Source organism: Nocardia sp. NPDC005825 (assembly GCF_040630175.1).
Taxonomy (GTDB): Bacteria; Actinomycetota; Actinomycetes; order Mycobacteriales; family Mycobacteriaceae; genus Nocardia.
Genome location: NZ_JBEXXC010000002.1, coordinates 807401 through 865071, shown reverse-complemented (window position 1 = coordinate 865071; position 57671 = coordinate 807401). Strand labels below are relative to the sequence as shown.

Genomic DNA, 57671 nt, shown 5'->3' with positions numbered 1-57671 from the left:
TCGAAATAGCCGCGCGCGCCACCCTGTCCGCCGAGGTACAGCTCGCCGGGGACGCCGACCGGGACCGGCCGCAGACGCTCGTCGAGGACCAGCGCCCGCGCGCCCCGCACCAGCTTGCCGATGGTGACCGGCTCCCCGACCGCGAGCGGGCCGGCGATGGTGATGACGACGGTGGTCTCGGTGGGCCCGTAGCCGTTGAACATCATGCGGCCGGGAGCCCAGCGCGCCACCAGTTCCGGACCGCATGCCTCGCCGCCGACCATGACCGACCGCAGGTGCGGCAGCGGCCAGCGCTCGCGGTCGATGGTGGCCAGCGCGGCCGGGGTCATGAAGGTGTGGCTGATCTGTTCGCGATCCATGAGCGAGGCCAGTTCGTCGCCGCCGTACACGTCGGGCGGGACGATGATCATGGTCGCGCCGGAGCCGACCGCCAGCAGCAGGTCGAAGATGGCGGCGTCGAAGCTCGGGGACGCGAAATGCATGGCCCGCGAGTCCCGTTCGACCCGCATGCGCTCGCGGATCTCGTCGGCGAAGTTGGACAGGCCGCCGTGGGTGACGGCGACGCCCTTGGGTTTTCCGGTCGAACCGGAGGTGTAGATGATGTAGGCGAGGTCCACCGTCCACAGGGTGGCGGTGCGGTCGGCGTCGGTGATCGCGGTCTCGTCGAGCACCTCGAGCACTTCCAGCAGCTCCGGATCGTCGAGCAGCAGCCAGTCCACCGGGTCCTCCCCGGCCGCGGCGTGCAGCGCGTCCGCGTGCTCGGTCATGCTGATCCCGACCCGGCAGCCGGAGTCGGTGAGCATGTGCCGCACCCGATCCGCCGGATAGTTCGGGTCCACCGGGACGAACGCGGCGCCGCACTTGGTGACGGACAGGGCCGCCAGCACCGATTCCACCGAGCGGGTCAGGCCGAGCGCCACCCGGTCGCCGGGGCCCAGGCCGCGGTCGATCAGGGCCCGCGCCAGGCGGTTCGAGTAGATGTCGGCTTCGCTGTAGGTCAGTTCGGTCTCGTCGAACCGCAGGAACACCCGGTCCGCGTTGAGGTGCGCGGTGGCCGCGAAGTAGGCGGCCAGGCTGCACTGCGGTTCGGGCACCGGGCCCCAGGCGGGGGTGAACATCTCGCGCTCGAGCTCGGTGCGCGCGTCGATGTCGCGGACCCGCACCTGCATGTCACCGGTGACGGCCTCGAACACCTGGACCAGGCGTTCGGCCAGGACGGTCACCGTCTGCTGCTCGAACAGCTCGGCGGCGTAGACGATTTCGAAGACGCGTGCGTCGGCGGCGAGGCCGGGCAGCACCCGCAGTTCCAGGTCGAACTTGGCCAGCGCGATGTCGAGCTCCTCGGCGTGCAGCGACAGGCCGGGCAGCCGCAGCACGGGCGCCGGGGTGTCCTGCACGCTCAGCGCCACCTGCAGCAGCGGGCTGGCGCCGAACCGGCGGTGCCGGTCCTCGCCGGACTGCAGTTCCTCCACGACCCGCTCGTAGGGCACCTCGGCGTTGGCCATGGCGGCCAGTTCGGTGTCGCGGTCGGCCTGCAGCAGTTCGGCGAAGGTGCGGTCGGGGTCCACGTCCGAACGCAGGATCAGCGTGTTGACGAACATGCCGACCAGGTCGTCGAGGCGGGTGTCGGAGCGCCCGGCGACGGGGGTGCCGATGACGATGTCGCGGCCGCCGGTGACCACCCGCAGCAGGACGGCCAGGGTGGAGCGCAGCACCATGAACAGGCTGACGCCGTTGGCCCGGGCGACCTCGGTGAGCCTGCGCTGCAGAGCTTCCGGCACCTCGAACCGCACCGTCCCGGCCCGCCCGGTGGGTTCGGCCGGACGCGGCCGGTCGTAGGGCAGGGGGAGTTCCTCGGGCAGGTCGGCCAGCGCGGCGCGCCAGTAGGCGAGCTGCGCGGCGGCGGCGCTCTCGGCGTCGGTGTCGGCGCCGAGGATGTCGCGCTGCCACAGGCTGAAGTCGGCGTACTGCACCGGCAGCGGCGTCCACGCGGGGGCCACGCCGCCGTGGCGGGCGGCGTAGGCGATGGCCAGGTCCTGGGTCAGCGGGCCCAGCGACCAGCCGTCGGCGGCGATGTGGTGCAGCGCGATGCCGAGCAGGTGCCGGCGGGTTCCGGTGCGCAGCAACGCCATCCGCAGCGGGATCTCGTGCGCCAGGTCGAAGCCGCGCCGGGCCAGCGAGCGCAGCGCCTTGCGGGCGCCGACATCGTCGGTCTCGACGACCTCGGGCACCGGCAGGCAGCCCGCGGTGTCGAGGACGACCTGGTAGGCGCCCTGCTCGTCCTCGGGGAAGACGGTGCGCAGCACCTCGTGGCGTTCCACCACGTCGGCCAGGGCGGCCCGCAGGGCGTCGATGTCCGGATCGCCGTCGATCCGCAGCACGAATGCGATGTTGTAAGCACTGGATTCGGGGGAATATCTGTTGAGGAACCACAGTCGCTGTTGCGGCAGCGACAGTGGTACGCGTTCCGGGCGCGGCGAGTGCACAGCCAGCGCGACACGCTGCGCCCGGGGCGCTTCCGCCAGGCGTACGGCCACCCCGGCCACGGTGGGCGACTCGAAGATGTCGCGCACCGGCAACTCCACCCCGAATTCGGCGTGCAGCGCCGCGGTGAGGCGGGTCGCCAGCAGCGAGTTGCCGCCGATCTCGAAGAAGTTGTCGTCCGCGCCGGGCGCGATCCCGCCCAGGATCGAGCCGAACACGAGCGCGACCTGCTGTTCCAGTTCGGTTTCCGGGGCGCGGGAGGCCGCGGCGGCCAGGAACTCGGGCGCGGGCAGCGCCTTGCGGTCCAGCTTGCCCGACGGGGTGACGGGCATGGCGTCGAGCACGGTCAGCGCCGAGGGCACCATGTAGCCGGGCAGCCGGCCGCGCGCGGTGTCGAGCACCCGGGCGGCGTCGACGGCGGTGTCGGCGGTGAGATAGGAGACCAGGCGCGGGATTCCGCGCTCGTCGTGGTGGACCAGGGTGAGCGCGAACGTGACGCCCGGGTGCGCGGCCAGCACATGGTCGATCTCGGCGAGTTCGATGCGGAAGCCGCGGATCTTGATCTGGTCGTCGGCGCGGCCCAGGAAGCGCAGCTGCCCGGTGCCGTCGGAGACCACCAGATCGCCGGTGCGGTACATGCGTTCGCCGCGACGGCCGTGCGGGTTGGCCGGGAAGCGTTGCGCGGTCAGGGCGTGCCGGCCCAGGTAGCCGCGGGCCAGGCCGGGCCCGGACAGGTACAGCTCCCCCGCCACGCCCGGCGGCACCGGGTGCAGGCGGCCGTCGAGCACGAACAGCCGCATCCCGCGCACGGGCAGGCCGATCGGCACGGGCTGCCCGGCCACCATGGGTCCGGTGGCGGTGGCGGCGACGGTGGCCTCGGACGGGCCGTACATGTTGTGCATGCGCCGGGCGGGCTGCCCGGGCCGTGAGTCCGGTGCGGTCCACACCGTCACCAGATCCTCGGGGCAGGCCTCGCCACCGACGATGACGGCTTCCAGCTGGGGCAGGTCGCCGGCGGGCACGGTGCCCAGGGCGGCGGGGGTGACGAACGCGTGCGTCACACGCTCCTCGCGCAGGATGCGCGCGAGCTCCTCACCGCCGAAGACGCCCGCGGGCACGACCACGATGGTGGCCCCGGCCGCGAAGCCGAGCAGCAGCTCCAGCACCGAGGCGTCGAAGCTGGGCGACGAGAAGTGCAGGGTGCGAGCCGAATCGGTGACCTTGAACAGATGCATCTGCTCGTGCGCCAGCGAGGCGATGCCCGCGTTGGTGACCACCACGGCCTTGGGCTTGCCGGTGGAGCCGGAGGTGTAGATGAGGTAGGCCGGGCCGGCGGTGCGCAGCGGGTGGTGGCGTTCGATGTCGGTGACCGCGGTGTCGGGGAACTGCGCGCATTCCGCGCCGAGCTGTTCGGAGCCGAGCAGCAGCCAGTCCACGTAGCTCTTGCGGTGCCGTCCCCGGTTGCCGGGCCAGGTGGTCGGCATGTCCGGTCGCCGTTCGGCATTGGTGATGCCGAGCATGGCCCCGGAGTCGGCGAGCATGTGGGCGATGCGGTCCGACGGGTAGTCGGGGTCGATGGGCACGTAGGCGGCGCCGGTCTTGGCGACCGACCACACCGCGAGGATGCTGTCGAGGCTGCGTGGCAGCGCGACGGCGACGACGACCTCGGGTCCGGCGCCGTGCTCGATCAGCACCCGCGCCAAGCGGTTCGAGCGTTCGTCGAGTTCGCGGTAGCTGGTGTCCTCGCCCAGGTAGCGCACGGCCACCGCGTCGGGGACGCGTTCGGCGGTGTCGGTGAGCATCCGGGCCAGGGTGGTGGCGGGTTCGCCGGGCGCACCCATGATGGGCACCAGTTTCGCGGTCTCGCGCACGTCCAGCAGCGGCAGGTCGCCGACCGGCAGCGCGGGCTCGGTGACCGCGGCGGCCAGCAACGCGCCGAAGCGGCGGGCGATGGCCGCGACTGTGGCGTGATCGAAAACATCGGCGGCGTAACCGAATTCGGCCGACAGCCCGGCGTCCTCGGCCGGGGTCCCGGACGGCTCGTGCACGGTCAGCTGCAAGTCGAACTTGGCGACGTCGGTGGCCATCGGCACCACTTCGCTGTCCACGCCGGGCAGGTCGACCCGCGTCTCGGGGCCGTTGTCGTAGGACAGCATGACCTGGAACAGCGGGTGCCGCGACGCCGACCGCTCCGGATTGACCACCTCCACGAGCCGCTCGAACGGGACGTCGGCATTGGCGAAGGCGTTGAGGTCGGTGTCGCGGACCTCGGTGAGCATGCGGTCGAATCCGGCGGCCGGATCCACCCGGGTGCGCAGCACCAGGGTGTTGACGAACATGCCGACCAGATCGTCGAGCGCGGGGTCGCTGCGCCCGGCGATCGGGGTGCCGATGGCGATGTCGGCGGTATTGCACAGGCGCGAGAGCACCACGGCCAGCGCGGCGTGCAACACCATGAAGGTGCTGACTCCGCGGTCGTGGGCAACGGTGGCCAGGGCGCGGCGGACCTCGGCGGGGATGGTGAATTCGACGGTCCCGCCGTCGGTCGAGCGCTGCCGCGGACGCGGGCGGTCCAGGGGCAGGTCCAGCTGGTCGGGCAGGTCGGCGAGGGCGGCGCGCCAGTAGGCCAGCTGCCGGGCCAGGGCGCTGGCCGGGTCGGTCTCGTCGCCGAGCAGTTCCCGTTGCCACAGTGCGAAATCGGCGTACTGCACCGGCAGCGGCGTCCACACCGGGGCCTCGCCCTGGGCGCGGGCGGCGACCGCGGTCATCAGGTCCTTGGTGAGCGGGTCGATCGACCAGCCGTCACCGCTGATGTGGTGCAGCACGACCAGCAGCAGGTGGGTGTCGGGGCCGGTGCGGTACAACGCCACCCGCACGGGGGCCTGACTGCGCAGATCGAAACCGTACCCGGCGAATTCGGTGGCCAGTGCGACGGCGTCGGCGTCCACGGTGGCGTCGATCGGGTCGAGGGTGAGCGGGATCTCGGCGGCCGGGTGGACGAGCTGGCAGGGCCCGTCGGGGGTGTCGGGGAAGGTGGTGCGCAGGCTCTCGTGCCGTTCCAGCACGTCGACCAGTCCGGCGCGCAGGGCCGGGATGTCCAGCGGCCCGGTCAGTTTCACCGCGAACGGCATATTGTAGGCGGCCGCGTGCTCGGCGAACCGGTTGAGGATCCACAGCCGCTGCTGGGCCAGGGACAGCGGAATCTGCTGCGGCCGTGGCCCGGCCGTCAGCAGCGGCTCGGGGCGCGCGGTTCCGTCGAGCTGCGCGGCGGAGAGCCGGGCGGCGAGCGCGGCCACGGTGGAGGTTTCGAACAGGTCGCGAATGGTGAGCGAGACGCCGAGCGCGGCATTGACGCGCGCCATGGCGCGGGCCGCGGTCAGCGAGTTGCCGCCCAGGTCGAAGAAGCTGTCCTGGACGTCGAGTTCGTCGGTGCCGAGCACCTCGGCGAAGATGCCGAGCAGCTGGCGTTCCATCTCGGTGCTGGGCTCGGCCGCGGGCCGGTCGGGGCGCCGGGCCCCCGCGTCCGGCTCGGGCAGCGCCTTGCGATCCACTTTGCCGTTGGCGCTCAGCGGTAGTTCGTCGAGGACCAGAACGACCGAGGGCACCATATAGCCGGGCAGGGTGCGGCGCAGCCCGGCGGTGAGCTCGATGGGGTCCAGCACCTCGACACCGGGGCCGGCGACCGCGTAGCCGACCAGCTCGTCGCCGCCGCGGCCGCGGCGGGCCACGCACACCGCGCGCGCGACCCGGGGGTCGGCGAGCAGGGCGGCCTCGATCTCGCCGAGTTCGATGCGCAGGCCGCGCACCTTGACCTGGAAGTCGCTGCGGCCCAGGTACTCCAGCACGCCGGTGCCACCGTTGCCGCGCCAGCGCACCAGGTCACCGGTGCGGTACATGCGGGCGCCGGGGGTGAAGGGGTTGGCCACGAACCGGTCGCCGGTGAGGGCGGCGCGGCCCAGGTAGCCGCGGGCCAGCTGCACGCCCGCCAGGTAGAGCTCGCCGACCACGCCGGGGGCGACGGGCTGCAGGCGAGCGTCGAGGACGTAGGTGCGGGTGTTCCAGACGGGCGCGCCGATCGGCACGTCGGTGGCGCCGGGCGTGCAGTGCCAGGCGGTGACGTCGACGGCGGCCTCGGTGGGCCCGTAGAGGTTGTGCAGTTGCGGCGCTTCGGGTCCGGTGCCCAGGGCGGCGTGGAACTCGGCGACGGTGGCGGCGGGCAGCGCCTCACCGCTGCAGAACACCCGCGCCAGGCCGGTGCAGCCGCTCACCTCGGTGTCGGTGAGGAACACCGACAGCATCGACGGCACGAAATGGGCCGTGGTGACGCCCTTCTCGGCGATGACCTGGGCCAGGTAGGCCGGATCGCGGTGTCCGTCGGGGGCGGCGATGACCAGGCGGGCGCCGATCTGCAAGGGCCAGAAGAACTCCCACACCGACACGTCGAAGGTGGCGGGCGTCTTCTGCAGCACGACGTCGGAGGGGTCGAGCGGGTAGGCGTGCTGCATCCAGCGCAGCCGGTTCACGATGGCGGCGTGGCTGACGCCGACACCCTTGGGCTTGCCGGTGGAGCCGGAGGTGAAGATGACGTACGCCAGGTGGTCGGCACGCAGCGGGGCGGTGCGGTCGGCGTCGGTGACCGGGCGGCCGGAGTGCGCGGCCAGATCGGCGGTGTCGATGTCGAATCGCGGTGCGAGATCGGGCAGTTCGATGCCGTCGGCGGCGGTGGTGAGCACGCACAGCGGCCGTCCCTGTTCGAGGACGGCGGCGATGCGGTCGGCCGGGTGGTCGGAATCGATGGGCAGGTAGGCCGCGCCCGCCTTGATGACGGCGTACATGCCGACCAGCAGGTCGAGGCCGCGGCGCATGGCCAGGCCGACGAGGGTGTCGGGGCCCGCGCCGCGCGCGACGAGTTCGCGGGCGAGGCGGTTGGCGCGCTCGTCGAGGGCGCTGTAGGTGAGCGTCTCGTCCTCGAAGTCCAACGCGATCCGGTCGGCGGACATGGCCGCCCGCTCGGCGAACAGCCCGGCCAGGGTGCCCTCCTGGGGGGCGACCTCGGTCGAATTCCATTCGTGCAGGACGTGTTCGCGTTCCAGGTCGGTGAGCACCGGCATGTCCACGACCACGGATTCGGGTGCGGCGGAGACGAATCGGCCCAGATAGTCCAGGAACCGGCTGTGGTGCATCGACAGTTCGATGTCGCCGTAGAGGCGCGGGTTGGCCTCGAAGTCGATGTGGGTGCGGTCGCCCAGGCCGTTGTAGAGGTTGATCGAGAGGTCCTCGACCGGGCCGGTGGACAGCACGTTGATCGAGCCCATCAGGCTGCCGAACTTCAGCTCGCTGTGGAAGAGCATGAGGTTGACCATGGGCCCGAAGAAGCCGCGCGAATCGCGCGAATAGCCGCAGTCGCGGCGGATGTCGTCACTGCGGTAGCGCTGGTGGCGCAGCGCGCCGGTGATCTGCAGTTCGACCGCGCGCACGGTGTCTGCGACGGTTTCGGCGCCGGTGAACTGCACGCGGATGGGCACCACGTTCGACACCACACCGGCCGAACGCCGCAGCGCCACGGTGGTGCGCGCGGAGACGGGCAGGCTGAGCACCACGTCCTGGGTGCCGGTGACCGCGCGCACGTAGCCGGCCAGGGCGGCGACGAACAGCGCGGAGGAGTTGGAGCCGAACGCGGTGGCGGCGGCCTCGATATCGGCCTCGACCTCGGGGGTGAGAACGGCGGTGGCGCTGCGGCGTCCGGCGTCGGAGATCGGGGCGACAGTGCCGTTGGCGGACAGCGTGAGTGGTTCGCCGACTCCGGCGAGCTGGGCGCGCCAGTAGTCGCCGTCGGAGACGAAGCGGGTGGTGTCGCGGTAGCGGTTCTCGTCGCCGTAGATGGTGGCCAGCGGTGTGGCGCGGGAGACCGTCGGTTCGGTGTGGTCCTCGAGCGCGGTGTAGATCTCGGCGGCGCGGGTGGTGGCGTTCATGGCGCCGTAGCCGTCGATCACGATGTGGTGGCCGCGGGTGTACCAGATCCAGTCGGCGTCGCCGATCTGGATCACCACATTGGTGGTGAGCGGGTCGTGCTCGATGTCGATGGGCGAGCTGGCGTGCTCGTGCATCCACTCGTGGGCCGCGGCGCGCGGGTCCGGCTCGCCGCGCAGGTCGACCCGGCCCCAGCCGGGGCGGCGCTCGAGGTCGACCACCTGGTGCGGGACGCCGTCGATCTCGAGCAGGCGGACGTGGCCGACCTCGCTCTCGGCGCCGAAGCGTTCGATGGCGTAGAGCAGCCGGCCGACGTCGAGGTCGCCGTGGATCTCGACGAACTGCGCGATGGTGAGGGGAATATCCGGCCTGATTCGCTGGGCGTACCAGAGGGCTGTCTGCGCTGGGGAGAGCACGAAAGGTTGGGCCGAGAATTCACCCGAAGAACATTGGTCGACACGGTCGGTGGCCAATGAACTCATCAAACACTCCGTTCTGACGCTGTAGACGCAACTCCCCGAGCCCCGAAAGAGTGATCACAAGGTCCTGGATGCCCGGCGTGCGCGCGCATGCGCGAGCCGTAGGACGTGATCCACGTCCTATGATTCGGAGCATCCCGCCGAGTGGATCGGTGGTGATCTCGAGTTGCCGCAACGAACAGCGTTGGCGGAACGCGGCTTTAGTTCAGTTACCGAACAGCAAACCTCACAGTATGCGCCCAACTCGCATAATGGAACGGTTTTGATTCGGACCTATCGGGAAATTCAACAAGCCCTGGCAACGAACTGGCGAATCTCAGTCGCCGAGTACGGGAACGGCCCTCACACACGTGCCCGCGGTACCACGCCGGATGAATTGTCCGGCCGTCCGGTTGGTTATGACCGATTCAGATTTCACCCGCGCGGGGTGCTATAACGCCTCCGGAACAGCGCGGCCGCTGTAGCAGCCGCGGCCAGAATACACACAACAGTCTCGGGCGTGGGGCCCAAACGGGACGCGAGTGTCGTGTTGTCCCGCAGCGGCAACGTCGCGACCAGCGCCGCCGGCTCGAACTGCGGCGTCTGCTGCCGGATCACGCCATCGGCGGTGATCATGGCGCTGACGCCGGTGGTCACCGACACCACCACCGCGCGGCCGTGCTCGACCGCGCGCACCCGCGACATGGCCAGCTGCTGATAGGTCATCTCGCTGCGGCCGAAGGTGGCGTTGTTGGACGGCACGGTGAGCAGTTGCGCGCCCGCGCGCACCGACTCCTGGAAAGCACGATCGAAGGTGACCTCGTAACAGGTGGCCACGCCGATCGCGACCGGGGCGCCACCGCCGGCGGGCCGCACGTGCACCACGCCGTCGCCGGTGCCGGGCACGAAATAGCCCGCGCGGTCGGCGTATTCGGAGAAGTGACGGAAGAACTCCCGGTAGGGCAGGTATTCGCCGAAGGGCTGGATGATCTTCTTGTCGTGGCGCTCGGCCGGGCCGGAATCGCCGTTCCACACGATGACCGAGTTGGTGGTGGTGCGGTCGGCGTTCACGAGCACCGCGCCCACCAGGATGGGGGCCTTCACCGCGACCGACGCCTGCGAGATCTCCTGCGCCGCATCGGCGTTGCGCAGCGGATCGATATCGGAGGAGTTCTCCGGCCAGATCACCACGTCCGGCTGCGGGGCCTTCCCGGCCGCGATGTCGCGGGCGAGTTCCTCGGTGCGCTTGACGTGATTGTCGAGAACCGCGCGGCGCTGGGCATTGAAGTCCAGGCCCAGGCGCGGCACGCTGCCCTGGATGGCGGCGACCGTGATCGGCCGGTTGCCGTCCTCCGGGCCGGGCAGCGCGGTCCGGAGGATCACTCCGGCGAGGGGAACTATAGCCACAAGCATTGCCGCAGCAACAATCCGGTTCCACGATGTGAGATGCGATGCTCCCCATCTGGGAGAATCCGATGTGGCCCCGGCCACTCCTCCGCTATCGCTTGCGCGGGCGGTGAGGCGGCCCGGCAATCCCGCGGCGAGCGCGGCGAGTCCGGTGCCGGTGAGCGCCACCGCGAAACTCACCAGCGGCGCACCGCCCACCATCGCGTACGGCAGGTACCAGCCGTCGGCCTGCCCGAAAGCCAGCTTCCCCCAGGGAAACCCGCCGAACGGGAAACTGGCGCGTCCCCATTCGGTGAGCGACCACACCGTCGCCACCCACAGCGGCCACCCCGGCAGGGTCGCCACCCACCGGGTCAGCAGCCCGAAAAGCCCGACATAGACGGCACATACGGCCGACAGGGCGAGCCACGGCGCGGGCCCGACATAGATCCCGGTCCACGGCAGGAGCGGCAGGAAGAACGCGAGCCCCGCGACGTACCCGTACCCGAATCCCGCACGGGCCCGGCCGGTTCCACGCACCACGAGCGTCAGGATCGCGATCCCGACCGGCGCGAGGAACCACAGGGTCCGCGGCGGGAAGCTCGCGTACAGCAGCAATCCGGCCATGACCGCCGCGAGGAGTCGCGCCGACCTCGGCCACCGCGCGGCCACCGCGGTGACCGCCGCGATCGACCTGCCGACCCTCGACGCCGGCGGCGCGGCGCCGGCGGCCGAACCGTCCGCGCGCGAGCCGGATTCGGGCGCACCGCCCGGATCGGCGGCGGAATCCGCTGCGCGCAGGTGGTTCTCGGGATCGGTGTCAGGCTTCATGGATGGTGACCCCGCGGTGCACGGTGCGCAGGCACTGCGGCAGGGTGGCGGCCGGGCCGAGCGGCGGCAGGCCGGGGACACGGGAGCGCGGGTCGGTGGACCAGCGCTGGACGGTGTCGGCGGCGGCCGCGACGACCAGTTCGCGGGAGTCCCAGATCGCGTAGGAGGCGGGTGCGCCGGGGACCAGGGTTCCGGCGACGCCGTCGCGGACGCCGCCCGCGCGCCAGGCGCCCCGGGTTGCGGCGGCGAAGGCGGCGCGCGGGGAGATCTGGTGGCCGGGGGTGCGGTGGTTGACCGCGGCGCGCAGCGCTTCCCACGGGTTCAGGGCGGTGACCGGGGCGTCGGAGCCGATGGCGAGGGAGATGCCCGCGGCGGCCATGGCGGCGAACGGGTTCAGGGTGGCGGCCCGGTCCGCGCCGAGGCGGGTGGCGTACATGCCGTCGGGGCCGCCCCAGGCGGCGTCGAATCCCGGTTGGACGCTGGCGATCACGCCCCAGGCGGCGAGCTTGGCGATCTGGTCGGCCGTCATCATCTCGGCGTGTTCGAGCCGGTGACCGCGCGAGGCGACGGCCGGTCCGCCGAGGGCCTCCACGGCCCGTTCGAATCCGGTGACGACCGCGTCCATGGCGGCGTCGCCGATGACGTGGAAACCGGTCTGGATGCCGGCTTCGGTGCAGGCGAGCACGTGGGCCGCGATGGCTTCGGCGTCGAGGTAGGAGGTGCCGGTGCTGTCGCGGTCGGCGTAGGACTCGCGCAACCAGGCGGTGTGCGAGCCGATGGCCCCGTCGACGAACAGATCGCCGCCCAGGGCGTGCACGCCGAGTTCCTTGACCAGGGTGCGGGCTTCGTCGGCGGTGCGGACGGCCTGCCCCCAGTAGGCGCGGACCTCGACGCCGTGGGTGAAGTCGAGGAGTTCGCGCACGTCGTCGGCGCCGGAGATCTCGGGTCCCGCGCATTCGTGCACGGCCACAACCCCGTTGGCGGCGGCCGAGTCCAGTGCCGCCCGCCGGGCCGTGTCCCGTTGCGCCCGGCTCAGTGCGCCCAGCGCGGCCCCGCGCACCCGGTGGTGGGCGTCCCCGCGCAGCGGCTCGCCGCGGGTGAACCCGTCGGCCTCGGCGATTCCGGCGACGGCGTCGAGCAGCGCGGTCGAGGCGACGGCCGAATGCGCGTCCACGCGAGCCAGATACACCTGTCGTCCCGGGGCGGCGGCGTCGAGGTCCTCGCGGGTCGGGGCCCGGCCCTCGGCCCAGCGGGTCTCGTCCCAGCCCTCGCCGAGGATCACGCCGTCGGGGTGGCCGGAGGCGAAGTCCCGCACCAGTTCCAGACAGTCCCGCAGTGAACCGGCCTGCGCCAGATCGAGTCCCGTCAGCTTCAACCCGAGCGCGGTGACGTGCACGTGCGGGTCGACGAATCCCGGCGCGACGAATGCCCCGTCGAGGTCGATGATCTCCGCGTCCGGATGCAGCGCCCGCCCCGGCTTGTCCAGCCCGACCCACACCACGGTCCCGTCGGTGACGGCCATGGCCGTCGCGTCAGGATTGCTCGAACTGTAGATACGGCCGCCGACCAGCAACTGGGTACTCACGACTGCCCAGTCTGCCGCACGGCCCGCCGGTCCCGGCAATCGCACTCGCCGACTGTGACCAGGACCCCGTTCGCAACGCCGCGGGGCCGATCACCGTGCTGGTGATCGGCCCCGCGGGCGGTAGGCATCGACGTGTGGGTTCCCCGCTCAGCGGGGATCGATCATCTTGTATCCGTTGCCCTGACCGTCGTCGTAGTACTCGGTGACCACGGTCGCGTCGATGACCTCGCCGTCGGGATCGATCACCACATTGCGGTACCCGTACGGTCCGACGGCGGTGGCGACCCGGTTCAGCCGGCGCGCCGCGAAGGCGGCCACGATCGGGCGGAGCAGGAATCGGGTGAACGGCAGCAGCGCCAGCAGGCCGAGCGCGGTGGTGAGCAGGCCGGGCACGAACATCAGGACCGCGCCCACGCCGACCAGCGCGCCGTCGGCGACGGCGGTGCTGGGTTCGAGTTCACCGCGCGCGGCGCGGCGGAATCCCTCGAACACGCGGCGGCCCTGCGAGCGCACGAGCACCAGACCCACGGCCGATCCGGCCAGCAGCAGCAGAATCGTGGGGAAGACGCCGATGAGGTGGCCGACCCCGATCAGGGTGGCGATCTCGGCGGCGAACCAGGCGAGGAACAACAGGGCGGGCATCAGGCGATCCTTTCGATCGGTCTACCCCTGACAACGCGCGAGGCCCCGATTTTTCTCCCGGGTGCGGTCCCGGTCACAGCGGTCAGGCGCCGCCGGGCCGGACCAGGCCGGTCTCGTAGGCCAGGACGACGGCCTGGACCCGGTCGCGGAGGCCGAGTTTGGTGAGGACGCGGCCGACGTGGGTTTTGACGGTGGCCTCGGAGAGGTAGAGGGCGCCCGCGATCTCGGCGTTGGAGCGGCCCGCGGCGATGTGTTCGAGGACCTCGCGTTCGCGGGCGGTGAGGACGTCGAGGACGCCGGGGTCGCGCCCGGCGGCCGGGTCCTCGGCGATGAGGCGGTCGAGCAGGCGTTTGGTGACCTTCGGGGAGACGACGGCGTCGCCGGCGGCGACGCTGCGGATGGCGGAGATGAGGTCTTCGGGCGGGGTGTCCTTGAGCAGGAAGCCGCTGGCTCCCGCGCGCAGCGCGCCGAGGGCGTGTTCGTCGAGGTCGAAGGTGGTCATGACGAGAACGCGGCTGCCGCAGCCGGATTCGATGATGCGGGCGGTGGCAGTGACGCCGTCGGTGACGGGCATGCGGACATCCATGAGCACCACGTCGGGAACGAGTTCGGTGGCGCGGGCGATGGCGGTGGCGCCGTTGTCGGCCTCCCCCACCACGTCGATGTCGGGGTGCGCGCCGAGCACCATTCGCAATCCGGCGCGCATGAGTTCCTGGTCATCGACGACGAGCACGGTGATCGGCACGCCCCCAACCTATCCGGCGGTGGGACGCGGGCGGATAGCCGGGCGGCGACCCACACCGGTCGGTGCGGGTGGGCGGCTCAGTCCGGCATGTCGTCGCGATCGAGGGGGATGGTGGCGCGGACGGTCCAGCCGCCGTGCGGATTCCGGCCCGTGGTGAGGGTGCCGCCCAGGACGGCGATGCGTTCGCGCATGCCGACCAGGCCCAGGCCGCTGCCGGGGATGCGGCTGGCGAGCACGGGCGGGGCGGCGGTGGCGGATCCGGCGGGGCAGCCGCTGTCGGGGGGTGGGGTGAGCGGGGCGCCGCCGGTGTCGGTGATGTCGAGCAGGACATCGGTGTCGCTGCGGGTGACGCGGACTTCGGCGCGCGGGTCGGGTCCGGCGTGGCGCAGGGTGTTGGTGAGTGATTCCTGCACGATGCGGTGGATGCCGAGGCTGACCTCGGGGGTGACGGTGTCGAGTTCGCCGCGCAGTTCGAGGGAGACGTCGAGTCCGGCGCCGCGCATCATGTCGGCGACCTTGGCGATGCCCGCGGTGCCGTGCTGCGGAAGTTGTTCGGGCGCATGCTCGGTGCGCAGCAGCTCGACGGTGCGGCGCAGTTCGCGCAGGGCTTCGCGGCCGGTGCCGGCGATGGTGGTGAGCGCTTGCTCGGCGGTGTCGGGGTCGTGGCGCAGGGCGTAGCGGGCGCCGTCGGCTTGGACGATGATGACGCTGACCGCGTGCGCGACCACGTCGTGCAGTTCGCGGGCGATGCGGGTGCGTTCGACGGCGACGGCGTCGTGGGCGCGGCGTTCGCGGTCGTAGTCGGCGACGGCCAGGCGGGCGGCGACCTCGGCGTCGTAGGCGTGGCGGGCGCCGACGAATTCGGCGAGGGTCCAGCACAACGCGTAGTAGAGGGCGTTGAACAGGATGTCGGTGCCCTCTGGTTTGCCGATGGCGGCCGCGGCGACGACCCCGTCGATGAGCAGGATCACCAGGTAGACGAGTCCTTGGCGGCGGCCGACGTACGCGACGAGGGTGTAGAGCATGATGCCCAGGCCCAGCAGCGCGGGGTGCACGGCGTGGTCGCTGACGCTCCAGTGCACCAGCGACGCGGTCATCGACAGCACGACCATGGCGGCCGCGGCGGCGCGGGTGTGGGTGCGGCGGAACACGATCGGCAGCGGCAGCAGCACGCTGAGCACGAGATAGGTGGGTCTGTACTGGCTGTTGCTCAGGGCGAGCACATCGATGACGAACAACAGCAGCGCGACCGCCGAATCGGTGATCAGCGGTTTTCCGCGCAGCCAGAGACTGAATCGGCGCACCCGTCCACCCTACGGGCCGGTTCGCTGCCGACTCGCTGACAGACCCGACGGTTTGAATCGAGGTGGCGGCGTCTGGTTGGGTCGCGGAGTGAGCATTGCGGACTGGGCGATCCTGTTGACCGCGGCGACAGCGGCCGGCTGGGTCACGCCGTGGTCGGCGGCGGCGGGCTGATCGTGCTGCCGACCCTGTTCGTGGTGCTGCCCGGCCTGGCTCCCCAGACGGCGCTGGGCACCAACAAGATCGCGGCGTTCTCGGGCACCAGCGCGGCGGTGTTCACCTTCGCCCGCAAGGTGCCGATGCGCTGGAAGGTGCTGATCCCGGGCGCGCTCATCGCGGCCGTGGCGGCCGCGTGCGGTTCGGCGGCGGTGGCCCTCATCGACCGCGAGTACTTCATCCCGATCGTCATGGTGGTGCTGATCGGGGTGGCGGTGTTCGTGACGCTGCGCCCCTCGATCGGGGTGACCATGGCCACCCATCCCCCGACCCGCCGCAAGACCATCCTGGTGGTGGCGCTGGCCGCGGGCCTGATCGGCCTCTACGACGGCATTCTCGGGCCGGGCACGGGCACGTTCCTGATCATCACCTTCGCCACCCTGCTCGGCACCGAGTTCGTACGGGCCGCGGCCATGGCGAAGGTCGTCAACTGTGGATCCAACCTGGGTTCGCTGCTGTTCCTGGCGAGCACGGGTCACGTGCTGTGGGCGCTGGGCCTGTCCATGGCGGTGGCGAACGTGGCCGGTTCGATCGCCGGGTCCCGCATGGCCCTGGCCAAGGGCGCCGGTTTCGTCCGGGTCGTGCTGCTGGTGGTGGTCACCGCCATGGTGATCCGCCTGGGCTGGCAGCAGTTCGGCTGACCGATTCAGACCCGGGCGAGCCGGTGCACCGAGCTCAGGGGGCGAAAGGCTTCAGGCTCCGGGCGTAGTGGAACGTCGGCGATCACCGGTAGGTGGTCGGCGGGCAGCTCCGGGGCGGGCTGGGACAGCCACGGCGCCAGCACCTTCGAGGTGGTCTCCTGGATCTTGCGTTGCAGCGCTTCGCCGTCCTCGAGGCCGGGCCGCTGGAACAGCACGGTCAACGCCCCGGACACCGCGCCGACGACCGCGCCGACCAGGGCGGCCGCGCCGACGTCGTCGAGTTCCTCGGGGAACGCGGCGCGCAGCTGACGCGCGATCTCCTGCTGGGACGCGAGCTGAGCGTAGGCGGCCCGGCCCGACACGGCGGGCACGGTGCGCGACACCTGGGCGCGCAGGACGGCGATGCGGGCGGCGAGGTCGTCGCCGAGGTGGTCACCGGGATTGTCACCGGCGGCGCGCAGCGCGCGCAGCAGCACCTCGACGGGGCGTTCCCCGGGGCGGCGGGTGGCGATGGCGCGCACGGCGGCCTGCACGCGTTCGTCCGGCTCGGGGAACAATAGTTCCTCTTTGCTGGCGAAGTAGTTGAAGAACGTCCGGGTGCCGACTTCGGCGGCGGCCGCGATGTCGGCGACGGTGGCCGCCTCGTATCCTCGGCTCTCGAACTGTTCTACGGCGGCTTCGAGCAGGGCTCGGCGGGTGCGTTCCCGTTTGCGATCGCGGAGTGCGGATGGCGGCACGCGGGCAGACAGTACGGCATCCGATCGGCAATCCGCGGAATGTCAGGCCGTTGAGCGTGCCGTTTCCCGGTGTGCTCCTTCGCACTTCGCGCATCGTTGCAGCGTATGCAGTTGTGCGCGGCATGAATTTCGGTCGGGCTGCGTGGTTTCTTGAACCCCCGGCGTGTCGCCCTCTAGCGTGGTGCGGGTGAGCATCGCTACCAAGGTCATCGACGGCCAGTTCCGCGCGCTGCCGCTGTCCGCGCTCGCCGACGCCGCGTTGAGCGCGGCCCGGGCGGCCGGGGCCGAGTACGCGGACCTGCGGGTGCATCGACTCGTGCAGCAGTCCATCAGGTTGCGTGACGGCCGCGTCGAATCGGTGTCCGACAGTACCGATCTCGGGTTGGCGGTGCGCGTGATCGTCGACGGCACCTGGGGTTTCGCCTCGCACGCCGATCTCACCGCCGAGACCGCCGCCCAGGTGGCGCGGCGCGCGGTGACGGTGGCGCGGACCCTGCGCGCACTCAATCGCGAACGCGTGGAACTGGCTCCGGAGCCGCGCTACGACGACGCGGAGTACGTCTCCGCCTACGACGTCGACCCCTTCGAGGTGCCGACGCCGGAGAAAGTGGCGCTGCTGCTGGACTATTCGGGGCGGCTGAGTTCGGCCGACGGCGTGGATCACGTGACGGCGGCGGTGCTGCAGGTCAAGGAGCAGACCTTCTACGCCGACACCTTCGGCTCGCGCATCACCCAGCAGCGGGTGCGGCTGCACCCGCAGTTCGAGGCCATCACCGTCGATCCGGCGGCGGGCGTGTTCGAGACCATGCGCACCCTGGCCGCCCCGGCCGGGCGCGGCTGGGAGTACGTGACCGGCGCGGACGGACACTGGGACTGGGCGGGCGAACTCGCGCGGATGCCGGAGTGGCTGGCGGAGAAGGTGAAGGCCCCCACCGTCGAGGCGGGCCCCACCGATCTGGTCATCGACCCGACCAACCTGTGGCTCACCATCCACGAGTCCATCGGCCACGCCACCGAATACGACCGGGCCATCGGCTACGAATCGGCCTACGCGGGAACCTCGTTCGCCACCCCCGACCTGCTCGGCACGCTGCGCTACGGCACCCCGATCATGCACGTCACCGGTGACCGCACCCAGGAACACGGCCTGGCCACCGTCGGCTGGGACGACGAGGGCGTGGCCGGGCAGCGCTGGGATCTGGTGCGCGACGGCGTGCTGGTCGGCTACCAGCTCGACCGGGTGTTCGCGCCCAAGCTGGGCCTGGAACGCTCCAACGGCTGCTCCTACGCCGATTCCGCGCACCACGTGCCGATCCAGCGCATGGCCAATGTGTCACTGCAACCCGATCCCGAGCGCGACACCAGCACCGCCGAGCTCATCTCCCGGGTAGAGAACGGTCTCTACATCGTCGGCGACAAGTCGTGGTCGATCGATATGCAGCGCTACAACTTCCAGTTCACCGGTCAGCGTTTCTTCCGGATCCGCGACGGCGAGCTGGCCGGGCAGGTGCGCGATGTCGCCTACCAGGCCACCACCACCGACTTCTGGGGTTCGATGGAGGCCGTCGGCGGGCCCTCGACCTGGGTGCTGGGCGGGGCGTTCAACTGCGGCAAGGCGCAACCCGGTCAGGTGGCGGCAGTCTCGCACGGCTGCCCGTCGGTGCTGGTGCGCGGCATCAATGTTCTCAATACCCGCGCCGAAGCCGGACAGTAGGAAAGGACCGACACGGTGAGTGTGCTCCCCGCCCCCGAGGTCGTCGAACGCGCGCTGCGAGCCTCGCGCGCCGACGAGACCATGGTGATCGTCACCGACGCGCACGAGGCGTCGCTGCGCTGGGCCGGAAACTCCATGACCACCAACGGTTCCTCGGTGGCGCGCGACTGGGCGGTGATCTCGGTGTTCCGGGAGGGCCCGACCGTCGCGCGGGTCGGCAGTGTGAGTTCCACCAGCGTGGATCCCGCCGAGATCGAGGCCGTGGTGCGGGCCGGCGAACAGGCCGCCCGCGACGCCGAGCCGGCGCGCGACGCCATGCCGCTGCTGGATCCCGACGCCGTCGACGCCGACACCCTGGACCGGCTGCTGGACTGGGACGGCGATCCGGCGACCACCGACATCAGCGTGTTCACCACGCTGGCAAGCGATCTCGCCGCCGGTTTCGACGGCACCGACCGCCTCTACGGATTCGCCCACCACCAGATGCATTCCACCTGGCTGGGCACCTCCACCGGGTTGCGGCGGCGCTGGGTGCAGCCGACGGGTTCGGTGGAGATCAACGGCAAGCGCGGTGAGGGCGCGGAGCTGGCCAGCGCGTGGGTCGGCACCGGCACCACCGATTTCGCCGATGTCGACACCCCGGGTCTGCTGGCGGAGCTGTCGCGGCGGCTGGACTGGTCCAAGCGGCGCGTCGAGCTGCCCGCGGGCCGCTACGAGACGCTGCTGCCGCCCTCGGCGGTCGCGGATCTGATGATCTACATGGCCTGGTCCATGGAGGGCCGCGGCGCGCACGAGGGCCACACCGCCTTCTCCCGTGCGGGCGGCACCCGAATCGGGGAGCGGCTCACCGGGATTCCGCTGACCCTGTCCTCGGATCCGAGCGCGGCGGGTTTGGAGTACCGGCCGTTCGTGGCGACGCCGTCGTCATCGGAGTCGCTGTCGGTGTTCGACAACGGCCTGACCGCGCGGCGCACCGACTGGGTGCGCGAGGGCGTGATCGAGTCGCTGGTGTATCCGCGCGCCACCGCCGCCGAATTCGACGCCCCCGTCACGCTGCCCGGCGAGAACCTGCTCATGACCGGCGGCGGCGACGCCACCCTGACCGACATGATCGCGCGCACCGAGCGCGGTCTGCTGCTGACCTGCCTGTGGTACATCCGCGAGGTGGATCCGGCCACCCTGCTGCTCACCGGCCTCACCCGCGACGGCGTCTACCTGGTCGAGAACGGTGAGGTGACCGGGGCGGTCAACAACTTCCGCTTCAACGAGAGCCCGCTGGACCTGCTGCGCCGGGTCAGCGAGGCGGGCCGCACCGAGATCACGCTGCCGCGCGAGTGGAAGGACTGGTTCACCCGGACCGCCATGCCGCCGTTGCGGATTCCCGATTTCCACATGTCCTCGGTGAGCCAGGCGACCTGAGCGGAGCGGCCGCACGGGTTCCCGGAATCTCTTTCGGGGATGAACGATGATTTCAGGAGAGTCGCGCCGACTTACCAGCAGAGACGGCGAAACTCGCCGATCCGTTCCCTCCCGAAGGAGCACGGCCATGAGCAAGGTAGTCACCGGCGCGAGCATGTCCCTCGACGGATTCATCGCGGGCCCCGGCGAAACCGGTTTCGAGCACCTGTTCGCCTGGTACCAGAGCGGCGACGTGCCGATCGCCAGCACCCACCCCGAGATCCCGTTCACCCTGACCGCCTCCGACGCCGAATACCTGCGGGCCTGGCTGGACGGGGTCGGGGTGTACGTGGTCGGCAAGCGGCTGTTCACCCTCACCGACGGCTGGGGCGGGGTGCATCCGGCGGACAAGCCGATCGTGGTGGTCACCCACACCGTGCCCGAGCAGTGGATCGCCGAGCACCCCGACGCCCCGTTCACCTTCGTGACCGGCGGGGTGAAGGAGGCCATCGACGTGGCGCGCGGCATCGCCGGGGACCGGATGGTCGGTGTCAGCGGCGGCGATGTGGCCCGGCAGTGCCTCGACGAGGGCCTGCTCGACGAGGTCTGGGTCGATCTGGTGCCGGTGCTGCTGGGCAGCGGGGTGCCGCTGCTGGGTGAGCTGGCGAATGCGCCGGTGCTGCTGGAGGATCCGGAGATCGTGCCCGGCTCCCGCGTCACCCACCTGAAGTACCGCCTGCGCTGATCCGCGTCCCCGGTTTGCGCTGTCGGCGAACCGGTTGTCGCGGCGGCGTGCACGCGCGCATCCTGGGATTACGCACTGTAATCACGTAATCGGATGGTGGTCGTCGTGGACGACGAAGCTGCCCTCTCGCCCTGGGACGAGAACCCCGACCCCACGCCGCCGCCGGGCTTCGGCGACCCGGACCCCGCGGCGATGGACGCCTACTCGCGCACCGTGATCGCGGTCGCCGCCTCGGTGACCCCGCACGTGGCCAGCGTGCAGACCCGGCGCGGCGGCGGATCGGCGGTGGTGTTCACCGCCGACGGATTCCTGCTCACCAACGCGCACGTGGTCGGCGAGGCGAGCCAGGGGACCGTGGTGTTCGCCGACGGCCTCGAATCGGCCTTCGACGTGGTGGGGGTGGACCCGCTCTCGGATCTGGCGGTGCTGCGCGCCCGCGGTGGCGCGCCCGACGCGGTGCGGCTCGGGGACGCCGACAGCCTGGTGGTCGGCCAGCTCGTGGTGGCGGTCGGTTCTCCGCTGGGGCTGGCCGGGTCGGTGACCGCGGGCGTGGTGAGCGCGCTGGGCCGCTCGGTGCCGGTCGGCAACCGGCGCACCGCACGCGTCATCGAGGACGTGATCCAGACCGACGCCGCCCTCAATCCCGGCAATTCCGGTGGCGCGCTGGCGGATTCGGCGGGCCGGGTGGTGGGGATCAATACCGCGGTCGCCGGGATCGGGCTGGGTCTGGCGATCCCGATCAACGTCACCACCCGCCGCATCATCAGCACGCTGCTCACCGAGGGCCGGGTCCGGCGCGCGTATCTGGGCGTGGTCGGGGTGCCCGCTCCCCTGCCGACCGCGGTCGCCGCCCGCACCGGGCAGGACGCGGGACTGCGGATCGTGGAGGTGGTGCGCGGCGGGCCCGCCGAACGGGCCGGGCTGCGGCGCGGGGATCTGGTGCTCAGCATCGCGCGCACCGAGATCCGGGACGCGCAGGGGATCCAGCGGCAGCTGTTCGCCGACGCCATCGGGCGCACGCTGCCGGTGACGGTGCTGCGCAATGGCGCGATGGTGGACGTGCTGGCGGTGCCGGTCGAGCTGACCGGCGACTGAACCGGCCGGTGACGGTCCCCGGCAATCGGTTACGAGGCCGAGCGCTGCTCCGCGTCGCCGGGATGCCAGATCTGGGCCAGCTCGTCGAGCGGGATGTCCAGGGTGCGGCTCAATGCCACCACGGTCCCGAACGCGGGCGTGGGCAGGCGCCCCGATTCGATCTTGCGCAGGGTCTCGGGCGAAATGCCGGCGCTCGCGGCCACCTCCACCGGGTCGCGTCCGGCGCGGGCGGTGCGCAGGGCCGCGCCCAGGCGGCGTCCGGCTTCGAGCTGGGCGGGCGTGAGCGGCAGTCGGACCATACCGGTCACCCTACGTTTGGTATTTAAATACCGCAAGCCGCTATGGTCGGTATTAAAATACCGATTGATGGAGGTAGTCATGGTGGAACTCAAGAGCCCCGCCGAGATCGACAGCATGCGCGTGACCGGGCAGTTCGTGGCCGGTGTGCTGGCCGAACTGCGGGAGCGGGCCCGGATCGGGGTCAACCTGCTGGAGTTGGAAGCCGTGGTCCGCGAACGCATCCGGGAGCGCGGCGCGGTCTCCTGCTACTGGGACTACTCCCCCAGTTTCGGGCGCGGCCCGTTCCGCAACACCATCTGTCTGTCGGTGAACGACGCGGTGCTGCACGGACTTCCGTTCGACTACACGCTGCGCGACGGCGACGTGCTGAGCATGGATCTGGCGGTGAGCATCGACGGCTGGGTCGCCGACTCCGCGGTCACCGTCATCGTGGGCAGCCCCGATCCCGAGGACGAACGGCTGATCCGCGCCACCGAACAGGCCCTGGACGCGGCCATCGCGGTCGCCGAGCCGGGCAACAGCGTCGGCGACCTGTCCGCGGCCATCGCCGCCGTGGCCCGCGACCACGGCTACCCGATCAACACCGAATACGGCGGGCACGGCCTGGGCCGCACCATGCACGAGGACCCGCACGTCCCCAATGCAGGGCGCGCCGGACGCGGTTTCCGGTTGCGCCCGGGCCTGACGCTGGCGATCGAGCCGTGGTTCGCGCGCGGCACCGACCGCATCGTCACCGACCCCGACGGCTGGACCCTGCGTTCGGCCGACGGTTCGCGCACCGCGCACTCCGAGCACACCATCGCCATCACCGAGTCGGGCCCGCAGGTGCTGACCCGCGTCGGGTGAGGGTCAGGCGAGCGGTGGGCCGAAGGTCTGGCGGCCCATGAGGTAGGTGGCCTCGACCCGCAAGGCGCGCAACGACTCCGGTGGCACGGCCCGCGGATTGCCCGACAGCACCACCAGATCCGCGTATTTGCCCGGTTCCAGACTGCCGATCTCGGTGTCGAGGTGCAGCTGCCAGGCGGCGTCGAGGGTCTGCGCCTTGATCGCGGCGTCGACGCTCAGGCACTGTTCGGCGGCCAGGACGCGGCCGCTGCCGCGCGCGGTGCGGGTGACGGCGGTGGCGATATTGCCGATCGGGTCGGGCGGGGTGACGGTGCCGTCATTGTGGAACGAGATCCGCAGCCCCGCGTCCAGCGCCGATTGCGCCGACATCCAGTGCGCGCCGTGTTCGGGACCGAACAACTCGTCGATCAGCACATCACCCCAGTAGTAGACGTGCTCGATGAAGAAGCTCACTGTCATACCGAGCTTGGCGGCGCGCGCGAACTGGTCGGGCCGCATCGCCCCGCAGTGCTCGAGCCGCGGCCGCAGGTCGCCGCTCTTCCCGGCGAGGGCCTTCTCGTAGGCGTCGAGCACCACGTCCACGGCCGCGTCGCCGTGCACGTGGCAGGCGGGCTGCCAGCCCTGCGCGACGAACGCGACGGCCAGGTCGGTGATCTGTTCGGGGGTGTAGTTCATGCCGCCGTGGTGGTGCGGCTCGAGTCCCATGCGGGCGGTGGCCTCGGTGGTGAGATACGGGAACGTGGTGAAAATATTGCCCTGCCAGGGTGATCCGTCCGCCCAGAGCTTCATGCCGATGACTCCGAACAGGGCGTCCCCGCCGACGGCCGGGCCCGGGACATGGGCGGCGTCGGCGGCCAGTTCCGGGGTTCCCATCGTGTAGGAGCGAATCCGGATCGGGCAGGCGGGATCGGCGGCCACCGCGGTGTAGAGCTTCCCGGAGTCGGCGCTGCCGGTGTGCTCGCTGGCGGTGGCGTAGCCGGCGGCCGCCAATTGCTCGTAGGCCCAGCGCAATCGGTCGGGCATGCCGCCGCCGGCCGACGCCTGCAACGGCTCGGTCAGGGTCAGGATCGCGGCCGCCTCGCGCACCTCGCCGGTCAGTTCGCCGTCGGGTCCGTGCACGTACTCCGCTCCCGGCGGGTTCGGGGTGTCGCGAGTGATCCCGGCCTGTTTCAGCGCCGCGGTATTGCCGTAGGCGGCGTGCCCGCTGTTGGCCACCACGACAATCGGATTCGCGGGCGCCGCGGCATCGAGGCTCCGCACGGTCGGCAGCACCAGGCCGGTCTGCAACAGCACATCGATCCCGTACAACAGGATCGACTCCCCCGGCTGCGCGTTCCGCACCGCCTCGGCCAGTTTCGCGTTCACCCCGTCCCCGGTCGGCACGGTGAACGGACGCACGTCGACCGCGGGCGGGGCGAGCGCGGCGGCGATCTGCGAGGGGTGACTGTGCGGTTCCACGAACGCGGGCAACAGCGCCCGACCCCGCAGATCCACCAGCTTCGTGGCGGGACCACGGTGCGCCATCACCTCGGATTCGGCGCCCACCGCGCTGATCCGCCCGCCGGTCACGGCCAGCGCCTCGACCTCGGCCGCCCCGCCCGCGACGGTGACGATCGGCCCGCCGGAGAAGATGACATCCGCCGACGCACCCGATCCCGAGTCGCCGGTCCCACACGCCGCGGCCGACGCCGCCACCGCACTGCCCACCACGAAACTCCGCCTGCTCATCGCCATGCGTCCCTTCCCTGGCCGTCCGCCCCACGAGCTGGGTCCGACAACCAAGTTACGGTCGCCGACCCCCGCGACGAGCCAAGCGCCGTGGGCGTGTGTCGGCCCGAACCGCAGCCGCCGGGTGCGGCCCGCCAGAGACGACAGCTATCATTCAGCTATCTCAATGGGCGCGGATTCACCTCCCCGCCCTGCCGTCCCGAGACCCCGCTGATCGAGCGTCACACCCGGATCACCCACTCGGACAGGAGATGTCATGAATCTCGCCGACCTACGCTCGGACGCCGATCGCGCCTTCGGCGTCGGCACGCCGCGGGTACTGGCGTGCGAAGCCCTCGGCACGATCCGCGATATGGGTATCGCGGCCCACTCGGCGCGCGGCGGCAGCCGGGTTCGCGCCCCGCTCTGGATGGCTCGCCGGTTCCTCGGCGGGGCGGGCACACCGCTCGCCGGCGACGAGCTGATCGCCCTGCGGTTCGCCACGCCACGCGGCGATGTGCCGATCATGGTGCGCCGCAATCAGAGTGACCTGCTCATCCTCTGGCAGATCTTCCTGCACCGCTACTACGAGCTCGACCAGGTCTATGCCCTCGACTCGGAGATCGACGTCCTCGACACCGTCGTCGACCTCGGCGGCAACACCGGGCAGGCCGCCGCCTACTTCACCGCCCGCTATCGGCCGCGGCAGCTGCTGACGGTGGAGCCGATCGCCGAGAGCCGCCAGGTGCTGCGGCGCAATCGGTCCCTGTCGGGTCTGGACTGGATCGTGGAGGATTGCGCGGTGGCCGGCGCGGCGGGTGAGCTGGAGTTCGCCGTCAGCGCGTTCTGGGACACCTGCACCGCCGTTCCCGAGGTATACGAACTGCGGCGCGCTCGCCCGTGGCGGCTGGAGAACCACCTCGCTCGCCCGCCGCGCACCCTGCCCGCACGCACGGTGGATGAGCTGCTGGACAATCACGGTCTCGACCACGTCGACCTGTTGAAGGTCGACGTCGAGGGCAGCGAGGTCGACATCTTCGCCGCACCGCAGCCGTGGATGGACACCGTCGACCGCATCGTGCTCGAGATCCACGACAAGTACATCGACGGCGACATCGTTCGAAGCACCATGAAGCAAGCCGGGTTCCACCGCATCGCTCCCCGCCGTCCCGATCCGGCCGGGTTCAACCCCGTGGAGCTGTACTGGCGCGACGGACTTCCCGAATGATCGGTACCGCGCCCGGGCGATCGACCTCGGCGGGCGCGGCGCTGGGGGATCACACGGTCGTCCCCCGGCCGGTGAGCGGTCGAAACACGCTCTGGGCGATACTCGTTCGATGGGTATCGACGAGCGAGCGGCAGGTGATGCGCGCGGCACCGCCGCGGTCGCGCAGCAGGAGCTCACCCAGCGCCGCTTCCCCGAGGGCCAGCGCCGCATCTTCCTGGCCGCCATCGACGCCTTCGCCGAACGCGGCTTCCACGCCACCACCACCCGCGACATCGCCGCCCGGGCGGGTCTGAGCCCGGCCGGGCTGTATGTGCACTTCGGTTCCAAAGAGGAAGTCCTCTACCGCATCTCGCTGTCGTCGATGCGGCTGACCGAGCAGGTCGCCACCACCGCGGCCTCCGGTGCGGGCACCGTGGCCGACCGGCTCGCCGCCGTGGTGCGCGACCTGACGGTCTGGCACGCCGAGCATGCCGCCTCGGTCCGGGTGGTCCTGCATCACCTCACCGACCTCACCGCCGAGCACCGCGCGGAGGTCACCGACCTCCAGCTCGCCATCCACCGCTTGGTCCGCGACCTGGTGGCCCGCGGGGTCGGCGAGGGCGTGTTCGATGTCGCCGACACCCACGCCGCGACCTTGGCGCTCATGTCGCTGTGCGTGGACACCTCCCGCTGGTACCACGGCGACTACCGCCGCACCCCCGACGAGATCGGGGCCGACTACGCGGCCGTCGCCCTGCGGATAGTCGGCGCCCGACCCGCCTGATCACTGCCCGGCGGCGGCGATCGCGTCCAGGTCTCCCGCCACCGCCGCACGATCGGCGTCGGACAGTCCCAATCCCTCGATCTCGGCCAGCAGTCCGGCCACGCGCCCGGCTTCGCCTGCGACAGCGGCGATTTCGGCGAGCATCGCCAGCGCCCGGGCCCGGTCGACCGGCGGTGCGGTGGCGGCGTGGCGGCGCAGACCGGTTTCGAGGACGCGGACCGCGGTGGCGTCGTCGTTCTTCGAGTCCCGGAAGATGCGTGCGTTGTCGAGCACCCGGGCCAGGCCGTCGAACTGTGCCGAGCCGCCGTATTCGGGGTCGGGTTCGTCGCGCTGGATGTAGATGACGGTGTTGCCGACCGGATCCACGACGGTGAAACGGGTCTGCCCGGGGCGGAATCGGGTGATGCGCGGGGCGCCGCGCCCGGGCACCCTGCCGTAACGGGCACGCAGCGCGGCCTTGAATTCCGCGTGCCACGGCTCGACCTCGTCCACGAGCACCAGACAGCTCACATGGGCTCCTTCCGCGGACAGATCCTTCGGTGTGGGCCCGAAATGCAGCTGGAACCCGTCGCGTTCGACGACTCCGTAGGTGTAGGGCCGGGTCATCTCGTAGGTGACGGTGTATCCCAGTGTCCGGTAGAAATCCAGCGTCGCGGGTAGCTCGCCACCCCAGAGCATCGGAACCGAAACTGCCGCCATCGCGCGCCTCCTCGTGCTGTCCGGGTCGTCGCAAACCAACCTACGGATCGGGGCGCGCACGCGCCTATGACCCGGCGCCGCGCCCGGTCAGCCCGCCCCGGGCAGCCCGTCCACCACGAGATCGACCGCGCCGGACAGATATTCGGGTGTCAGCGGCTGGCCGCGCAGCAGCAGCCGGAACCAGATGGCCCCGGCCAGCAGATCCATGATGGCCGCGGGATCGCAGCCGGGGTCGAGTTCGCCGCGCGCCACGGCCCGCTCGAACACCGGCTGCTCGCGGCCGAGGCGTTCGGCGAAGAACGCGGACCCGACCGCCGCCAGCTGCGGCCGCCGGGACGCGGCGGCCAGTACCTCGGTCGCCACGGGCGCGGTCGAGGGGTCGGTGAGCAGTCCGGCGATGGCCCGGGCCAGGCCCAGCAGATCGCCGCGCAGGCTGCCGGTGTCCGGCATCGGGAAGCTCAGCAGGTCGGAGTCGGTGAGCGCCGCGGCCAGCAGCGCGTCCTTGGCGGGCCACCACCGGTAGAGCGTGGTCTTGTTCACCCCGGATCGTGCGGCCACCGCCTCCATGGTGAGGCCGTCATATCCCTTGTCCGCCAGCAGTTCCAGGGTCGCGGCGAAGATCGCGGCCGCCTGCCGCGGCGCGCCCGCGCTTCGCCGTTCCGGTGTCGTCACCCCACCAAAATACAACACAACGTTGCGTTGCGAACCGAACCGTGGTGATATTGCAACGCAACGTAGCGTTGCATTCGAGTCGGGAGGACGTCATGACGACAACACCGATCCTGCTGGTCCACGGCATTCGCTTGAGTTCCGCCTGCTGGGGACTGGTCAGCGAACATCTCACCCCGCGGCACCCGGTGCTGGCCATCGATCTGCCCGGGCACGGCGGCCGACGCGGCGAGCGATTCACCCTGCCGGGCGCGATCGACGCCGTGCGCGCGGGGATCGATCAACTCGGCGGCCAGGCGGTGGTCGTGGGCCATTCGCTGGGCGGCCAGGTCTCGATCGCGGCCGCCGCGGCGCACCCGGAGCGGGTGACAGGATTGGTCGTCGCGGGCGCGAGCGTGACTCCGAGCCGCGCCCTCGCGACTCCGTTCCTGCTCATGCACCGCGCCTTGACCGCCCGCCCCGACGGCGGAAAGGCCTTCAGCGAGCGGGTCTTCGACCGGGTGCTGCCGCCCCGCGTCGCCGCCGACATCGCGCGCGGCGGTATCGCGACCGAGGCCATTCCCGATGTGATGGCCGCCCTCATCACCTTCGATCCCCTGGCCGCACTGGCCGCGTATCCCGGTCCGGTGCGCCTGATCAACGGCGGCCACGACCACTTCCGGCTCGGCGAACAGCGCTTCCTGCACGCCGCCCCCGACGCCCGAGTGCTGGTCGTGCCGCGTTCCGGGCACTATCTCCCGCTCACCCACGGTCCGGCCTTCGCCGACCTGGTCGCCGATTTCGCCGCCTCGCGGGACCTCGTGCGCCTGGGAGCGTCCGGCGGCCAGACCGGATAGGCTGCGGGCGTGGACAACCCGTTCGGGCCTGTGGGCACCGCGAGCTACGTCAACCTGACCACCTACAAGAAGGACGGCACCGCGGTGGCGACGCCGCTGTGGGCCGCGCTCGACGGCGGCCGCCTCTACGTGTGGACGGTCACCGACAGCTGGAAGGTCAAGCGCATCCGGCGCAATCCCGATGTGACGCTGCAACCCTGCGATGTGCGCGGCAAGACGCACGGCGAGATCGTGAAGGGGCGCGCGACCGTGCTCGACGACGCGGGCAGCGACCGCGTGCGCGATCTCATCAAGCGCAAGTACGGGATCCTGGGCTGGCTGACCATCACGGGCAGCAAGCTGCGCCGCGGCAATGCGGGCACCATCGGCATCGAGATCCTTCCGGCATAAGCGCATTCACGCCACGTCGCCGAACCGACCGGTCCGGCGACGTGGTTTCGCGCTACTTGATTCGGGATCAGGCGATCAGGGCTGGTCGTTCGCGATGATCGCGCCGATCAAACCGCCGACACCGCAACCGATCACGGCGCCGACCACGAAGAAGAAGACGCCGATCACGGCCCCGACGATGCAGCCGATGAGCGCCCCGGCGACGACCGATCCGGCATTGGCCACGTTCTGCAACGCCACGACATCACCGTTGGGTGCGGCGACATCGGCCGGATTCGCCGGGCGCACCGTCAATTCGGTGGCGTCGGCGTTCACCTCGGGGACGACGGTGACGGTGCGGTCGGCGGCCTGGTAGACCAGCGGCAGCGCCGCGAGGGTCTCCCCCGAGGGCGCGATGATGTTCACCGCGCCGCCGGCGAGCTCGAAATGACCCGAGGCCAGCGTGGTGGTGACCGCGCTGCGGTCCTGGGCCAGGGAGATGGAGTAGTCGACACCCCGGTCCGCCCCGCTGATTCCCGGTGCCGCGACAGCGGGTTCGCCGTGGGCGGTCACCGTGGCCACGCACAGCGCGGCGACGGACAGCAGAGCGGTGGCGGCGATCTTGGCGATTCTCATGATGGTTCCCTACGTCGAGGGACCGATTCACCGCATGACCGAGTGAACGTCCGTACCATCATGGGACGTCGTGATCTACGACTCGGACGCACACACGCGGACCGCAGTGAATCGGGGATTCCCCACTTCGAATTATTCGGTCCGGCAGTATGACTCGCATATCACCGGAGGCCCCGCCGCTTCCCCGAGCCCGACGCCGGGTCCGGTTCTCATACTCCTCTTACGAACCGGCGGTGGGAACCCCCCTGTACCGGGGTTGTCCGCTGCTGTCCTGCGGGCCACCCCGGTCCGGGTACGCGAAATCGCCTACTCCAGTTCGCCTTCGGTCTCCAGGTAGACCTGCCGCAGCCGGTCCAGGGTGGCGGTGTCGGGCTGCTCCCACAGCTTCCGCTCCGCCGCCTCCAGCAAACGTTCCGCGATACCGTGCAGCGCCCAGGGATTGGACTGCTCCATGAACTTGCGGTTGGTCTCGTCGAAAACGTAGGACTCGGCCAGCTTTTCGTACATCCAGTCGGCGACCACATTGGTGGTGGCGTCGTAGCCGAACAGGTAGTCGACGGTGGCGGCCATCTCGAACGCGCCCTTGTAGCCGTGCCGGCGCATGGCCTCGATCCAGCGCGGGTTCACCACGCGTGCCCGGAACACCCGGGTGGTCTCCTCCGACAGGGTGCGGGTGCGCACCGCGTCCGGGCGGGTGCTGTCGCCGATGTAGGCCTCGGGGTTCGAGCCGGTGAACGCGCGCACCGCGGCCACCATGCCGCCGTGGTACTGGAAGTAGTCGTCGGAGTCGGCGATGTCGTGTTCGCGGGTGTCGGTGTTCTTGGCCGCCACCGCGATTCGCTTGTAGGCGGTCCGCATGTCGTCGGCTGCGGGCGCGCCGTCGAGGTCGCGGCCGTAGGCGAAGCCGCCCCACGCGGTGTACACCCGGGCCAGGTCGTCGTCGGTGCGCCAGCTCTTGGAGTCGATGAGCTGCAGCAGGCCCGCCCCGTAGGTGCCGGGCTTGGAGCCGAAAATGCGTGTGGTGGCGCGCCGTTCGTCGCCGTGCTCGGCCAGGTCGGCCTGGGCGTGGGCGCGCACGTAGTTCCGGTCGGCGGGCTCGTCGAGTCCGGCGGCCAGGCGCACCGCGTCGTCGAGCAGGGCCAGCACGTGCGGGAAGGCGTCGCGGAAGAAGCCGCTGATCCGCACGGTCACGTCGATGCGCGGACGGCCCAGCTCCTCGAGCTCGATGGCCTCCAGGCGGGTCACGCGGCGGCTGGCCTCGTCCCACACCGGCCGTACGCCCAACAGCGCGAACACCTCGGCGATATCGTCGCCGGAGGTGCGCATGGCCGAGGTGCCCCACACCGACAGGCCCACCGACCGCGGGTACTCGCCGTGGTCGGCCAGGTAGCGGGCCAGCAGCGAATCCGCCATGGCCTGACCGGTTTCCCAGGCCAGCCGCGACGGCACCGCCTTCGGGTCGACGGAGTAGAAGTTACGGCCCGTGGGCAGCACGTTGATCAGACCGCGCAGCGGCGAACCACTCGGTCCGGCCGGAATGAAACCGCCATTCAGCGCGTGCAGGATGCGGGCGACCTCGACACCGGTCTGCCGCAGTCGCGGCACCACCTCGGTGGCGGCGAAGCCCAGCACCCGGCGGGTCTCGGCCAGGCGCGCGGCGGCGTCGGTGAGGCCCGCGGCCGCGGCGAGCTCCCCGCCGAACACGGCCTCGGTCACCGCGTCGATGGACTCGGCGTCCCAGTCGACTTCCTGCATGCCCGAGACCAGTTCGCGCGCCAGCTGTTCGAAGGCGTCCACCCGGTCGCGCTTCTCGTCACCGGATTCGCTGAGCCCCAGCGCCTCTCGCAGGCCCGGCACATTGACCTCGCCGCCCCACAGCTGGCGGGCGCGCAGCATGGCCAGCACCAGGTCCACCTCGGCCTCCCCCGCCGGGGCCTGGCCGAGCACGTGCAGGCCGTCGCGGATCTGCACGTCCTTGATCTCACACAGCCACCCGTCGACGTGCAGCAGCATGTCGTCGAAGACCTCTTCGTCCGGGCGTTCGGTGAGCCCGAGGTCGTGGTCCATCTTGGCCGCGCGCATGAGCGTCCAGATCTGCTGGCGAATCGCGGGCAGCTTGGCCGGGTCGAGCGCGGAGATATTGGCGTGCTCGTCGAGCAACTGCTCGAGCCGCGAGATGTCGCCGTAGGTCTCGGCGCGCGCCATCGGCGGGATCAGGTGGTCGACCAGGGTGGCGTGGGCGCGGCGCTTGGCCTGCGTGCCCTCACCCGGGTCGTTGACCAGGAACGGGTAGATCAGCGGCAGATCGCCGAGCGCGGCGTCGGTGCCGCAGGAGGCGGACATGCCGAGGGTCTTGCCGGGCAGCCACTCCAGGTTACCGTGCTTGCCCAGGTGCACCACGGCGTCGGCGGCGAAGCCCTCCGCGGCGGCCAGCCAGCGGTAGGCGGCCAGATAGTGGTGGCTCGGCGGCAGGTCCGGGTCGTGGTAGATGGCGACCGGGTTCTCGCCGAAACCGCGCGGCGGCTGCACGATCAGCACCACATTGCCGAAACGCAAGGCGGCGATGACGATCTCACCCTTGGGGTCGGCGGAGCGGTCCACGTACAGCTCGCCCGGCGGCGGCCCCCACGCCTCGACGACCGCCTCGCGCAGGTCCTCGGGCAGGGTCTCGAACCAGCTGGTGTAGAGGTCCGCGCCGATGCGAATCGGGTTGCCCTCCAGCTGTTCCTGGCTCAGCCAGTCCGGATCCTGCCCGCCCGCGGCGATGAGCGCGTGGATCAGGGCATCACCGTCGGCGGCCTCCAGGCCGGGGATCTCGCCGGGCGCACCGAGGTCGTAACCGGCCTCGCGCATCTCGGTGAGCAGCCGGATGGCGCTGGCCGGGGTGTCCAGGCCGACGGCGTTGCCGATGCGGGCGTGCTTGGTCGGATACGCCGACAGCACGATCGCGACCTTCTTGCGGTCGGCAGGGATGTGGCGCAGCCGCGCGTAGCGCACCGCGATGCCCGCCACCCGGGCCGAGCGCTCGGCGTCGGGCACGTACGACGACAGCCCGTCCGCGTCGAACTCCTTGAACGAGAACGGGACCGTGATGATGCGGCCGTCGAACTCCGGCACCGCCACCTGGGTGGCCACGTCCAGCGGCGACAGGCCGTCGTCATTGGCCTCCCACTGCTCGCGGCCGCTGGTCAGGCACAGGCCCTGCAGGATCGGCACATCCAGGTCCGCGAGCGCGCCGACGTCCCAGGCCTCGTCGTCGCCGCCGGCCGAGGCGGTGGCGGGCTTGGTGCCGCCCGCCGCGAGCACGGTCACCACCAGAGCGTCGGCGGTGCCGAGCGCGGCGAGCAGCTCCGGCTCCGCGGTACGCAGCGAGGCGCAGTAGATCGGCAGCGCGCGAGCGCCCTTGGCCTCGATGGCGGTGCACAGCGCGTCGATGTAGGCGGTGTTCCCGGCCAGATGCTGGGCGCGGTAGTAGACCACGGCCACGGTCGGCGCGTCGTCCGGGACCGGGCAGGACTGGCGTTCCAGCTCACCCCAGCTCGGCATCTCGACCGGCGGCTCGAACCCCTCGCCGGTGAGCAGCACCGTGTCGGACAGGAAGTTGTGCAGCTGCAGCAGGTTTCGCGGGCCGCCCGCGGCCAGGTAGTTGTGGGCGTCGGCCGCGACGCCGCCGGGCACGGTCGAGCACTCCATCAGCTCGGCGTCGGGCGCGATCTCACCACCGAGGGCGACCACCGGAATTCCGCTGGCGCGCACCGTCTCGAGGCCCTCCTCCCAGGCCCGCTTGCCGCCCAGTACGCGCACGATCACCAGCGACACACCGTTCAGCAGGACCGGCAGATCCTCCGGCAGCAGCCGGGCCGGATTGGCCAGCCGGTAGGCGGCGCCGCTGGCGCGCGCGCTCAGCAGATCGGTGTCGGAGGTGGACAGCAACAGGATCAAGGGTCTCGGCCTTCCTAGGGTGACGCGCCCAGCACGGTTCGGCGCTCGCCGGGAAGGTCTGACTGTCACAGCGGCGCGACCGCACCGGAATTGCACCGGCTTTCTTCCGTTCGACGAGCTCGCCGATGCTATCGTGCCGCCGTCGCGGGCCCGATATCGCGCCCGCGTCGCCGGGTGCGGGCACCGATCACAGTGCGGCTAAAGCTGGCTCACGCCCCTGGGGAACCGACCGGTCGGCGCGTACGCTGCCCGTATGCCACTCACTCCAGGATGGGTCAGGCGGAACCGCTTTGCTGCCTGGTCGGGATACTTTTGCGTACTGGTTGCCTTCGCAACGCTGGCCATGGCTCTCACGGCCGCCGGCTCCGGTCATTCGCAGTGGGCGCTCATCGCAGGGGTCATCTGCGCATCGACCGTCCTGTTCGGCCTCACGGTCATGAGCACCACCGTGCACCGCGACCACGCCGACCACCACAACGTCCCCAGCCTGCTCAACGACACCTGGGAAACCACGCCCGCCTTCGCCCGCCGCCGCGGGGCGCCGGCGGCCATCGAACCGCACCGTGCGGGCTGAACCGCCCGGCGAATCGACCGATCCGGCAACCGGACTCCGGGACTCCCCCGTCCCGGAGTCTTTTTTTGCTTTCTGTCCCGCCATGCCGAAGACACATAGTTAGATTGCAATATCTCCAAATGCAGATAGGCGTAGAGGTGAACCAGACCTGGGCGGCCGTGCCCGGTCTCGGCATCCTCCGTACGCTGGGTGGCGTCATGACGCGAACCGATCCCGACTCCTGCCCGGGCGTGCTGCGCCTGCACGAAGCAGCCGATGGTCCCCTCGCCCGTATCCGGGTGCCCGGCGGACTCCTCTCCCCCGCCCAGCTCCAGGCCCTCGCGGCCGCGGCCGCCGACCTCGGCGACGGGAACATCGAGCTCACCTCCCGCGGGAACATCCAGTTCCGGCAGGTCCGCGACGCGGCCGCGCTCACCGACCGGCTCACCCAGGCGGGACTGCTGCCCAGCGCCACCCACGAGCGGGTGCGCAACATCATCGCCTCGCCGCTGTCGGGACGGGTCGGCGGCTGGACCGATGTGCATCCCCTGGTTCCGGCCCTCGACGAAGGACTGCGCGCACAACCGCGCTACGCCGGCCTGCCCGGCCGGGTCCTGTTCACCCTCGACGACGGCCGCGGCGATGTCAGCGGCCTGGGTGGCGACATCGGCGTGCACGCGCTCGACGAGCACACCTACGCACTCCTGTTGGCGGGCAAGGACTCCGGCCTCCGTCTCCCCGCCGACGCCGCGATCGACCTCATGCTCGCCGCCGCCGACGGCTTCCTCGACCTGCGCGACGGCCACTGGCGTCTGCACGAGATCCCCGACGGCGCGGCCCGGCTGGCCGACCGCCTCCGCACCGCCCACCCCGGTGTCGGACTCTCGGCCGACCTCATCGAAACGGCTGGGCCCCAGGACATTCCGATCGGCTGGATGACCCAGTCCAACGATCTGGTCGCCCTCGGCGCGGGCGTGCGCCTGGGCTCCCTGCCCGCCCGCACCGCCGAATTCCTCGCCGCCGCCGAGCGCCCGATCATCGTGACCCCGTGGCGCAGCCTGGTCCTCGCCGACCTCGAGGAATGGCCCGCCGAACAGGTGGTCCGGGTGCTGGCCCCCATGGGCCTGATCTTCGACACCGCCTCCCCGTGGCTCGAGGTCAGCGCCTGCGCCGGCATGCCCGGCTGCGCCAAGTCCCTCACCGACGTCCGCGCCGACGTCGCCGAGGCCGTCGACTCCGGCCGCGTTCTCCCCACGGGCGCACCGGGATTCGCCCGCGAGGGTCTCGACGCCGCCGATGTCGTGGTCGCCGGCCGCCAGCACTGGTCCGGCTGCGACCGCCGCTGCGGCCGCCCGAAGGGCGCGGTCACCGACGTCATCGCCACCACCGACGGCTATCGCATCACCCCCGCCGACTCCGCTCGGTAGCATCCGAGAGCATGGCCATCAGATTCGAGAACGTGGGCATCGCCGTGCGCGACATCGAAGCGACCATCGCGTTCTTCACCGACCTCGGGCTCACCGTCGTAGGCCGGGACACGGTCAGCGGTGAGTGGGCCGACACGGCCGTCGGCCTCGACGGCAACCACGCGAAGATCGCCATGCTCCAGACGCCGGACGGAAACGGCAGGCTCGAACTCTTCGAGTACATCCATCCCGACGCGATCGAGACCGAACCGACCCGCCCCAACGAGATCGGCATGCACCGCGTCTCGTTCTCCGTCGACGACATCGACGCCGCCCTCGCGATCGCCGCCAAGCACGGCTGCCATCCGCTGCGCGGCGTGGCGACCTACGCCGACATCTACAAGCTCACCTACGTCCGCGGCCCCAGCGGCATCATCGTGATGCTCGCCCAGGAGTTGACGCGGGACTGACCGCCGATCGACCGGGTCAGACGGTGACCTCGACGATGTCGCGGATCCGGAAGCGGCCGCCGGTGATCTCGATCGTCTGGCGGGCGACCAGGGCCGCGTCGTCGCGGTCGTAGCGGTAGCCGATCTCGCGGGAGTCGGGGACGACGGCGAGACGGGCACGGCCGCCGAGGCATTCGGCGCGGGCGGCGGTCGCCTCGGTCAGGGCCGTGCAGGCGTCGGTGTCGTCCGTGGTGGGCGGGTGGGCCGCTTCGGCTCCCAGGATCGGGACGGTGGTGTCGGAGATCGAGCAGAGTCGGCCGCTCGGGTCGAGGGTCAGGGTGAGCTGGCCGTCGCCGCCCGCGACGGCGGGGACACCGTCGTGGAGCTGGCGGTAGTGCAGGGTGTAGTCGGCCACCGCGGCCGCGACCGTATCGCCGTCACGGCTCGCGCCCGCGTGGAAGGTGGCCGACATTCCGGCCAGGGCGAGGTCGTGCCCGAGGTCCAGTTCTCGCAGGGCCCGGTCGGCGAGGTCGCGAATCTCCTCCGGGGTGCGGCCGTCGGCGCTGCGGTCCGGCTCGGCGTAGAACGCCTGGTAGCTGCCGTCGGGATGCATGACCAGCCGGGGTTCGAATTCGGCTCGCGCACACGACCCCTCGGTGACCGGCGACGCGGGCTCGGCGAGTACACCGCGCAACCCGTGCCGCTCGGCCAGCGCGGACACCGTGTCGGCGTCAGCGTTTCGACGGGCCAGGCGTAGTGACATCGGTTGGCGCGGAAGGGGAATGCTCAGGTCGACTTCGAGGGGGAACTGGCCCGCCCAGCGCCACCAGTACCAGTCGTCCGACACCGCGTCGCCGTGGAACAGCCGCTCGTTCCAGAGCCGGTCCTGCGCCTCACGATCGGTGGCGCCGCAGGCCGCCGACGACACCCGGTGGTTGTTGTGGAAGATCGACAGCGCCGCGTCCTGCCACGCCTGGCTGAACGATTTGCCGGCGTTCCATTCCTTGAAAAACCGTGTCCCCTGCTGATCGGTGTCGAAGGTGAGGCTGTCGAATCCGAACAGCATCCGCGCGCCCCGGTTCGGCGTGTGCCAGGTGCGGTAGGGGCTGTGCCCGAAGTTGGTGCGCAGCGATTCGCAGCCGTGCAGGAACAGGTAGCGCAGGCGCTGATCGCCGAATCCCATCCGGTCGGATTCGGCGTAGATGGTGTTGTCCCAGGTGCGGCCCATCGAGGTCAGGTACACGCCATTGCTCGTGGTGGTGCTGTGCGCGTAGTGGTAGAAGACCCGCACCGAGTCCATGCCGAGGCTGTCCTGCCAGTTGTCGTACTCCTGGTCGTACCGCCATTCCCGGACATCGTCGTCCTTGGCGTGGAAGTTGATGCCGTTGAACTTCGCGACGTAGTCGAGGAAGCCGCTCACGCACGCGTGCGGGTAGGTCAACGTGGCATCTTTCGGGTACACCTGCACCGACGCGCCGCCGTACATGTTGTCGGACATTGTCGAATGGTCACCGATGCCGAGCGCCCGGGCACGGGTACCGGACTACTCGATTCCCCCGCCGACCCGCGAGGCGGGCACGCCGGCGTCCCTCACCCTGCCCGCGCGGCGCATTCCGGATCCACCGGACCGGGGCTGGCGGGTGCCGGAGATCTGCCCCCCATCAGCAGACCGCCGGCACCGACCGGCCCCCGGGCGGGTCAGCCCAGCCCTGCCCGGGCGCGGTTGCGTCGAGCAACCGAGTGAACCCGCCGCCCGCGGGCCTCGTCGATCGCGAGCGGCGTTCCCGGTCGCCGACGACGGCGCGATCGACCGGAGGTTCGGCCAAAGACTATGGGCGCGTATAGATTCTGTTCCACCGGATTCGCGACGACCCGCTTCCGGATTCGCGACGGAAGAGGGGGTCGCCGGGTGTCCGAGCTCGTCGTGGTGAGCGATGCGACAACGGAGTTGTCGAAGCATGATCGGCCCGGATATTGGCGTGAGCAGGTGTCGGCGAACCAGGGCGGGGCGCGGGTCGCCTTCTCCGACTGGCCGAACTTCCATGGCGCACTGCGGGTTCAACGTCTGGCGAGCTTTCGGCTCGGCGACTTCCAGAATGTCGCCTTCGAATCGACCGGGATTTCGTACGAGCGCACCACGGCCGACGTCGATGCCGATGGTGACCGCAGCGCTAGGCTGCTCATCGCCCGTAGCGGACCGCTCGATATCGAGCAGCACGGCACTCGGGTGACATTGCGACCCGGTCAGATGGGTGTGGTCGATTGGGGACACCGCATGGTGCTCTCGCATGCCGACCATGTGCGGGGTTGGATCCTCAACATCCCCGCCGACGCGGTGCGGCTTCCCGAAGCCCCTGGCAGCCGCTCGCTTCTGGCGCTCGATACCCGTGACCCGCTGCTCGGTTCCGTGCTCGCGTTGACCGAACAACTCTCCCGCCACGGCGACTCCCTGACGCCCAGCCAATTCCTGCGGATCAGCACGCACTGGACGGGCCTGCTAGCCGCCGCCCTCGACGAACGCCGAGCCCCGGAGGACACGAAGTTCGCGGCTATTGCCCGGGATGCGCGTCTGTACATTCAACGATGCTCGGATGATCCGCGACTCACCGTGGATGCGGTGGCCGGGCATCTCGGCATCACCCGGCGCCAACTCGAGCGGGCGATGCGCGATTTCGGTACATCACCTCACAGCTACCTGCTCGCGACCCGCGTCGAACGGGCCGCGAAACGGTTGTCCGACCGCCGGAACGCCGGTCGGACGGTCGCGGATATCGCTTACGACAGTGGATTCGTCGCCTTGTCCGTCTTCACCAAGGCCTGCCGCGACCGATTCGGCGTGCCACCCGGTCGGCTACGGCCACGCGGCATCCCGACCTGAGCCGGCGGCCGGCCACGCGGGTGAGCCTGGCCGTCGGCGTCCGTGCCGGGATCGTCACCGATCGTGGCAGCGGGTTTCCCAGGCGGCGGGCAGATCGTCGGAAAGCACTGGCGCCGCGAGAATCTCATCGTCGAAACCGAAGGCGTCCAGCAAGGCGGGGAGGTGCTCGGCGAGGGTTTCGATGGCCAGGCGGAGTTGCTGTTTGATGGTGTCGACCGCGGACAGGTCGAGCAGTCCGTGGGAGAGATACCAGACGGCGTGCTGCTCGAGGTAGTTCAGCGCGAAGACGTCACGCACGGCCGCGATCTCGGGGTGATCGGCGAATCGGTGGAGCACCTGGAAGGCTTCCTCCGCCGAGTAGGCCTCGGCGAGGGTGAGCGCTTCGGGAATGACCGCCAGGCGCCCCTCGAGTCCGGGCGTCGTCAGATACTGCTGAGTTTCTTCCACGATCGTCAAGGTGCGGGCGCTGAACAGGCTCAGGCGGTCGGCTTGATCGGTGACATCGTGCAGAACGACTTCGGGTACCGGCTTTCCGGCCAGGTGTTTGGCCAGGACGCGACCGGCCACGGAGCCCAGGACGTGGCAATCGCCCTCGCCGGTGATGGCCGCGTGGCAGACCCCGAGGTAGTCGGCCACGCGATTGGCGCTGAACATGCCCTGGGCGCCCATCCGAATTCTGGCGTGGGTCACCGTGTCCAGGGCGTGCAGTTGGATGTAGTGCTTGGCCAGCATCACCGCCACGACCGTGTCGCGGCTGGTGAGGTCGGCGTTGGCGAGCGTTGTCTTGACCGTGTTGCCGTAGAGCGTCCGGGCGATGGTGCCGGCCAGATCGGTGAGCAGGGTGTCGCGCACGTGCGGCAGCTCCACCATGTACGGGGTGTCCGAGGGGGTCAGCGGCACCACCCGTTTGGCGGCGTAGCGCAGCGCGATGTAGAGCGAGGCGCGCGCGGTGGCGTTGAGGCAGGACGCGAGCGCGAGCCGGCCGACGGTGAGCTGACTGATCGCCGAGGCGAACGACCGCTTGCGGCTGTCCTCGTCGCGCCAGGTCAGCACGCCCTGGTCGTCGATGGTGGCGAGATCGTTGCTCAGCCAGGCGCTGCGGTCGACCTTCAGTTTGTCGAACGCGATGACGGAGTTGTCCATGATGACCAGCGGCTGATGGTCGAGCTGGGTGATGGTCACACCGGGTGCGGGGGCGCCGTCGGGTCCGCGTAGTCGTGCCGCGAACAGGTGCACGCCCTGGTCGACGCCGGCGGCGTCGATGAAGCGCGCGCCGACCACGCAGACGCGGGCCACCGGGATGCCGACGCTGGGCATGAACTTGCGGGCCCGCGGGTTCGGGGTGTCGATGACGAACCCGTCACCGTCCCAGGTCGCGCGGGTCTGCATGAACTGGATGTTGGACCCGCACCCGTATTCGGTCAGCAACATGACCCCGACGCTGGAGCCGTTGTCGAGGTCGCGCAGATACGGTGCGGACGAATCGGAATCGGTGAGGGTGGACAGGCTGCCCGAGGCCAGGTTGTAGTGCCCGGAGATCAGCGGGATCAGATCCGTCGCCAGCACCGCCGACCAGTCGAAGACGGCGAACAGCCGTGGCAGGTCGGTGGCGACGTCGCGGGTGCTGCCGACCTCCGAGACCAGGTTGTGCAGCTGGTCGTAGGCGTTCTGGCGGCGTTGTTCCTGGCTCTGGGCCTCGGTGACGAAGTAGGCCGGGTTGTTCAGGATCTTCTGCAAGTGCCGGTCGAATTCGAGGCTGCCGTGGCGGAGTACTCCGGCCAAGGGGGTCTGCTCGTGATGCATGATCCTTCTCCTACTCATTCAATCGATCCCGTCGGCAACTGGTCCGCCGAGGGCATAGGAGGCCATCGCCGCGCTCGGACGTGCCGGTACCCGGTGTTGCTGCGTGATTACGCGGGCACCGTGAGGGGTCCGGAACGGAGAGCCGGGCGATTACCTGTCAGAAGTTCGACGCACCACTCACCTTCACGCGACATCCAGCGCTGTGGGCTGGGGAAGGTTCAGGAGGCGACGCGCGCCCGACCGGGTCACGGTGGTGCGCGGGAGAGAGATTCGCGTGAGCAGGCCGGGAGCGGAATGCGGCAGCTGAACCACGGTCGCGGCCGCGGCCGCTCGCGTGATTCGTTGCCACAGTGCCGCCTTCGGCGTGGGAGTCACGAATTGTAGTGTTACACAGATTGTCTGAAAGTTCGCAGTGAACCATCACCGTGTGTCACGAAGCGGCACAGTGTGAGTCCGGTCACCGGCGACGGTTCAGCGCTTTCTGCGGCTACGGCATGGGGAGCGGGTAGCGCATCGACGGGAGGGCCACGGGCAGCTCGGTGAGAGCGCGGCGGAACGGGCCCGGCCGCCACACCAGGACTGCTCGATGCCACCGCCGACCGGCGCCCGGATGGGCCCGACCGGTCCGGGACGGGTGCGGGGTGCACGCGGCGTGGTCGCTGGTGCACAGTGGGTTATCCGCACTGCGACGACCATCGGATGCTGGAGGCGGCCATGACCATCGCGAAGCTCAGCGATCAGGAGATCCTGGCGATGTCCGATGAGGAGCGTCGCGAACTGATCCGGCGGTTGCAGCCGCCGCCGGAGCGGGTGCTGCCGCGCCCGGAGCTGGTGCGGCTGCATCGGCGGGTGCGGCTGGCCCTCATGGTCGGCGGCTGTCTGGGGCTGATTCCGTGGATCGTGTACCTGGGGTTCTCCCTGCCGGCGGAGTATCACGCCCGCAACTGGTCGTTGGCCTGGATCGGGTTCGACATCGTGCTGGTGCTGATGATGGCGACCACCGCCTACCTGGGCTGGAAACGCCGGGTGGTGTTGCTGCTCCCGGCGTTCGGCACCGGCATTCTGTTGACGGTGGACGCCTGGTTCGACATCGTCACCGCGGACGCCGGGGATTTCTGGCTGTCGCTGGGCACGGCGATCATCGGCGAGATTCCGCTGGCGGCGTTGCAGATCAGCGGCGCGATCATGCTGCTGCGTTTCCTGATCCTGGCCCATCCGCTGCACGATCCGCAGGTCAGTCCGTTCCGGACGCGACTGCCGTTCTGACCGAGTGCCATTCCATGGTGCAGCACTTGACGCTGCCGCCGGACTTGAGCAGCTCCGACAGGTCGATCCCGACCGGTTCGTAGCCGCGCGCCCGCAATTGCGCGGCCAGGTCGACGGCCTGGTCGCTGAGGAACACGTGATAGCCGTCGCAGACGCCGTTGAGGCCCAGCACATTCGCGTCGGCCTCGGTGGCGATGATCGCGTCGGGGTACAGGCTCGCGAGCAGTCGCGCGCTGGGTCCACTGAAGGCGGCCGGGTAGTAGGCGATGGTGTCGTCGAGGACCATGAGGGCGGTGTCGAGGTGGTAGAAGCGCGGATCCACCAGATCCAGTGAGACGACCGGCAATCCGAAGTACTCCGCCACCTCCTGGTGCGCGCCGCGGGCGCTGCGGAACCCGGTCCCGGCCAGGATGCGGTCGGGCGCGATGGCGAAATCGCCTTCGCCCTCGTTGGTTTCGCGGGCGCGGGCCACGCTCGTGAAGCATTGGGTGGCCATCCAGTCGTGGTAGGCCGGGCCTTCCTGCGCGCGTTCGGGATTGGCGAAGCGGGCCGAGAGCGCCCGCTCCCCGATGGCCAGTCCCCCATTGGCGGCGAACACCATGTCCGGCAGTCCCGCGACCGGTTCGATGACATCGACCCGGTGCCCGTGCCCCTCGTAGGCGACGCGCAGCGCCTCCCACTGGGCCAGGGCGCGGGTCCGGTTCACCGGGTCGGCGGTGTCCATCCACGGATTGATGGCGTAGGTGACCTCGAAGTGGTCGGGGCGGCACATGAGGTAGCGGCGGGGCACGGGCCGGCGGGCGGCGGGATCGCGGGCGGGCAGCGTGGCTACGGACGTCAACGGGACTCCCTCGGAAGCGGCGCGGACGGGTCTGACACGAAGGTAAGTGGCGTACCGTTGTGTCAGGAATAGCGAATCGTTGCGTTGATCGACCCTCGAGCAGCGATTCATTGCGTCTGAACGATGTGTGTGCATCATTGCGCCGGACGTACGCGCATCCCGCGAAGGGAGTGACCGTGGACGATCTCGACCGCCGGATCCTGGCCCACCTGCTCAGGAACGCGCGCGCCTCGTTCCAGGACATCGGCGCGGTCATCGGCCTGTCCGCCCCCGCAGTCAAGCGCCGCGTCGACAAACTGGTCGCCGCGGGCCAGATCACCGGCTTCACCGCCGTGGTGAATCCGGCCGCCCTGGGCTGGCGCACCGAGGCGTACGTCGAGGTCTTCTACCGCGACAACATCTCCCCCGCCGAACTACGCCGCGGCCTCGAACCGATTCCCCAGGTCGTCGGCGTGTGGACGATCGCGGGCGAGGCCGACGCACTGGTCCACGTGATGGCCACCGACATGGCCGAGATCGAGGCCACCGTCGAACGCATCCGCGAGAACGCCCGCGTCGGGCGCACCCGCAGCAATATCGTCATGTCCCGCCTGCTCGAACGCCCCCGCACCTGACCCGGCCAGGCCGGAAAGCACCGGCCGCGCGCCCTGTGAACCGTCCACTGTGGCCGGGCGCACTACCCGCTCAGCGCCGCTCCGGCGGCGAAATCTATGGTGGAGCGCATGTCCGACGTGCGTGCCAGCTACCTCAAAGACGGGGCCGAGATCTATCGGCGCTCGTTCGCGACCATCCGGGCCGAGGCCGATCTGGCCCGGTTCCCGGCGGACGTGTCACAGGTGGTGGTGCGCATGATCCACGCCTGCGGGCAGGTGGATCTGGCGGGCGACGTGGAATACAGCACCGACGTGGTGGCCAAGGCGCGGGCCGCGCTGCGGTCGGGCGCGCCGATCCTGTGCGACGCCAAGATGGTCGCCTCCGGCGTCACCCGCAAGCGGCTGCCCGCCGACAACGACGTGCTGTGCCTGCTCGACGACCCGCGCGTGCCGGATCTGGCCGCGCGCATGGACAACACCAGATCGGCTGCGGCCCTGGAACTCTGGAGCGACCGCCTCGACGGCGCGGTGGTGGCGATCGGCAATGCGCCGACCGCGCTGTTCCACCTGCTCGACATGATCGACGCGGGCGCGCCCCGCCCCGCCGCGGTGCTCGGCATCCCAGTCGGGTTCATCGGGGCCGCGGAATCCAAGGAGGCGCTCGCCGAATACGGCGGCGTGGAATTCCTGACCGTGCGGGGCCGGCGCGGCGGCAGCGCCATCACCGCCGCCGCCCTCAACGCGATTGCGAGCGAACAAGAATGAGCAAGCTCTGGGGTGTCGGGCTCGGACCCGGCGATCCGGAACTGGTGACGGTCAAGGCCGCCCGGGTGATCGGCGAGGCCGACGTCATCGCCTTCCACAGCGCCCGGCACGGGCGCAGCATCTCGCGCGCCATCGCCGCCCCCTACATGCGTGAAGGCCAGCTCGAGGAGCACCTGATCTACCCGGTGACCACCGAGACCACCGACCACCCCGGCGGCTACCAGGGCGCGATCGACGAGTTCTACGAGTCCGCCGCCGCCCGCCTGGCCGAGCACCTCGCGGCGGGCCGCACCGTCGCGCTGCTCGCCGCCGGCGACCCGCTGTTCTACAGCTCGTTCCAGCACATGCACCGCCGTCTGGCCGACCGGTTCGACACCGAGATCATCCCCGGCGTCACCTCGGTCAGCGCCGCCTCCGCGGCCCTGGGCACCCCGCTGGTGGAGGAGAAGCAGGTCCTCACCGTGCTGCCGGGCACGCTGCCGCCCGAGGAGCTGGCCCGCCGCCTGCGCGAGACCGACGCCGCCGCGATCATGAAGCTCGGCCGCACCTACCCCGGTGTGCGCCGCGCCCTCGCCGACTCCGGCCGCCTCGACGACGCCTACTACGTCGAGCGCGCCAGCTCCGACCGGCAGCGCGTGCTGCGCGCCGCCGACGTCGACGAGTCGAGCGTCCCGTACTTCGCGATCACGGTGGTTCCGGGACCTACTCCGCAGACCCGCATCACCCTGACCGAGTCCGCCGCTCCGGAGGAGACGTCCGCGCACGCCGCGCACGCGCTCTCCACGGCTGCCGACACGCGCGGCGAGGTCACGACGACGACCCCTGATGCGGAATCGGTTGCGGCCGAGGCGACTCCCAACGGCGCGTCGAGCACCGAGGAAGCCCGCACCGCATCCGGTGCGGCACACCAGGATCGGGTCGGCGAGGTCGTGGTCATCGGCCTGGGACCGGGCGACGAAGCCTGGACCACGCCGGAGGTGTCGCGCGCGCTGGCCGAGGCGACCGACATCGTCGGCTACACCACGTATGTGAACCGCGTGCCGGTGCGCCCGGGTCAGCGGCGCCACGCCAGTGACAATCGCGTCGAATCCGAGCGCGCCGGAATGGCTTTGGACATGGCCAAGCAGGGCGCGAAGGTCGTGGTGGTGTCGTCCGGGGATCCCGGCGTGTTCGCCATGGCGGCCGCGGTGATCGAGGAGTCGGCGGATCCGCAGTGGCGCGAGGTGCCGGTGCGGGTGCTGCCCGGCGTGACCGCCGCGAGCGCGGTCGCGAGCCGGCTGGGCGCGCCGCTGGGCCACGATTTCGCCATGATCTCGCTCTCGGATCGCCTCAAGCCGTGGGAGACGGTGGCGCAACGGATTTCGGCGGTGGCCTCGGCGGATATGGCGTTCGCCGTCTACAACCCGGCGTCGTCGCAGCGCACCTGGCAGGTGGCGGCCATGCGGGATCTGGTGCTCGAGCACCGCAAGCCGGAGACGCCGGTGGTGATCGGCCGCGATGTGGGCGGCCCGACCGAGTCGGTGCGGGTGGTGACGCTGGGCGAGCTGGATCCCGCCGTGGTGGACATGCGCACGCTGCTGATCGTGGGCGCGTCCACGACCACGGTGTTCGAGGCGGCCGGCGGGCCGCGCGTGTTCACATCGCGTCGCTACGAGGTCTGAACGCCCGGCCCCGTAATATTCCTATGTAGAACGTAGGCTGTGGAAGGAGTGCCGGTGCCAGAAGATCACGCTCGACGCCCGCTCAACTCGACGGCCGCGTCCCTACTCGGATTCCTGCACCAGGGCGAGATGTCCGGGTGGGATCTGGTGGCGCTGGCCCAGGACCGCATCGGCGACTTCTGGACCATCACCCAGAGCCAGGTGTACCGCGAGCTGGCCACCATGCACGGCCTCGGCCTGGTCGAGAAGGGCGCGTCGGGCGCCCGCGACCGCACGCCGTACCGGATCACCGAGGCCGGCCGGGAGGCCTTCGCCGAATGGATCGCCCGCGACCCGGGCGCGGAGACCATCCGGGTGCCGCTGCTGCTGACCCTGTCCTTCGGGGAGTTCGTGGACGCCGCCCGCCTGGAACGCATCGTGGCCGCCGGCCGCACCGTCCACGAACAGCGGCTCTCGGGCTACCTGTCCGGCCAGGACGAGCAGCGGATGTCGCCCTACGAGCGGGCCACACTGGATTTCGGCATCCGCTACGAACGGGCCGTCCTGGAATGGTTCGACCGCCTGCCGGAGCTGTTGGACCGCACCAGCCGCCTGTCCTGACCGGATCCGCGCCCGGCCGATACCGCTACGCTTCGTCGCGCCGGGCGCGCAGCCAATCCCACGCGGCCGCAACGGTTTCCACCTGCTGCGCACCGGCGGGCAGTGGCGGGCGGTCGATCATCACGACCGCCAGGCCCAGTTCCCGGGCGGCGGTCAGTTTGGCCTCGGTGAGCGCGCCCCCGCTGTCCTTGGTGACCAGGACGTCGATGCGCCGTTCGACGAGCAGCGCGATCTCGTCCTCGACGCTGAAAGGCCCACGGGCGAGCACCAATTCGTGCCGCGCGGGCACCGCACCCTCGGGCGGGTCGATCGCCCGGATCAGGAACCACTCGTCGGAGTGCTCGAAGGCGGCCACACCCTGGCGGCCGATGGTCAGAAACACCCGTTTACCCAGCGCCGCGGCGGCTTCCGCCGCCAACTCCAGATCCGGCACCCGCACCCACCGGTCCCCGCACCGCTCGATCCAGCCCGGCCGCCGCACATGCAGCACCGGCAGTCCGAGCGCCGCCGCCGCGACCGCCGCATTGGCGGTGATCCCGCCCGCGAACGGATGGGTGGCGTCCACCACGGCCTCGATGCCGTTGCCGGACAGCCACTCCCGCAGCCCCTCGACTCCCCCGAATCCGCCCACCCGCACCTCGCCGACCGGCAGGACGGGCGCGCGCACCCGCCCGGCGAGCGAGGACACGATCTCGAATCCTCGCTCGCCGGACGCGATGTCGGCGAGTTCCCGGGCTTCCCGGGTGCCGCCGAGGATCAGCGTTTTCAGGGCTGCCCGCTGAAGTAGGCCGACCCGGAATCGATCAGCGGCTGCCCGCCGACGACCAGCAGCCCGATGATCGCGCCCGGGATCGCGCCGATCCCGAACAGGAACGCGCCCAGGATGCCGCCGATGATCCCGCCCAGCGCCGCGTGCTGCAGCTGCCCGAAGAAGTCACCCTGCGAGTCGATGTCCTTGGCGGTGGCCAGCGGCGCCGACACCGAGGTCAGCGTCAGCTCGGTCCCGGTGGTGTCGATGGCCGCGGTCAGCCCGTACTGCTTACCCGCCAGCGCGCCGGTCAGCGGCACCTGGGTGACGACCTCCCCGGCCTGGTTCTTCAGGAACACCGTCTGCCCCGTGGCGTCCAGGCTGAACTGCCCGCCGGTCACCTTGGTGACGATGTCATTGGCATCGTTCACCACAACGTCGTACCCGACGCCCTGCTGGGTGCCGTGCAGCGGCGACGCGGCCTGCTCCACCACCGGAGCCTGGTCGAGCGGAACAGCGTATCCGGTGCCCGCGGCAATGCCGGTCGCGGCCGCGGCGACGAATGCGGTAGCCACGAACTTTGTGTACTTCATCGATCTCCTAATAGAGCTACAGCCGAATCCGATAACCCTCGGATTCCAGCTCGTAACCCTACCGTTGACGTAGTGATGTTTCAGTTTGGATGGCTCAGGCAGGACACGGATTCCACTATCGAACACCTTTGCCCACCACCCCGCGGACCCATCCACGCAGGTCACTGAAGTGCCCGAATCCAAACCTCACACAACTCGGATGTCCCAATTGCGCACTCGCCCAGCCCTTGTGCCCGCCGGCCCCGCGACGCCGGCGACACCCCCATGCCACCCGGTCCACCCCCGAACCGGCCTCCACTCGCGCCAGACCATCGAGCGGAATGATGTAGCAGCACTCGCCACATTGCACTCTTTGCGCTTGTTCTACCGGAATGCCGCAGCAATTCAGCGCGGAGTACTCACCCCTCCCGTTCGCGAGCAACTCGCACGGACACCCGGAAGTCCCATACTCCCTATTCGAAGATGCATCCACCATGGCTCAGTGCCGATCGTCCGTGTTCGGAAAACAATCGTCGACCGAACCGACCCCGGCCACTGAGGGGCTCGTTGTGCCGCATGCGATCGACGATGCTTGACCGTGATTCGCCAGATCATGTAGACCGAGAGTGCCGTGGTGATCGCTCCGGCCGCCCAGATGCCGGAGAACCCGATTCGCCCCGGCAAAGAGAGCCCATCGCGCCCGGTGAAGACATGCGGCGCTACCCACATCAAGGCGAGGGTAGAAGCTCCCGGAAATGCCAGGTAGAACGGATTGACCCACCCGATCAGGCGCATGTCAGCGGGATACCGTTCGATCCAGCTTTCCCAAAGCAAGCCGCCCGGAACCCGGGCACTGAGACTGTCGCGCACGTATGCGCCGACACGTGCGATACCCCAGTGCTGAAGGCAGTATCGGCCGCACAGCGCGTATGAGGTCAAGGGGAGGATCAGCAGGAATCGGACCCGCGCGGGATCGGACAACGCGAAGGAGAAGATCGCCCCCGCCGCCGTGAGCTGGAGCACGAAAAGCCCTTGCTGAAGGGTTCCCCTCCGATCGACCTCCGCCCGAAGAGCGGTGAACTCCGCCAGCGGCCCCCGTGCTTCGTCGTCAGGCATCCGACTGCCCCCTCGAATCGAAATCTCCTGCCCTACAACAGATGCTAAGCCCGCCGACCCACACAGAACCACACTTCGACCAAGAACCCTGGCACGCCGACAGCGGGCATGGGCGCTTCGGCTGAACCTCGTTTCACACTGTGCGCGAATCGCTGCGGCACTCGTCGAACGCCGGCACAGCGTGACCCAGCACAACCCGTAGGCCCTGTGACACCAAGCCCCGCAAGGCCTTCTGTATGTTCGGTAACGATGGCGACTTGCACGGGGTCACTGTCGGCATGAAGTGTGTGTTTGCTTCCAGGGCAGCAGGACCGAGCTCGCCAGTAGGACAAGTGCGGTGGCGGCGAGGGCGCGGCGGGTGCTGGTCGTGGCGGCCAGTAGCCCGCCGACGGCGACGAAGGCCGGTTGGAAGGTTCTGGCGCTGGTCGACCAGGCAGTGCCGACACGGGCCATGTAACGGTCGGGGATGGCGTTCATCCGGTAGGTGGTGAAGACCGGATTGAACACTCCGGCAGCGAACAGCAGTGCGGTATCGGCGACTGTGATGACGATCAGACCGGCGGTGCCGGGGTGTGCGAGAAGCGTCATCGCCAGCCAGCAGGTCCGTCCGGTACCGGCGCCGAGCAGGACTGCGCGGATTCCGAAGCGGAACACCAGGGGCGACGCGCACATCGAGCCGGCCAGCCCGCCGAGGGCGGGCAGGCCCAGTGCCAGCCCGAACTGCCACGGGGTGAAGTGCAGTTCCCGAAGCATGAGCAGGGCCATGAGCGGGCTGGCGGCTGTCAGTGCGCCGCCGAAGACCATGGCGTTGCAGAACAGCCGCCGCAGGACGGGGTGGGCGAGGAGACAGGACCAGCCGCTGCGGATCTCGGATGCCCAATGATGCTCTCGCTGTGTGTGTTCAGGCGCGGGTTCGTCGGTGGTGATGGTGCGCAGGCCGAGCGCTGCCGCGAGATAGGTGAGGGCGTCGACGAGTACGGTGGCCGTGACACCGGCCAGCGAGATGAGCGCGCCGCCCAAGGGTGCCCCGATCGTGGACACTGTCCAGTACACGGTTTCCAGGCGGCTGTTGGCGCGGACCCGAATCGAGTCGGGCACCAGCGATTTCACGTACGCACCGTTGGCGGCATTGAACACGATCGCGCTCGCCGTGCTCAACGCGGCCACCACGCACAACTGCGCATAGGTCAGCGCGCCCAGCCAGGCCGCGGCCGGCACCGACGCCAGGACTGCGAAAGACGCCAGGTTCGCGGCGATCATGACCGGAAGTTTGGGCCGGAACTCCACCCATGGCCCCAACGGCAGCGCGACTATCGCGGCTACCAGCCCTGAGACCGCCGCCATCGCAGCGACCTGCAGGGCCGAAGCGTGTACGACCAGAATCGCGATCAGCAGTAGCGCCCCGGTTCCTACCCCGCTGCCAAGCTGGCTGACCGCCGCAGCACCCCACAGCCGGTAGAAGTCCGGCGAGAGCCGCGGCGGCTCGTCTCCGGTCACATGGTCCGAGGCTGCGGGCACCTGAGCCACGGTAGACCAGCGCCAATCCCGCGCTCCGGGTCCTGTGGCGGTGGAGTCGAATCTCGTCGATTCCAGTCAACCTGCGACAACGCTCTGCCTGCCACTCAACCGGCTATGAGCTGCGGTTTGTCTTGTGCCGCAAGTTTTTCGACCTTCGAATCGAACCACCACGTGTCCGATCGACGATTGTCATGAGTGGTCGGCGATGCGTTGTCTGCTCAGCCGATGCTGCCCGTGGAGCCGCAGCCGCTCGAGGGGGAAGGGGTCGGCGTGCCCGGCGGGGCCGGTTCGACGGTGACCGTCAGGGTCTTCGCATTCCAGCCGTCTCTGAACTGCAGGGTGTGCGTGCCGGGAGTCATCGGCGTCCAGGTCGTAGCCTTCAGGCCAGTGCCGTTCATAGCGATCTGATCCCTGGTGACGCACTGACCATTGTCGTACAGGTACACCCAGTTCCCGGATGAGCCCGTCAAGCTGGGCACCAGCGTCACCCCGGAGTTGTCGAGCAGGTCGCTCGTTATCCAATAGGTCTTCCCGACCTGCACCGGCAGCGGACCGTCGATCGTCAGACCCGGGAACGCCGACGCGGGACCAGCCGTCATGATCGCCGCGGCGCCCGCGACTGCCAACCCCATTGCGCTCCAGCCGATTCGAGTGCGAATCCCTGATGCCACCTTGATTCCCCGTTCCTTCGTTTCGCTCTTGCCCGCAAGGTCCCCGATAGTCGGGAGATCGGCCGAGCGCAGCGAACGATAACGGCATCGAAGACCGGACCGGGCCGATTCCCGTCGTCGAAGACGCCCCGAATTCCTGGGGCGCACCCCCGCGATCTACCGCGGCCCCCAACTGTTCTCGCGGAGAACAGAGTTGGCCTGTTTCGTCGTGCCCTGACAGGATCGGCTGTCATGACCGTTCGACCCGTACAGGCGCTGATCGACACCGATGACCCGGCCTGGCCCGAACTGGACCGGAAACTCTCGACAACCGACGTACCGGTCGACGTGCTTCCGGTCGAACCAGCGCGAGCACGCGAAGCGTTGTTCCGGCTGCAGGTCACGGCTCGATCGGTGCTCGGCGCGCTGGTGTTGAACACCGGTGGACTGCTCATAGACCACGGCTGGCTTCGAATCCTCGGGGGCGGCCATGCCGGGCTCCCCGATGTCGCCACGATGAGCGGCATGCCCGATCCCACCACCGAAGGCGAACCGCCCGGTGGGCTCATCTTCGCCATCGACGTCCTGGGTGGCATGTTCGCCATCAATGGCGGCGGACTGCCCGGAAAGCCCGGCGGCATCTGCCATTTCGGTTCCGAGACCCTGACCTGGCAGCCCATCGGTGGCGGCCATTCGGCCTTCGTCGACTGGGTGCTGTCCGGCGGCATGGACGGCTTCTACGCCGACCTGCGCTGGGACGGCTGGCGAGACGAAGTGGAGAACCTCCAGCCAGACCAGGGACTGTCGGTCTACCCGCCGCTGTGGAGCGCCCAAGGCCGCGCCGACATCGCAGCCACCAGCCGCCGCAGCTGCCCGCTGCTCGAACTGACCGCCCTGCACCTCGACACCGCGGCACAATTCGACGACCAAGGCTGACCGCGAAGACGGCCGCCGCTTCAACGCTTGCGGGCGCGCGCATTCTTGGTGAGTTCGGTGATGCGGTCCGGGCGGTGAGGATTGTTGAGCTCGGCGACCAGCTCATCGGGGCACAGCTCGTAGAGGTCGCCCCACCACCGGCCAGACTTGTTGTCCCACACCCGGTATCCGCCGGGCACACCGCGCGCTACATACCGTCGTCGAGCCATGCCCCAACCCTGACTGCGCACCCGACGATTCTCTCCGGCCGCGTTCGGACACCGACACGGCACCGGGCACCGAAGCCGACCGGTTGCGCCACGCGCCGACATCGGCCCGGCTATGCACGATAGTCCTCGAACTCCCGCGTCCCGAGCCGGGCGACCTTCAGGGCGAGCTCGCCCCATGAGGGCTCGTCCAGCGCGGCCAGGTATCGAACGATCCAGTTCGTGAGCACGTCCATATCGATGTGTTCGACGAACAGATAGTGCCGTCCTGACGCCATCGGCTGATCGATCGGCAAGCGCCGCAAGTCATTCGGGGTGTGCCCCGAACTCACCGAGGTGGTTCGGTGGCCGGTTCCGTCGATGCCCTGGTGCTGGGGTGGATCGAACCCGCGACGTCTGGGCTGTGAGCTGCCGACGGGCCGCGGGAAGACGGATGCAGCCACATCGCCGTATTGCGGACGTAGTTCTGGTAGATGGCCAACCGGGACGGATCGGCTTTGATCTGCGTTCCCGGTGGTTCGCTGACAAACGACGGCTTACCGTGGTCGAGATCCCAGTTGTAGTCGGCGAAGTGGTGGAATGTGGATTCGGCCACGGCCCGGCCCATCGGCCTACCGTCCGCCACAAGTTCCCCATCGAGTGCGACAGCGAGGTTGAACAGGCGGCCCGACACGGTACTTCGGCCCTGCGCGACGACGGTCGCGCCCGGCACACAGGCCGACACCGCGCCCTCGTGCGGGTGAGCCGGAAACCATTCGATCCGACCGCTGCGGGTCGCGCTGGTGCGGAGTAGTGGATGGATCGGTTCGGTCGCGAGGACCGGCTGGTAGTCGCCGTTGGCGCCGGAATGGTAGTTGGGCCACGAGATTGCCGGGGTGTCCTGATCGTCACGCCTGTGGGCGGGGTCGGGGTTCTTCAGATGGAAGTGGTTCACCTCGCCCAGGGAGCCGAGACCGAGCAGGCAGCTGCCCAGGTCCTGGTGGTCGCGGGCGGTCAGAACCCCGCCACCGCGCTCACGGAATCGCATGATGGCCTTCGATTCGTCGTCGGTGAGGCCGTCCCCGGTATCGACTGCCAACAGCCACAGCTGCTCGAAATCGGAGACGTCGAGCCGGCTCAGAATCGGGTCGTTCTCGCCCTGGCGGAGTCGGTTGCGGGCGGTGACGTCGTGGCCGGCGGCGCGCAATTCAGCGGTCAGCAAAGAGAACCGGGTGATGTCCCAATCGTCCGGGCTCTCCGTGATGGTCGTTTGCAGCAGGATCTTCGACACTGAAATCCCCTCCTTCGCTCAGGCTTTCGGTCACACGTGGCGGTTCACCCTCCACTTCACAGCAAGGACAAGGGCGAACCCGGATTTGTGACAGCCGCACGCCGGCTCTGCCGTCACGAATGCCGACGCTGTCCTGTCCTAGTTGCGAAACCTCGACAGATCTCAGGAGTCGCCGATGATCGAGAAGACGTCCCTGGACGCCAGGAAATACTCTGGACCGCTGCGGATTCGGATGCGCGGCCGATCGACCGACGAGCCGTATCGCGCGTCGACGCAGCTCGAGTTGCTGTTCGATCTCACGTTCGTTGTCGCGGTGGCGGGGATCGTGACGCCGCTCGGGCATGCCATCGGATCGGGACATCCGGTGTCGGCGCTGGTGCCATTCCTTCAGGTCTTCTTCGCCATCTGGTGGGCGTGGATGAATTTCACCTGGTTCGCCTCGTCGTACGACACCGACGACGTCCCCTATCGACTGCTCACCCTCACACAGATGGCGGGAGTGTTGTTGCTGGCCGCGGGAATTCCCGCGGCCTTCAATCGCGGCGACTTCGTCGTCATCACCCTGGGCTACCTGGTGATGCGCGGCGCGCTGGTGGCGCAATGGCTTCGAGCCGCTCGCGAGGACGCGGTGGGCCGGGCAACGGCGCTGCGGTATGCGCTGGGCATCACCGTTGTGGAGGTGCTGTGGCTGGCTCGGCAGCTGGCGGCCGAATTCGGTGTACTGCACGGCGCCGCCCTGCAGTGGGTGTTCGGCACACTGGTCGTCGCCGAGCTCGCGGTTCCGGTGTGGGCGGAGCGGGCGAGCGGCACTCCGTGGCACCCGCACCACATTGCCGAGCGCTACTCGCTTTTCACGATCATCCTGCTGGGTGAGAGCGTGCTCGCGGTATCCACGGGCATCGCCGGCGGCTTCCGCCCGACATCGGTGCTCGTCGCATTGTCCGGGCTGGTATTGCTTTTCGCCCTGTGGTGGCTCGGTGAACTGCGGCCCAGCGGCGACGTGCTGGCCGCGCGGCGGAGTTGGTCGTTTCTATGGGGGTATGGCCATTACGCGTCCTTCGCGGCGCTCGCCGCACTCGGCGCCGGTCTGGAGGTGGCGGTGCGCGCCGACGGCCACGGTGGTTCGGCACCAGTCGTGGGATACGCCGTCGCGATTCCGACAGCCGTATTCCTGGTGCTGCTCTGGGCGACACATGCCGGGATGACGTCGCGCCCGCGCCCTCGAATTCTTGTCACCGCGGCGGCATCGGTGCTCATCACACCGCTCGCCACCCTCGCGATCCCGAATCTGACCGTGACGGCCGTCGCCGGTGTCTGTGTGACGGCCCTGGGCGTGTCACTCCGCGGTGGGCTCTTCCGTCAGGCCCACCGATGCCGCGAGACGGCCGAGCTTGTCGGGATTGAGCATCCAGTAGATCCGATCGATGTGTGCGCTGTCGGCGGCACCGACGGTGAGCCACGCGAACGGCGATCCGTCCCGGCTGAGAAGCACCGACGCACGTCCGTTCGCGTCGACCCGGTCGATGGTGGCCCCGGTCCAGAAATGTGACGCGAACGCCGCCACGTATCTGGCCACTCGGGTCCGCCCGACCACCGGGATGCGCGAGGCCCCACGCACCTTGCCACCACCATCGCTGTAGCTGGCCACATCGGTGGCGAACAGCGCCTCGAGGTCGTCGAAGTCCCCTGCCCGCGCGGCGATCAGGAAGGCCTCGAGCAGCCGACGCTGCTGGGTGTCGTCGACCGGTGCGTGCCGCTCGGAATCGATGCCCTGCCGCGCCCGGCTCACCAGCTTGCGAGCGGTGACCTCCTTGACCTCGAGAACGTCGGCGATCCGTTCGTAGGGGTAGTCGAACGCCTCGCGCAGGACGAAGGCCGCACGCTCGGTCGGGGTCATCTTCTCGAGGACGACGAGCACCGCCGTCTCCAGCGCCGCGGCGCGCTCGGCGCCCAGCGAGGGATCGGCGGCGGTGTCCACCGGTTCGGGAAGCCATGGGCCGATATAGGTTTCGCGGCGGACGCGGGCGGTCTGGGTGGCGTTGATCGCCAGCCGAGTGGTGACGGTGATCAGGAAACCTGTCGGGTCCTTCACCGATGCGCGATCCTGATACGACTGCCACTTGACCCACACGTCCTGGACGATGTCCTCGGCGTCGGCGACGGTGCCGAGCATGCGATAGGCGATACCGAACAGCCGTGACCGGAGCTCCGAGAAGTCGTCGAGAGCCCGGTCGAGACCCGCGTCCGCGGGTGTGTCCGTCATCTGGCTGACGAGCCGATGCCGGTGACGTCCGGGTATCGCAAAGCCCACCGCCTCGAGTCGAACATCCGTGTCCGTGATGGTAGCCGGACCCCACACGTCCGGATCAAGGTCATTCGACCAGCTTCCCTTCGGTCGAGACGTCCCGCATGAGCCGGGCGATCTCCTCGGGAACCGCGGGGATCTCCTCGCGCTCGAGTCGGCCCGGACCCGACCACACCAGGTTCACCTGCAACTCCGGGTCGAGTTCGGGGTAGTCCGAGCGGTTGTGGCAGCCGCGTGTCTCGCGCCGTTCCAGAGCCGCTTCCAGGGTGGCGCGCGCCGCGAGCGCCGACGACTTCAGGTCGAACGCGTGCGCCAGATCCTGGAAGCCGGCCGCGTCCGGGTGCACGCCGATATCCGACATCCGGTCCTCGATCTCGTCGAGTTCGGCAAGCCCCTTGCGGATACCGACCTCGTCGCGGACGACACCGGCGTACTCGGTCATCGTGTCGCGCAGGGCGCGCTGCAACGCTCGGACGTTCTCCGGGCCGTCGGCCCCCAGCAGCGTGTCGATCTCGGCGCGCGCCTCGGCCAGCACGCCGTGGGATCGTCGTTGGACCGACAGCTCCGCCGAATACCGCGCCGCCGCCGCTCCGACGATGCGGCCGTAGACGAGCAGTTCGATCAGCGAGTTGCCACCGAGCCGGTTGGCGCCGTGCAGTCCGCTGGAGGCCTCGCCGATGGCGTACAGCCCCTCGACACCGGTGCCGTGGTCCTGCGAGCGCACCCACACCCCACCCATCGAGTAGTGGGCGGTCGGCGCGATTTCGATCGGGTCACGGGTGATGTCGAGCATCTGCAACTCGAGCATCGTCTGGTACACGCGCGGCAACCGCCGCATGATCGTGTCCCGTGGCAGATGCGAGACATCCAGCCAGACACCGCCGTTCGCAGTTCCGCGGCCTTCCTTGATCTCGGTGTAGGCGGCCAGGGCGACCCGGTCGCGGGTGGAGAGCTCCATGCGCTGGGGGTCATAGCGTTTCATGAATCGCTCGCCCTCGGCGTTGCGCAGTATCCCGCCCTCGCCGCGGGCCGCCTCGGAGACCAGGGTCCCAGCGGCATTCTCGGGTTCGATCAGCCCGGACGGATGGAACTGCACCAACTCCGGATCACGGATCCGGCCACCGGCGAGCACCGCGAGGCGGAAGGAGTCGCCGGTGTTCTCGTCCCGTCGCGAGGACGTGCGCCGCCAGATCCGAGTGTGCCCACCGGCGGCCAGGATCACGGCGTCGGCCCGGAATTCGTACCGTCGGCCCGACACCAGATCGAATCCGTAGGCGCCGAACACCACATTGTCGTGCACCAGGATTCGGGTCACATAGCAGGTGTCGATGATCGGGATGCCGAGCTGCACCGCACAATTCACCAGGGTCCGCTGGATCTCCAGACCGGTGTAGTCACCGGCGAACGAGGTCCGCCGATAGGTGTGCGCACCGAAGAACCGCTGCGAGATCCGCCCGTCGGCTTCGCGCGCGAACGGCATCCCCCAACGCTCGAGATCCTCGATGCCGCGTGCGGCGTTCTCGGTGACCGTGCGCACGGTGTCCGGGCGGGCCAGCAGATAGCTCTCGGTGATGGTGTCCGCCGCGTGCTG

46 protein-coding genes and 2 pseudogenes (2 of these 48 running past the window's edge) are annotated in these 57671 nt (G+C 69.9%); 21 read left to right on the top strand and 27 right to left on the bottom strand.

The genetic code is table 11. The features are described from left to right. The 6 genes from ABZ382_RS08530 to ABZ382_RS08505 all read right to left on the bottom strand — a co-directional run. Positions 1-8936, bottom strand: the 5' portion of a protein-coding gene (locus tag ABZ382_RS08530; protein WP_357085761.1) for an amino acid adenylation domain-containing protein. Its footprint begins 4738 nt before the window's first position; the window shows 8936 of its 13674 coding nt (coding positions 1-8936); it begins with the start codon at positions 8934-8936; its stop codon lies beyond the left edge, outside the window. Positions 8937-9347: 411 nt separating this feature from the next. Further along, positions 9348-10925, bottom strand: a complete 1578-nt coding sequence (gene lnt / locus ABZ382_RS08525; RefSeq protein ID WP_357085955.1) for an apolipoprotein N-acyltransferase — start codon at positions 10923-10925, stop codon at positions 9348-9350. 193 nt (positions 10926-11118) lie between these two features. Then, positions 11119-12714 (bottom strand): amidohydrolase, encoded by a 1596-nt coding sequence (locus ABZ382_RS08520; protein WP_357085759.1) that lies wholly within the window; start codon positions 12712-12714, stop codon positions 11119-11121. A gap of 147 nt (positions 12715-12861) precedes the next feature. Next, positions 12862-13356 (bottom strand): FxsA family protein, encoded by a 495-nt coding sequence (locus ABZ382_RS08515; RefSeq protein WP_357085757.1) that lies wholly within the window; start codon positions 13354-13356, stop codon positions 12862-12864. Positions 13357-13438: 82 nt separating this feature from the next. Beyond that, positions 13439-14101 carry a response regulator transcription factor gene (locus tag ABZ382_RS08510; protein WP_357085755.1) on the bottom strand — a complete coding sequence of 221 codons (663 nt, stop codon included), beginning with the start codon at positions 14099-14101 and terminating at the stop codon, positions 13439-13441. A 77-nt stretch (positions 14102-14178) separates the two neighbouring features. Further along, entirely contained in the window at positions 14179-15405 is a 1227-nt protein-coding gene (locus tag ABZ382_RS08505; RefSeq protein ID WP_357085753.1) for a sensor histidine kinase, read from the bottom strand. Between the two features lie 88 nt (positions 15406-15493). On the opposite strand from ABZ382_RS08505, the pseudogene ABZ382_RS08500 reads away from it, so the two are divergent. Continuing rightward, a pseudogene (locus ABZ382_RS08500) lies at positions 15494-16260 on the top strand (TSUP family transporter). Positions 16261-16265: 5 nt separating this feature from the next. Here ABZ382_RS08500 and ABZ382_RS08495 read toward each other — a convergent pair. After that, positions 16266-16997, bottom strand: coding sequence for a TetR family transcriptional regulator (locus ABZ382_RS08495; RefSeq protein ID WP_357085752.1), 732 nt, complete (start codon positions 16995-16997; stop codon positions 16266-16268). Positions 16998-17184: 187 nt separating this feature from the next. Between ABZ382_RS08495 and ABZ382_RS08490 the strand changes: the two genes are divergently transcribed. The 4 genes from ABZ382_RS08490 (at position 17185) to ABZ382_RS08475 (ending at position 21949) form a co-directional block, all read left to right on the top strand. Continuing rightward, positions 17185-18711: a TldD/PmbA family protein gene (locus ABZ382_RS08490; protein ID WP_357085750.1), complete on the top strand. Its 1527-nt coding sequence runs from the start codon at positions 17185-17187 to the stop codon at positions 18709-18711. 21 nt (positions 18712-18732) lie between these two features. Further along, on the top strand, positions 18733-20130 hold the full coding sequence (locus ABZ382_RS08485; RefSeq protein ID WP_357085953.1) for a TldD/PmbA family protein: 1398 nt from the start codon (positions 18733-18735) through the stop codon (positions 20128-20130). Between the two features lie 127 nt (positions 20131-20257). Next, the gene (locus ABZ382_RS08480) at positions 20258-20854 is read left to right on the top strand and encodes a dihydrofolate reductase (protein WP_357085748.1); all 597 of its coding nucleotides are present in this window, start codon (positions 20258-20260) and stop codon (positions 20852-20854) included. Positions 20855-21046: 192 nt separating this feature from the next. Then, the gene (locus ABZ382_RS08475) at positions 21047-21949 is read left to right on the top strand and encodes a trypsin-like peptidase domain-containing protein (protein WP_357085950.1); all 903 of its coding nucleotides are present in this window, start codon (positions 21047-21049) and stop codon (positions 21947-21949) included. A gap of 29 nt (positions 21950-21978) precedes the next feature. On the opposite strand, the gene ABZ382_RS08470 is transcribed toward ABZ382_RS08475, so the two are convergent. Then, positions 21979-22248: a helix-turn-helix transcriptional regulator gene (locus ABZ382_RS08470; protein WP_357085948.1), complete on the bottom strand. Its 270-nt coding sequence runs from the start codon at positions 22246-22248 to the stop codon at positions 21979-21981. 79 nt (positions 22249-22327) lie between these two features. Here ABZ382_RS08470 and map point away from each other — a divergent pair, with 79 nt between their 5' ends. Next, positions 22328-23095 (top strand): type I methionyl aminopeptidase, encoded by a 768-nt coding sequence (gene map / locus ABZ382_RS08465; protein ID WP_357085746.1) that lies wholly within the window; start codon positions 22328-22330, stop codon positions 23093-23095. 3 nt (positions 23096-23098) lie between these two features. Here map and ABZ382_RS08460 read toward each other — a convergent pair whose 3' ends face one another. After that, positions 23099-24829 (bottom strand): amidohydrolase, encoded by a 1731-nt coding sequence (locus tag ABZ382_RS08460; RefSeq protein ID WP_357085744.1) that lies wholly within the window; start codon positions 24827-24829, stop codon positions 23099-23101. A gap of 250 nt (positions 24830-25079) precedes the next feature. On the opposite strand from ABZ382_RS08460, the gene ABZ382_RS08455 reads away from it, so the two are divergent. Together ABZ382_RS08455 and ABZ382_RS08450 are read left to right on the top strand one after the other, a co-directional pair. Continuing rightward, positions 25080-26030 (top strand): FkbM family methyltransferase, encoded by a 951-nt coding sequence (locus ABZ382_RS08455; protein WP_357085742.1) that lies wholly within the window; start codon positions 25080-25082, stop codon positions 26028-26030. Positions 26031-26139: 109 nt separating this feature from the next. After that, a complete protein-coding gene (locus tag ABZ382_RS08450) occupies positions 26140-26793 on the top strand; it encodes a TetR/AcrR family transcriptional regulator (RefSeq protein WP_357085740.1) in 654 nt (217 codons plus the stop codon). Here the strand turns inward: ABZ382_RS08450 and ABZ382_RS08445 are convergent, their stop codons facing one another. Then, positions 26794-27492 carry a glyoxalase gene (locus tag ABZ382_RS08445; RefSeq protein WP_357085738.1) on the bottom strand — a complete coding sequence of 233 codons (699 nt, stop codon included), beginning with the start codon at positions 27490-27492 and terminating at the stop codon, positions 26794-26796. It abuts the gene before it with no gap. 87 nt (positions 27493-27579) lie between these two features. Then, on the bottom strand, positions 27580-28164 hold the full coding sequence (locus ABZ382_RS08440; RefSeq protein WP_357085736.1) for a TetR/AcrR family transcriptional regulator: 585 nt from the start codon (positions 28162-28164) through the stop codon (positions 27580-27582). A gap of 92 nt (positions 28165-28256) precedes the next feature. Here ABZ382_RS08440 and ABZ382_RS08435 point away from each other — a divergent pair, with 92 nt between their 5' ends. Both ABZ382_RS08435 and ABZ382_RS08430 read left to right on the top strand, forming a co-directional pair. Then, entirely contained in the window at positions 28257-28997 is a 741-nt protein-coding gene (locus tag ABZ382_RS08435) for an alpha/beta hydrolase (RefSeq protein WP_357085734.1), read from the top strand. Positions 28998-29006: 9 nt separating this feature from the next. After that, entirely contained in the window at positions 29007-29387 is a 381-nt protein-coding gene (locus ABZ382_RS08430) for a PPOX class F420-dependent oxidoreductase (protein ID WP_357085732.1), read from the top strand. A gap of 75 nt (positions 29388-29462) precedes the next feature. Here ABZ382_RS08430 and ABZ382_RS08425 read toward each other — a convergent pair whose 3' ends face one another. Together ABZ382_RS08425 and cobN are read right to left on the bottom strand one after the other, a co-directional pair. Further along, complete coding sequence (locus ABZ382_RS08425) at positions 29463-30002, bottom strand: hypothetical protein (RefSeq protein WP_357085730.1); 540 nt, start codon at positions 30000-30002, stop codon at positions 29463-29465. Between the two features lie 306 nt (positions 30003-30308). After that, positions 30309-33944, bottom strand: coding sequence for a cobaltochelatase subunit CobN (cobN, locus tag ABZ382_RS08420; protein ID WP_357085728.1), 3636 nt, complete (start codon positions 33942-33944; stop codon positions 30309-30311). Between the two features lie 343 nt (positions 33945-34287). Between cobN and ABZ382_RS08415 the strand changes: the two genes are divergently transcribed. From ABZ382_RS08415 to ABZ382_RS08405, 3 genes are all read left to right on the top strand, one after another. Further along, positions 34288-34518: a hypothetical protein gene (locus ABZ382_RS08415; RefSeq protein ID WP_357085727.1), complete on the top strand. Its 231-nt coding sequence runs from the start codon at positions 34288-34290 to the stop codon at positions 34516-34518. 197 nt (positions 34519-34715) lie between these two features. Then, entirely contained in the window at positions 34716-35924 is a 1209-nt protein-coding gene (gene cobG / locus ABZ382_RS08410) for a precorrin-3B synthase (protein WP_357085946.1), read from the top strand. Between the two features lie 11 nt (positions 35925-35935). Beyond that, complete coding sequence (locus ABZ382_RS08405; protein ID WP_357085725.1) at positions 35936-36373, top strand: VOC family protein; 438 nt, start codon at positions 35936-35938, stop codon at positions 36371-36373. Between the two features lie 16 nt (positions 36374-36389). On the opposite strand, the gene ABZ382_RS08400 is transcribed toward ABZ382_RS08405, so the two are convergent. Continuing rightward, the gene (locus tag ABZ382_RS08400; RefSeq protein WP_357085723.1) at positions 36390-37850 is read right to left on the bottom strand and encodes a DUF6345 domain-containing protein; all 1461 of its coding nucleotides are present in this window, start codon (positions 37848-37850) and stop codon (positions 36390-36392) included. 411 nt (positions 37851-38261) lie between these two features. Here ABZ382_RS08400 and ABZ382_RS08395 point away from each other — a divergent pair, with 411 nt between their 5' ends. Continuing rightward, the gene (locus tag ABZ382_RS08395; protein WP_357085721.1) at positions 38262-39230 is read left to right on the top strand and encodes an AraC family transcriptional regulator; all 969 of its coding nucleotides are present in this window, start codon (positions 38262-38264) and stop codon (positions 39228-39230) included. Between the two features lie 54 nt (positions 39231-39284). Here ABZ382_RS08395 and ABZ382_RS08390 read toward each other — a convergent pair whose 3' ends face one another. Continuing rightward, positions 39285-41033: an acyl-CoA dehydrogenase gene (locus ABZ382_RS08390; RefSeq protein ID WP_357085719.1), complete on the bottom strand. Its 1749-nt coding sequence runs from the start codon at positions 41031-41033 to the stop codon at positions 39285-39287. A 183-nt stretch (positions 41034-41216) separates the two neighbouring features. Beyond that, positions 41217-41408 (bottom strand): hypothetical protein, encoded by a 192-nt coding sequence (locus ABZ382_RS08385; protein WP_357085717.1) that lies wholly within the window; start codon positions 41406-41408, stop codon positions 41217-41219. 339 nt (positions 41409-41747) lie between these two features. Here ABZ382_RS08385 and ABZ382_RS08380 point away from each other — a divergent pair, with 339 nt between their 5' ends. Continuing rightward, positions 41748-42299, top strand: a complete 552-nt coding sequence (locus ABZ382_RS08380) for a hypothetical protein (RefSeq protein WP_357085716.1) — start codon at positions 41748-41750, stop codon at positions 42297-42299. On the opposite strand, the gene ddaH is transcribed toward ABZ382_RS08380, so the two are convergent. Beyond that, on the bottom strand, positions 42268-43140 hold the full coding sequence (gene ddaH, locus ABZ382_RS08375; protein ID WP_357085714.1) for a dimethylargininase: 873 nt from the start codon (positions 43138-43140) through the stop codon (positions 42268-42270). The genes ABZ382_RS08380 and ddaH overlap by 32 nt on opposite strands. Before the next feature lie 176 nt (positions 43141-43316). On the opposite strand from ddaH, the gene ABZ382_RS08370 reads away from it, so the two are divergent. The 4 genes from ABZ382_RS08370 to ABZ382_RS08355 all read left to right on the top strand — a co-directional run bounded on the left by ABZ382_RS08370 (position 43317) and on the right by ABZ382_RS08355 (position 46759). Continuing rightward, positions 43317-43754: an Lrp/AsnC family transcriptional regulator gene (locus tag ABZ382_RS08370; RefSeq protein WP_357085712.1), complete on the top strand. Its 438-nt coding sequence runs from the start codon at positions 43317-43319 to the stop codon at positions 43752-43754. Between the two features lie 108 nt (positions 43755-43862). Then, the gene (locus ABZ382_RS08365) at positions 43863-44498 is read left to right on the top strand and encodes a precorrin-8X methylmutase (RefSeq protein WP_357085710.1); all 636 of its coding nucleotides are present in this window, start codon (positions 43863-43865) and stop codon (positions 44496-44498) included. Beyond that, complete coding sequence (cobJ, locus tag ABZ382_RS08360; protein WP_357085708.1) at positions 44495-46159, top strand: precorrin-3B C(17)-methyltransferase; 1665 nt, start codon at positions 44495-44497, stop codon at positions 46157-46159. Before ABZ382_RS08365 ends, cobJ begins: the two co-directional genes overlap by 4 nt. A gap of 54 nt (positions 46160-46213) precedes the next feature. Beyond that, on the top strand, positions 46214-46759 hold the full coding sequence (locus tag ABZ382_RS08355; protein WP_357085706.1) for a PadR family transcriptional regulator: 546 nt from the start codon (positions 46214-46216) through the stop codon (positions 46757-46759). 25 nt (positions 46760-46784) lie between these two features. Here the strand turns inward: ABZ382_RS08355 and ABZ382_RS08350 are convergent, their stop codons facing one another. The 5 genes from ABZ382_RS08350 to ABZ382_RS08330 all read right to left on the bottom strand — a co-directional run bounded on the left by ABZ382_RS08350 (position 46785) and on the right by ABZ382_RS08330 (position 51345). Next, positions 46785-47528, bottom strand: coding sequence for a cobalt-precorrin-6A reductase (locus ABZ382_RS08350; RefSeq protein WP_357085944.1), 744 nt, complete (start codon positions 47526-47528; stop codon positions 46785-46787). Next, complete coding sequence (locus ABZ382_RS08345) at positions 47525-48082, bottom strand: hypothetical protein (RefSeq protein ID WP_357085705.1); 558 nt, start codon at positions 48080-48082, stop codon at positions 47525-47527. Before ABZ382_RS08345 ends, ABZ382_RS08350 begins: the two co-directional genes overlap by 4 nt. A 402-nt stretch (positions 48083-48484) precedes the next feature. Next, a complete protein-coding gene (locus tag ABZ382_RS08340; RefSeq protein ID WP_357085704.1) occupies positions 48485-49195 on the bottom strand; it encodes a hypothetical protein in 711 nt (236 codons plus the stop codon). Between the two features lie 267 nt (positions 49196-49462). Then, positions 49463-50713, bottom strand: coding sequence for an MFS transporter (locus tag ABZ382_RS08335; RefSeq protein ID WP_357085703.1), 1251 nt, complete (start codon positions 50711-50713; stop codon positions 49463-49465). Between the two features lie 218 nt (positions 50714-50931). Further along, positions 50932-51345, bottom strand: coding sequence for a hypothetical protein (locus ABZ382_RS08330; protein WP_357085702.1), 414 nt, complete (start codon positions 51343-51345; stop codon positions 50932-50934). A 270-nt stretch (positions 51346-51615) separates the two neighbouring features. Between ABZ382_RS08330 and ABZ382_RS08325 the strand changes: the two genes are divergently transcribed. Beyond that, on the top strand, positions 51616-52299 hold the full coding sequence (locus tag ABZ382_RS08325) for a DUF2625 family protein (RefSeq protein WP_357085701.1): 684 nt from the start codon (positions 51616-51618) through the stop codon (positions 52297-52299). Positions 52300-52319: 20 nt separating this feature from the next. Here ABZ382_RS08325 and ABZ382_RS08320 read toward each other — a convergent pair whose 3' ends face one another. The 3 genes from ABZ382_RS08320 to ABZ382_RS08310 form a co-directional block, all read right to left on the bottom strand. Further along, on the bottom strand, positions 52320-52508 hold the full coding sequence (locus ABZ382_RS08320; protein ID WP_357085699.1) for a hypothetical protein: 189 nt from the start codon (positions 52506-52508) through the stop codon (positions 52320-52322). Positions 52509-52618: 110 nt separating this feature from the next. Further along, the gene (locus tag ABZ382_RS08315; RefSeq protein WP_357085697.1) at positions 52619-52837 is read right to left on the bottom strand and encodes an Imm8 family immunity protein; all 219 of its coding nucleotides are present in this window, start codon (positions 52835-52837) and stop codon (positions 52619-52621) included. Next, complete coding sequence (locus tag ABZ382_RS08310) at positions 52834-53775, bottom strand: hypothetical protein (protein ID WP_357085695.1); 942 nt, start codon at positions 53773-53775, stop codon at positions 52834-52836. The genes ABZ382_RS08315 and ABZ382_RS08310 overlap by 4 nt, the downstream gene beginning before the upstream one ends. Positions 53776-53950: 175 nt before the next feature. Between ABZ382_RS08310 and ABZ382_RS08305 the strand changes: the two are divergent. After that, a pseudogene (locus ABZ382_RS08305) lies at positions 53951-55090 on the top strand (low temperature requirement protein A); the annotation flags it as partial. Between the two features lie 21 nt (positions 55091-55111). Here ABZ382_RS08305 and ABZ382_RS08300 read toward each other — a convergent pair. Next, a complete protein-coding gene (locus tag ABZ382_RS08300) occupies positions 55112-56038 on the bottom strand; it encodes an RNA polymerase sigma-70 factor (protein WP_357085693.1) in 927 nt (308 codons plus the stop codon). 109 nt (positions 56039-56147) lie between these two features. Continuing rightward, a protein-coding gene (locus tag ABZ382_RS08295; protein ID WP_357085691.1) for an FAD-dependent oxidoreductase crosses the window boundary here: on the bottom strand, positions 56148-57671 show its 3' portion. Its footprint extends 213 nt past the window's final position; the window shows 1524 of its 1737 coding nt (coding positions 214-1737); its start codon lies off the right edge, out of view — the gene reads right to left on this strand; it ends in the stop codon at positions 56148-56150.

Bases quoted from the DNA above. Each gene is read 5' to 3' on its own strand.
- lnt (WP_357085955.1), bottom strand. From the start codon at position 10,925: ATGGCCGGATTGCTGCTGTACGCGAGCTTCCCGCCGCGGACCCTGTGG.
- ABZ382_RS08515 (WP_357085757.1), bottom strand. From the start codon at position 13,356: ATGCCCGCCCTGTTGTTCCTCGCCTGGTTCGCCGCCGAGATCGCCACC.
- ABZ382_RS08480 (WP_357085748.1), top strand. From the start codon at position 20,258: ATGAGCAAGGTAGTCACCGGCGCGAGCATGTCCCTCGACGGATTCATC.
- ABZ382_RS08475 (WP_357085950.1), top strand. From the start codon at position 21,047: ATGGACGCCTACTCGCGCACCGTGATCGCGGTCGCCGCCTCGGTGACC.
- ABZ382_RS08470 (WP_357085948.1), bottom strand. From the start codon at position 22,248: ATGGTCCGACTGCCGCTCACGCCCGCCCAGCTCGAAGCCGGACGCCGC.
- map (WP_357085746.1), top strand. From the start codon at position 22,328: ATGGTGGAACTCAAGAGCCCCGCCGAGATCGACAGCATGCGCGTGACC.
- ABZ382_RS08460 (WP_357085744.1), bottom strand. From the start codon at position 24,829: ATGGCGATGAGCAGGCGGAGTTTCGTGGTGGGCAGTGCGGTGGCGGCG.
- ABZ382_RS08455 (WP_357085742.1), top strand. From the start codon at position 25,080: ATGAATCTCGCCGACCTACGCTCGGACGCCGATCGCGCCTTCGGCGTC.
- ABZ382_RS08450 (WP_357085740.1), top strand. From the start codon at position 26,140: ATGGGTATCGACGAGCGAGCGGCAGGTGATGCGCGCGGCACCGCCGCG.
- ABZ382_RS08445 (WP_357085738.1), bottom strand. From the start codon at position 27,492: ATGGCGGCAGTTTCGGTTCCGATGCTCTGGGGTGGCGAGCTACCCGCG.
- ABZ382_RS08435 (WP_357085734.1), top strand. From the start codon at position 28,257: ATGACGACAACACCGATCCTGCTGGTCCACGGCATTCGCTTGAGTTCC.
- ABZ382_RS08425 (WP_357085730.1), bottom strand. From the start codon at position 30,002: ATGAGAATCGCCAAGATCGCCGCCACCGCTCTGCTGTCCGTCGCCGCG.
- ABZ382_RS08415 (WP_357085727.1), top strand. From the start codon at position 34,288: ATGGCTCTCACGGCCGCCGGCTCCGGTCATTCGCAGTGGGCGCTCATC.
- cobG (WP_357085946.1), top strand. From the start codon at position 34,716: ATGACGCGAACCGATCCCGACTCCTGCCCGGGCGTGCTGCGCCTGCAC.
- ABZ382_RS08405 (WP_357085725.1), top strand. From the start codon at position 35,936: ATGGCCATCAGATTCGAGAACGTGGGCATCGCCGTGCGCGACATCGAA.
- ABZ382_RS08400 (WP_357085723.1), bottom strand. From the start codon at position 37,850: ATGTCCGACAACATGTACGGCGGCGCGTCGGTGCAGGTGTACCCGAAA.
- ABZ382_RS08390 (WP_357085719.1), bottom strand. From the start codon at position 41,033: ATGCATCACGAGCAGACCCCCTTGGCCGGAGTACTCCGCCACGGCAGC.
- ABZ382_RS08380 (WP_357085716.1), top strand. From the start codon at position 41,748: ATGACCATCGCGAAGCTCAGCGATCAGGAGATCCTGGCGATGTCCGAT.
- ABZ382_RS08365 (WP_357085710.1), top strand. From the start codon at position 43,863: ATGTCCGACGTGCGTGCCAGCTACCTCAAAGACGGGGCCGAGATCTAT.
- cobJ (WP_357085708.1), top strand. From the start codon at position 44,495: ATGAGCAAGCTCTGGGGTGTCGGGCTCGGACCCGGCGATCCGGAACTG.
- ABZ382_RS08340 (WP_357085704.1), bottom strand. From the start codon at position 49,195: ATGCCTGACGACGAAGCACGGGGGCCGCTGGCGGAGTTCACCGCTCTT.
- ABZ382_RS08330 (WP_357085702.1), bottom strand. From the start codon at position 51,345: ATGGGGTTGGCAGTCGCGGGCGCCGCGGCGATCATGACGGCTGGTCCC.
- ABZ382_RS08325 (WP_357085701.1), top strand. From the start codon at position 51,616: ATGACCGTTCGACCCGTACAGGCGCTGATCGACACCGATGACCCGGCC.
- ABZ382_RS08320 (WP_357085699.1), bottom strand. From the start codon at position 52,508: ATGGCTCGACGACGGTATGTAGCGCGCGGTGTGCCCGGCGGATACCGG.
- ABZ382_RS08300 (WP_357085693.1), bottom strand. From the start codon at position 56,038: ATGACGGACACACCCGCGGACGCGGGTCTCGACCGGGCTCTCGACGAC.